General features: G+C 35.6%; 48 protein-coding genes and 3 tRNA genes (1 of these 51 running past the window's edge). 31 read left to right on the top strand and 20 right to left on the bottom strand.

The window, feature by feature from the left end:
* Positions 1–866, bottom strand: the beginning of a protein-coding gene (locus H560_RS0110625; protein WP_027380027.1) for a peptide MFS transporter. 889 nt of this gene lie to the left of the window's left edge; the window shows 866 of its 1,755 coding nt (coding positions 1–866); it begins with the start codon at positions 864–866; its stop codon lies beyond the left edge, outside the window.
* 133 nt (positions 867–999) lie between these two features.
* On the bottom strand, positions 1,000–2,655 hold the full coding sequence (locus tag H560_RS0110620; RefSeq protein WP_027380026.1) for a peptide MFS transporter: 1,656 nt from the start codon (positions 2,653–2,655) through the stop codon (positions 1,000–1,002).
* Between the two features lie 154 nt (positions 2,656–2,809).
* Here H560_RS0110620 and H560_RS0110615 point away from each other — a divergent pair, with 154 nt between their 5' ends.
* Positions 2,810–3,001, top strand: coding sequence for an addiction module protein (locus H560_RS0110615; RefSeq protein ID WP_027380025.1), 192 nt, complete (start codon positions 2,810–2,812; stop codon positions 2,999–3,001).
* Positions 3,002–3,149: 148 nt separating this feature from the next.
* Here H560_RS0110615 and H560_RS0110610 read toward each other — a convergent pair whose 3' ends face one another.
* Positions 3,150–5,279 carry a S9 family peptidase gene (locus H560_RS0110610; RefSeq protein WP_027380024.1) on the bottom strand — a complete coding sequence of 710 codons (2,130 nt, stop codon included), beginning with the start codon at positions 5,277–5,279 and terminating at the stop codon, positions 3,150–3,152.
* A gap of 118 nt (positions 5,280–5,397) precedes the next feature.
* Here H560_RS0110610 and H560_RS0110605 point away from each other — a divergent pair, with 118 nt between their 5' ends.
* Both H560_RS0110605 and H560_RS0110600 read left to right on the top strand, forming a co-directional pair.
* Positions 5,398–5,871: a hypothetical protein gene (locus tag H560_RS0110605; protein ID WP_027380023.1), complete on the top strand. Its 474-nt coding sequence runs from the start codon at positions 5,398–5,400 to the stop codon at positions 5,869–5,871.
* A 12-nt stretch (positions 5,872–5,883) separates the two neighbouring features.
* Positions 5,884–6,075, top strand: a complete 192-nt coding sequence (locus H560_RS0110600; RefSeq protein WP_027380022.1) for a DUF6496 domain-containing protein — start codon at positions 5,884–5,886, stop codon at positions 6,073–6,075.
* A gap of 149 nt (positions 6,076–6,224) precedes the next feature.
* Here the strand turns inward: H560_RS0110600 and glgP are convergent, their stop codons facing one another.
* Positions 6,225–7,889: an alpha-glucan family phosphorylase gene (gene glgP / locus H560_RS0110590; protein WP_027380021.1), complete on the bottom strand. Its 1,665-nt coding sequence runs from the start codon at positions 7,887–7,889 to the stop codon at positions 6,225–6,227.
* Between the two features lie 202 nt (positions 7,890–8,091).
* Between glgP and H560_RS0110585 the strand changes: the two genes are divergently transcribed.
* The 5 genes from H560_RS0110585 (at position 8,092) to H560_RS0110565 (ending at position 14,922) form a co-directional block, all read left to right on the top strand.
* Positions 8,092–8,889 (top strand): hypothetical protein, encoded by a 798-nt coding sequence (locus H560_RS0110585; RefSeq protein WP_027380020.1) that lies wholly within the window; start codon positions 8,092–8,094, stop codon positions 8,887–8,889.
* Positions 8,890–9,023: 134 nt separating this feature from the next.
* Positions 9,024–11,117, top strand: a complete 2,094-nt coding sequence (locus tag H560_RS0110580) for a T9SS type B sorting domain-containing protein (RefSeq protein WP_027380019.1) — start codon at positions 9,024–9,026, stop codon at positions 11,115–11,117.
* 227 nt (positions 11,118–11,344) lie between these two features.
* Positions 11,345–11,935, top strand: coding sequence for a DUF1572 domain-containing protein (locus tag H560_RS0110575; RefSeq protein WP_027380018.1), 591 nt, complete (start codon positions 11,345–11,347; stop codon positions 11,933–11,935).
* Positions 11,936–12,002: 67 nt separating this feature from the next.
* Positions 12,003–13,349: a tRNA (N(6)-L-threonylcarbamoyladenosine(37)-C(2))-methylthiotransferase MtaB gene (gene mtaB / locus H560_RS0110570; protein WP_027380017.1), complete on the top strand. Its 1,347-nt coding sequence runs from the start codon at positions 12,003–12,005 to the stop codon at positions 13,347–13,349.
* 52 nt (positions 13,350–13,401) lie between these two features.
* The gene (locus H560_RS0110565) at positions 13,402–14,922 is read left to right on the top strand and encodes an FMN-binding glutamate synthase family protein (protein ID WP_027380016.1); all 1,521 of its coding nucleotides are present in this window, start codon (positions 13,402–13,404) and stop codon (positions 14,920–14,922) included.
* A 43-nt stretch (positions 14,923–14,965) separates the two neighbouring features.
* On the opposite strand, the gene H560_RS0110560 is transcribed toward H560_RS0110565, so the two are convergent.
* Positions 14,966–15,724: a hypothetical protein gene (locus H560_RS0110560; RefSeq protein ID WP_027380015.1), complete on the bottom strand. Its 759-nt coding sequence runs from the start codon at positions 15,722–15,724 to the stop codon at positions 14,966–14,968.
* A gap of 57 nt (positions 15,725–15,781) precedes the next feature.
* On the opposite strand from H560_RS0110560, the gene H560_RS0110555 reads away from it, so the two are divergent.
* Positions 15,782–16,219, top strand: coding sequence for an RNA-binding S4 domain-containing protein (locus tag H560_RS0110555; RefSeq protein ID WP_027380014.1), 438 nt, complete (start codon positions 15,782–15,784; stop codon positions 16,217–16,219).
* Positions 16,220–16,238: 19 nt separating this feature from the next.
* Here the strand turns inward: H560_RS0110555 and H560_RS0110550 are convergent, their stop codons facing one another.
* Entirely contained in the window at positions 16,239–16,754 is a 516-nt protein-coding gene (locus tag H560_RS0110550; protein ID WP_027380013.1) for a shikimate kinase, read from the bottom strand.
* A gap of 115 nt (positions 16,755–16,869) precedes the next feature.
* Between H560_RS0110550 and H560_RS0110545 the strand changes: the two genes are divergently transcribed.
* The 3 genes from H560_RS0110545 to H560_RS0110535 all read left to right on the top strand — a co-directional run bounded on the left by H560_RS0110545 (position 16,870) and on the right by H560_RS0110535 (position 17,208).
* A tRNA-Lys gene (locus H560_RS0110545) sits at positions 16,870–16,942 on the top strand.
* Between the two features lie 36 nt (positions 16,943–16,978).
* Positions 16,979–17,061, top strand: a tRNA-Leu gene (locus H560_RS0110540).
* Between the two features lie 74 nt (positions 17,062–17,135).
* Positions 17,136–17,208 (top strand) — tRNA-Lys (locus H560_RS0110535).
* 367 nt (positions 17,209–17,575) lie between these two features.
* Here the strand turns inward: H560_RS0110535 and panC are convergent.
* Positions 17,576–18,424, bottom strand: coding sequence for a pantoate--beta-alanine ligase (panC, locus tag H560_RS0110530; RefSeq protein ID WP_027380012.1), 849 nt, complete (start codon positions 18,422–18,424; stop codon positions 17,576–17,578).
* A 181-nt stretch (positions 18,425–18,605) separates the two neighbouring features.
* Between panC and H560_RS0110525 the strand changes: the two genes are divergently transcribed.
* From H560_RS0110525 to H560_RS0110490, 8 genes are all read left to right on the top strand, one after another.
* Positions 18,606–19,376: a glycogen/starch synthase gene (locus H560_RS0110525; protein ID WP_027380011.1), complete on the top strand. Its 771-nt coding sequence runs from the start codon at positions 18,606–18,608 to the stop codon at positions 19,374–19,376.
* Positions 19,377–19,390: 14 nt separating this feature from the next.
* Positions 19,391–20,965 (top strand): DUF4270 domain-containing protein, encoded by a 1,575-nt coding sequence (locus H560_RS0110520; protein WP_027380010.1) that lies wholly within the window; start codon positions 19,391–19,393, stop codon positions 20,963–20,965.
* Between the two features lie 34 nt (positions 20,966–20,999).
* A complete protein-coding gene (gene glmS / locus H560_RS0110515) occupies positions 21,000–22,853 on the top strand; it encodes a glutamine--fructose-6-phosphate transaminase (isomerizing) (protein WP_027380009.1) in 1,854 nt (617 codons plus the stop codon).
* Between the two features lie 108 nt (positions 22,854–22,961).
* On the top strand, positions 22,962–24,380 hold the full coding sequence (gene porK, locus H560_RS0110510; protein WP_027380008.1) for a T9SS ring complex lipoprotein PorK/GldK: 1,419 nt from the start codon (positions 22,962–22,964) through the stop codon (positions 24,378–24,380).
* Positions 24,381–24,432: 52 nt separating this feature from the next.
* Positions 24,433–25,122: a type IX secretion system motor protein PorL/GldL gene (porL, locus tag H560_RS0110505; RefSeq protein WP_027380007.1), complete on the top strand. Its 690-nt coding sequence runs from the start codon at positions 24,433–24,435 to the stop codon at positions 25,120–25,122.
* A gap of 53 nt (positions 25,123–25,175) precedes the next feature.
* Positions 25,176–26,768, top strand: coding sequence for a type IX secretion system motor protein PorM/GldM (gene porM, locus H560_RS0110500; RefSeq protein WP_027380006.1), 1,593 nt, complete (start codon positions 25,176–25,178; stop codon positions 26,766–26,768).
* 14 nt (positions 26,769–26,782) lie between these two features.
* Entirely contained in the window at positions 26,783–27,721 is a 939-nt protein-coding gene (gene porN / locus H560_RS0110495; RefSeq protein WP_027380005.1) for a type IX secretion system ring subunit PorN/GldN, read from the top strand.
* Between the two features lie 55 nt (positions 27,722–27,776).
* Positions 27,777–28,811, top strand: a complete 1,035-nt coding sequence (locus tag H560_RS0110490; RefSeq protein ID WP_027380004.1) for an NAD(P)/FAD-dependent oxidoreductase — start codon at positions 27,777–27,779, stop codon at positions 28,809–28,811.
* Between the two features lie 758 nt (positions 28,812–29,569).
* Here the strand turns inward: H560_RS0110490 and H560_RS0110485 are convergent.
* The 3 genes from H560_RS0110485 to H560_RS21430 all read right to left on the bottom strand — a co-directional run bounded on the left by H560_RS0110485 (position 29,570) and on the right by H560_RS21430 (position 32,887).
* Positions 29,570–30,991 (bottom strand): tetratricopeptide repeat protein, encoded by a 1,422-nt coding sequence (locus H560_RS0110485; RefSeq protein ID WP_027380003.1) that lies wholly within the window; start codon positions 30,989–30,991, stop codon positions 29,570–29,572.
* A gap of 1,060 nt (positions 30,992–32,051) precedes the next feature.
* Positions 32,052–32,405, bottom strand: coding sequence for a hypothetical protein (locus tag H560_RS21435; protein ID WP_034752615.1), 354 nt, complete (start codon positions 32,403–32,405; stop codon positions 32,052–32,054).
* A gap of 17 nt (positions 32,406–32,422) precedes the next feature.
* Positions 32,423–32,887, bottom strand: coding sequence for a transposase (locus H560_RS21430; RefSeq protein WP_051289287.1), 465 nt, complete (start codon positions 32,885–32,887; stop codon positions 32,423–32,425).
* 563 nt (positions 32,888–33,450) lie between these two features.
* On the opposite strand from H560_RS21430, the gene H560_RS0110470 reads away from it, so the two are divergent.
* From H560_RS0110470 to H560_RS22365, 3 genes are all read left to right on the top strand, one after another.
* On the top strand, positions 33,451–35,163 hold the full coding sequence (locus H560_RS0110470; RefSeq protein ID WP_027380002.1) for a helix-turn-helix transcriptional regulator: 1,713 nt from the start codon (positions 33,451–33,453) through the stop codon (positions 35,161–35,163).
* Between the two features lie 48 nt (positions 35,164–35,211).
* On the top strand, positions 35,212–35,469 hold the full coding sequence (locus H560_RS0110465) for a SemiSWEET transporter (protein WP_027380001.1): 258 nt from the start codon (positions 35,212–35,214) through the stop codon (positions 35,467–35,469).
* A gap of 594 nt (positions 35,470–36,063) precedes the next feature.
* On the top strand, positions 36,064–37,368 hold the full coding sequence (locus H560_RS22365) for a hypothetical protein (RefSeq protein WP_027380000.1): 1,305 nt from the start codon (positions 36,064–36,066) through the stop codon (positions 37,366–37,368).
* A gap of 376 nt (positions 37,369–37,744) precedes the next feature.
* Here the strand turns inward: H560_RS22365 and H560_RS0110455 are convergent, their stop codons facing one another.
* The 4 genes from H560_RS0110455 to H560_RS22360 form a co-directional block, all read right to left on the bottom strand.
* On the bottom strand, positions 37,745–39,193 hold the full coding sequence (locus H560_RS0110455) for a tetratricopeptide repeat protein (RefSeq protein WP_027379999.1): 1,449 nt from the start codon (positions 39,191–39,193) through the stop codon (positions 37,745–37,747).
* A 630-nt stretch (positions 39,194–39,823) separates the two neighbouring features.
* Positions 39,824–40,282 (bottom strand): META domain-containing protein, encoded by a 459-nt coding sequence (locus tag H560_RS0110445; RefSeq protein WP_027379998.1) that lies wholly within the window; start codon positions 40,280–40,282, stop codon positions 39,824–39,826.
* Positions 40,283–40,313: 31 nt separating this feature from the next.
* The gene (locus H560_RS0110440; protein ID WP_027379997.1) at positions 40,314–40,712 is read right to left on the bottom strand and encodes a hypothetical protein; all 399 of its coding nucleotides are present in this window, start codon (positions 40,710–40,712) and stop codon (positions 40,314–40,316) included.
* Between the two features lie 423 nt (positions 40,713–41,135).
* Positions 41,136–42,140: a hypothetical protein gene (locus tag H560_RS22360; RefSeq protein WP_027379996.1), complete on the bottom strand. Its 1,005-nt coding sequence runs from the start codon at positions 42,138–42,140 to the stop codon at positions 41,136–41,138.
* Positions 42,141–42,748: 608 nt separating this feature from the next.
* On the opposite strand from H560_RS22360, the gene H560_RS0110430 reads away from it, so the two are divergent.
* The 4 genes from H560_RS0110430 to H560_RS0110415 all read left to right on the top strand — a co-directional run bounded on the left by H560_RS0110430 (position 42,749) and on the right by H560_RS0110415 (position 49,098).
* Positions 42,749–43,144 (top strand): hypothetical protein, encoded by a 396-nt coding sequence (locus H560_RS0110430; protein ID WP_027379995.1) that lies wholly within the window; start codon positions 42,749–42,751, stop codon positions 43,142–43,144.
* Positions 43,145–43,294: 150 nt separating this feature from the next.
* Positions 43,295–44,374, top strand: a complete 1,080-nt coding sequence (locus H560_RS0110425; RefSeq protein WP_027379994.1) for an efflux RND transporter periplasmic adaptor subunit — start codon at positions 43,295–43,297, stop codon at positions 44,372–44,374.
* A 100-nt stretch (positions 44,375–44,474) separates the two neighbouring features.
* On the top strand, positions 44,475–47,669 hold the full coding sequence (locus H560_RS0110420; protein ID WP_027379993.1) for an efflux RND transporter permease subunit: 3,195 nt from the start codon (positions 44,475–44,477) through the stop codon (positions 47,667–47,669).
* Entirely contained in the window at positions 47,656–49,098 is a 1,443-nt protein-coding gene (locus H560_RS0110415) for a TolC family protein (RefSeq protein ID WP_027379992.1), read from the top strand. The genes H560_RS0110420 and H560_RS0110415 overlap by 14 nt, the downstream gene beginning before the upstream one ends.
* A 170-nt stretch (positions 49,099–49,268) precedes the next feature.
* On the opposite strand, the gene H560_RS0110410 is transcribed toward H560_RS0110415, so the two are convergent.
* The 6 genes from H560_RS0110410 to H560_RS0110385 all read right to left on the bottom strand — a co-directional run bounded on the left by H560_RS0110410 (position 49,269) and on the right by H560_RS0110385 (position 52,531).
* Entirely contained in the window at positions 49,269–50,090 is an 822-nt protein-coding gene (locus tag H560_RS0110410) for a GLPGLI family protein (RefSeq protein WP_051289285.1), read from the bottom strand.
* Entirely contained in the window at positions 50,077–51,000 is a 924-nt protein-coding gene (locus H560_RS21415) for a hypothetical protein (RefSeq protein WP_051289283.1), read from the bottom strand. The genes H560_RS0110410 and H560_RS21415 overlap by 14 nt, the downstream gene beginning before the upstream one ends.
* Positions 50,997–51,512 carry a hypothetical protein gene (locus H560_RS0110400; RefSeq protein WP_027379990.1) on the bottom strand — a complete coding sequence of 172 codons (516 nt, stop codon included), beginning with the start codon at positions 51,510–51,512 and terminating at the stop codon, positions 50,997–50,999. Before H560_RS0110400 ends, H560_RS21415 begins: the two co-directional genes overlap by 4 nt.
* Positions 51,513–51,567: 55 nt before the next feature.
* Entirely contained in the window at positions 51,568–51,861 is a 294-nt protein-coding gene (locus H560_RS0110395; RefSeq protein ID WP_027379989.1) for a hypothetical protein, read from the bottom strand.
* Between the two features lie 63 nt (positions 51,862–51,924).
* Positions 51,925–52,218: a hypothetical protein gene (locus tag H560_RS0110390; protein WP_027379988.1), complete on the bottom strand. Its 294-nt coding sequence runs from the start codon at positions 52,216–52,218 to the stop codon at positions 51,925–51,927.
* Between the two features lie 91 nt (positions 52,219–52,309).
* Positions 52,310–52,531, bottom strand: coding sequence for a hypothetical protein (locus H560_RS0110385; RefSeq protein WP_027379987.1), 222 nt, complete (start codon positions 52,529–52,531; stop codon positions 52,310–52,312).
* A 284-nt stretch (positions 52,532–52,815) separates the two neighbouring features.
* On the opposite strand from H560_RS0110385, the gene H560_RS0110380 reads away from it, so the two are divergent.
* The 4 genes from H560_RS0110380 to H560_RS23745 all read left to right on the top strand — a co-directional run.
* Positions 52,816–54,504 carry a helix-turn-helix domain-containing protein gene (locus H560_RS0110380; protein WP_051289281.1) on the top strand — a complete coding sequence of 563 codons (1,689 nt, stop codon included), beginning with the start codon at positions 52,816–52,818 and terminating at the stop codon, positions 54,502–54,504.
* A 269-nt stretch (positions 54,505–54,773) separates the two neighbouring features.
* Positions 54,774–55,706 (top strand): hypothetical protein, encoded by a 933-nt coding sequence (locus tag H560_RS23350; protein WP_051289279.1) that lies wholly within the window; start codon positions 54,774–54,776, stop codon positions 55,704–55,706.
* 124 nt (positions 55,707–55,830) lie between these two features.
* Entirely contained in the window at positions 55,831–57,342 is a 1,512-nt protein-coding gene (locus H560_RS0110370; protein ID WP_027379985.1) for a M20/M25/M40 family metallo-hydrolase, read from the top strand.
* Between the two features lie 81 nt (positions 57,343–57,423).
* On the top strand, positions 57,424–57,671 hold a 248-nt coding region (locus tag H560_RS23745), incomplete at its 3' end, for a transposase (protein ID WP_081413913.1).

The following is a 57,671-nucleotide window of genomic DNA, read 5'->3' as shown; positions in this document are numbered from 1 at the left end:
ACAGAATTGAAGCCGAATTCCCCTACCAGTAAATACCTGAAAGCAAAGAATAAAATAACAAAAATACCTCCTGTAATTCCTAATGAAGCCCCGGAGAATTTCGCGGTTTGAGTTTCACCTTCTTCGAAATCTGCGCTTGTATTATGTTTCGGTAATCCTCCGATAGGTCTTCCTTCCGGTGTTACCACATATTTATTTTTAAGAATAAAGAATGTTACTGTTCCGATGATCATTGCAATGGAAGCTGCAAGGAATCCCCATTTGAAAGCGAAAATATCTCTTACCCCTGTGGAAGCATCCTTCACATCACCAAGATACGGACAGATAAACTGGCCTAAGAACGCCCCGATATTGATCCCCATATAGAAAATGGTAAAAGCAGAATCCAGCTTAGATTTTTCCTGCTTCGGATAAAGGCTTCCTACCATTGAGGAAATGTTTGGCTTGAAGAATCCGTTACCGAAAATAATAACAAATAAAGCCAGCCACATGATCATTTTTGCACTGTCAAGGCTTCCGGAAAAAGTAGAAGCACTGATGAACAACAAGAATTGACCGATTGCCATTAAAGTTCCACCAATAAGGATAGCGTTTCTATTTCCGATGTATTTATCGGCAATGAAACCTCCCAAAAGCGGAGTTAAATAACATAAAGCTAAAAATCCACCATAGATGATCGCCGCATCTGCTTCTTTTATTAATAAGGAATTTACCATGAAGAGCGTCAAAAGTGCTCTCATCCCATAAAAGTTGAAACGCTCCCACATTTCTGTTCCGAAAAGTACCCATAATCCCTTTGGATGTCTGGAATTGCCTTTCTCTACAAATTCATCCTGTTTTGGACTTAATGCTTCAGTATTATCCATTTTTATTGTTAATTTTTGTTAAGACTAGCAAATATAGTTTTTTTTGTGTTTTCAGCAAGGTTTTAATTTTATATTTAAATAAAAAAGCTGCAGAATAACTCTACAGCTTGATATTATGTATTGTAGGCAAAGATTAATGTCCTTTTTCTTTCATGATTTTGTTTAATCTTTTTAACATAGAAAGGCCTAAAAGTGTAGCAAATATCAATAAAGCAAAGTTTACAAGAAAATAATTCATCTTATTGTCATAGCTGTACCAGGTGCTCGCCAGAATTCCTGAAAGCTTGTTTCCTACTGAGTTGGCAAGGAAAAACCCTCCCATCATTAAAGCTGTAATTCTTGCAGGAGAAAGCTTGGATACAAAGGAAAGTCCCATTGGGGAAAGGCATAATTCACCAATGGTAATTACCCCATAGCCGGCAACAAGCCACCATGGCGAAACTTTTACAGCACCGTTGTCACCAGCCATTACCGCCAAGACCATAACGAGACATGATATTGCCGAAATGAATAATCCCAAAACAATTTTAGTAGGCGTCAAAGGTTCTTTTCCTTTTCTTCTTAATAAAGCCCAGAATCCCACAATAACCGGGGTAAGTGCGATTACCCAAAACGGATTGATAGACTGGAATAACTCCGTATTATACAGGTAAACCTTACTTTCCGGGTTTTTCTCTAATGCTTCACGCTGTTCAGGAGAAATGTTTTTAAAATAAACATCTTTACCGGTTGTTTTTATTGTTTTTCCGTCTTTATCTTTTTGCGACTGGAACTGATCGTCATAAACAGGAACTTCCTTATCTTCATACGCTTTTCCTTCCACCATATAGATTCCTTCTAATGGTTTTTCCAGAGCGGCAGGAACACTTCTGTCGGTGTAATAATTGGCCCATCTTGTGAGTGCGGTCCCGTTCTGCTTAAAAACTGCCCAGAAGAACATACTGATCATGAAAACGGATAACAGGGCACCGATTGACGATTTTTCTTCCGGTTTTGCTTTGAAATAAAGCGAAGCATAGAAATAAATAACAGGTATGCAGGCAAAAATAAAAGCATCCGTATTATCACTTCCAAAAATATTTCCGGGAATTACCCAGCCGATTGCTCCGGCAACAATAGCAGGAACAAAAACTTTAAGCAAAATTTCAGAAAGCTTGGTATCTCCTTCCTGTACAGGCTTCATTTGGGCTGCATGGATGTAATGTTTTCTACCAATGGTAAAAATTATAAGTCCGATGAGCATTCCCACTCCGGCTGTAATGAAGGCTTCGCCCCAACCGAACTTATTTCGCATAAAAGCGGCAATAATATTACAAATAAACGCTCCAATATTGATTCCCATGTAAAAAATATTGTATCCTGAATCTTTATTGGCTTTATAAGGTTCTTCGGAATATAGATTTCCTAAAAGTGTAGAAATTGTTGGTTTAAAGAAACCGTTTCCGATGATAATTAATGCTAAAGAACAGTAAAATAAAGTAAGATCTTTGAAAACTCCCATCCCGATATAGCCGGCAGCCATTAAAATACCACCCAGGTAAATCGATTTGATATATCCTAAAACCCTGTCTGCCAGGAATCCACCGATGAAAGGAGTAAGATAAGTTAACGCAATATACGTCCCGAAGATATCGTCGGCAGTTTTGTCAGAAAGTCCGAGACCGCCTTTTAAACCGGTAGGTTCTATCACATACAACACAAAAATTCCGAGGATTAAATAATACCCGAAACGCTCCCACATTTCCGTAAAGAATAGGAAAGGCAATCCCTTAGGATGTTTAGTCTTCATAGTTGACAAATTTCAAATTCCACAAATATAAAATTTTAAAAACAATAATCGAATTTTATTAACTTTGAATAAAATAAAGATGAAGAAATGGAAATTACGCTAAAAGACCTGGAAAATAATATAAGAACACTTCCCGAAAAATTTTTATGAAGAAGTGAATGATTTTATTGATTTTTTAAAACACAAACACATCAAAAGGAGAGAGTCAGAGGTTCCAGAATGGCAAAAAGAAGAAGTTAAAAGAAGAATGGAATATTCTCAAAACAATCCCCAAAGTTTTGTTTCTGAATCTGAAATGAATGATTATTTAACTGATCTGGAAAGTGGTGACCAAATTAATTTATAGTCATTTTGTTAAAAGGGACTTGAAAGAAGTCAATGATTGGTATTGAAAAAATTGATAAACACATTGTCTTTTGAACTAAATATAAAAAATAAAAATCCGAATCTTATTACAAGATCCGGATTTTTTTTATGCTTAAATTTTATCTGAATTATAAATTCTCCAAAATAAAATCAGTCATTTTCTGATACAGCTGAGGCCTTGTCTGCCCACCGTAAATTCCGTGGTTTTTATCAGGATAAGCCATGAAATCAAATTGTTTTTTGTTTTGAATCAAAGCTTCCGAGAATTCCATGGAGTTTTGGAAATGTACGTTATCATCGGCTGTTCCGTGGATTAATAAGAATTTTCCTTTTAATAAGTTGGCATATTCAGTGGGTGAATTTTTGTCGTAGCCATCAGGGTTTTCCTGTGGAGTTCTTAAAAATCTTTCCGTGTACACAGAGTCGTAATATCTCCAGTTGGTAACCGGTGCCACTGCAATTCCCATTTTGAAGACATCAGCCCCCTTCGTCATGGCTAAGCTTGTCATATATCCTCCGAAGCTCCATCCGAACATTCCGATTCTGGATTTATCGATGTAAGATTGATTTCCAAACCATTTTGCAGCAGTAATCTGATCTTCAATTTCATATTTTCCCAGATTCATGTAGGTTACTTTCTTAAATTTAGCACCTTTGTAACCTGTTCCGCGGCCATCTACACAAGCGACTATGTATCCTTTTTGTGCCAGCATTTGAAACCAAATTGCATTTCCGTTATCCCATGAATTAGCAACCTGCTGAGAACCGGGACCCGAATACTGGAACATGAATAATGGATATTTCTTGTTTTTATCAAAATTTTTAGGCTTAATAATCCATGCATTCATCTGGTCTCCGGCATCATTTGGAATTGTGATGAATTCTTTTTCTACAAAATTGTCGGCCTTTAATTTTTGAAGCTGCTCATTGTTATTTTGGAGTTCCTTTACCACTTTTCCATTTCCGTCTTTTAATACATAAGTTTGAGGTTTTGAAACGGTAGAAGAAGTTTCAATGAAATAATTATAGTTTTTGCTGAAATTGGCAGAATTATTTCCTTCTCCATTAGAAATCATCTGAGATTTTCCGTTTTCAATATTTATTTTAGAAATCACCTTATTGATGCTTCCTTTTTCAGTGGTCTGAACGTAGATTTCTTTTGATTTTGGATTGAATCCATAATAATCAGTTACTTCCCAATCACCTTTTGTTACCGGTTTTTTAAGCTTTCCGTCTTTGTCATACCAATATAAATGACGGTGCCCGTCTCTTTCTGAACCCCAAAGGAAAGAATCATCCTCTAAAAATTCAAGGGTAGGACTGTCCGTATCGATCCATTTTTCATCCGTTTCGGTGAAAAGCTTCTGTACAGCACCGGTTTTTGTATTGACCTTTAAAATATCAGATGCATTTTGAGTTCTTTCTGAGGTAATTAAAACAATTTCGTCCGGTTTTGCAGTCTGAATAACATTCGGGATGTAATAATTTTTAAATGAACTGAGGTTTATCGGAGTTGTTTTTCCATTGTCAAGACGATATAACTGCGCGGAAACAATAGAATTCTTTTCTCCTGCTTTTGGGTATTTGTAACGCATTTCAGATGGGTAAAGCGTTTTCCCGTAAATAGGAATATAGATTTCCGGAACTTCACTTTCGTCTGATTTTACAAAAATGATAGCATCGGAATTTTTTGTCCATTCGTACTGTCTTGCATGCCCGAATTCTTCTTCATACACCCAGTCTGCAAGCCCATTGATGATTGAATTTTTCTTACCATCCGTTGTAATTTGTACAATTTTCCCAGAATTTAGATCCTGATAGAATAAATTATTTTCAGAAATGAAAGCAACTTTTGTAGCATCCGGCGAAAATCTTGGTTCCTGAACGAAATTTCCTTCATTCAGGGCAATTGTTTTTCCGGATTTTAAATCTTTCACATCAAATTTTCCTAAAAAAGAATGTCTGTAAATCGGCTGGCTTTCCTTTTGCAGAAGGATTTTTGACTCGTCATCAGAGAATTCATAGCTTTCAAAACGACCTTCTACCAAGTTTCCTTCTTTTTGAGAAGTTTTGTAAGAATATTTTGCAATTCCGGTAGGTTCAATAACTAAATAATTTTCACCGTTTTTCATGGAAGTAATACCGGCGATACCTTTCCCACGATAATATCCTGAATATATTTTATCTAAAGTGATCTCCTGTGCTGATAAATTTTGAAGTGCAGCAGCAACTGTAAGCGTTAGTAAGAATTTTTTCATTTCTAAATTTAAAAGATTTCAAATATAATAATTTATAAATGCATAAAAAAGCTTTTGAAACGAAGGATTTGGCAGAAAAATTGAATAACTTTAAAGTACAATCAAATCAAAAAGAATTATGGAAACGAATGCTTTCAACCAAAAATTGAATCGATATGTCTTAGACAGTCAAGTTGTATATACAGGTTTTTCAAGTTTCAAAGATGCTGAAGAATGCGCCAACAAAAAAGGGGGAGAGCTGGTAGAAGTGGGCTTTAAAGATGGTAATGATAATCCTGATATTACAAGTGAAGCGGGATTAATAGAGAAAAAACTTCATTATTTTGTAGATGCCGGAGAAGAATATAAATTTATTCATTCCTCAGATCCGGGTTTTAGAAAATATGCCGACGAACTGCAAAAAATCAAGGCTAAGCAAATGCAGTCGCCTCCTGATGAAAGATATTTAACCAACTTTGAAATCGAAAATACTGAAGACCCGATTGTGGTGATTAAGAATGATCATTTTGAATCAGTAACTTCCAGGGAACGTTCAAAATACCTGAAACACGCTAAAGTGTATGAAATAGGAGTATCTGTACCAAAATCTTAAAAATATAATATTATGAGCAAGACAAAATATTCAGAAAAAGCTCAGGACAAAGTAGGCAAAGTAATGCATGAATTCAAGGAAGGTAAGTTAAAATCTTCTTCCGGGAAAAAAGTGACAAGCAAGAAACAGGCAGTTGCCATCGGTATTTCTGAAGCCAGGGAAGACGGCCTTAAAGTACCGAAAGAAAAAAAGAAAAAAGATTAATTAAAAATAAAATCGGCCCGGAAAATTTCCGGGCCGATTTTTTGTTTATAATTAAGATGCTTCGACAGGCTCAGCATGACACTGCCACATTGAAAAGTTAGTATTAGAGCTGTCATGCTGAGCCTGTCGAAGCATCAAAAACTAAATTTTTATCCCTTATAATTATACAAAATTCGATAATATTCATCCGCCATTCTATCACTATTGAACTGATCTTTCACGTCATTCATAGAATTGTGCTGGATTTTTCTCCATTCATCGGGTCTGTCATAGTATGTAGAAAGTATTTCATTTTCAAGGATTTCATATAATTTTTCCAGATCATAATTGTCCTGTTCATAGACACTCATATTGTGATAATCGGCTTTTGGAACAACGAAAGAATTTTCGCCGTGTTTTGCAAATTCCGGGATCCAGCCGTCGTCTGTAGAAAGGTTTACAGAACCGTTCATAGCGGCTGTCATTCCCGAAGTTCCTGATGCTTCCCGCGGAACTCTTGGATTATTCAGCCAAAGATCTGAACCTTCTTTCAGGGATTTGCTCAGTGAAAGCTCATATCCTGTAAGAACGGCCATGCTTTTGTGGTTTTTGCTTTCTTCCACCAATGAATTAAATGTAGAAATCGCTGAATAGTCCATAGGATAAGGTTTCCCTGCCCAAATGATCTGTATCGGATATTTCGGATGGTTCAGGAGTTTATAAAACCGCTCTTTATCATGCAAAAGCAAATCTGCTCTTTTGTAGCCGGCAAATCTTCTGGCCCAGACCATGGTAAAAATATTCGGATTGAATAAGTTTCCCGTCTGATCTGCTACTATTTTGAAAAGTCTTTTCTTTAAATGTTTCTTACGATAATCGAATAAAGTGTCATTACGCTCGTCTTTTGCGTTGTACAGAGGCTTGTCAGACCAGTATTTGAATTCCTGCGCATTAGTGATGGAAGTGATTTCGCAGATTCCTGAATATTTACTCCACATTGCTCTGGAAACTTCACCGTGAAGCTGGGAAACTCCGTTTGCTACTTTTGCCATTTTCAGGGCACAGAGGGAATGGTTGAAACGGTCATCATCAGAACCTTCAATCTTCTTCGCATCTTCCATGCTGAATCCCGAAAAATAAGACATATCATAGCAAAGCCTCAGGTTATGCTTTTCATTTCCTGCTTCTTCCGGTGTGTGGGTACTGAAATATAGTTTTTCTTTTACCCTGTTCAGGTCACCATTATATTTTTTAAGCAGATAAAATGCAGCCGGAAGTCCGTGAGCTTCGTTCATGTGATAAACATCTCTTTCAATGTTCATTTCATCAAGTAATTTTGCGCCTCCTTTACCCAAAAGGATATATTGTGCCAGCTTTGTAGATTCGTTGGCATCGTATAATTTATGACAAATTGTTTTTGAAACATGATCATTTTCAGGAACGTCTGTCGACAGGAAAAACATGGGAGCGGTGTTGAAAATTTCAGGGTCAAGATACCAGACTTTTACCCAAACCGGTGCGCTGTGAATCTCAATCTGAAATTTTATTCCTGTGTCTTCAAGGAAGCTGTACATTTTCCTTGTCCAAGTCGGCTGCAAGGTTTGATCGTGGTTTCTGGCCTGGTCGTAATAACCGAATTTCCACAGAATACCGATTCCTATAAGATCCTGCTTGAGGTTATAAGCGCTTCTCATGTGTGAGCCGGCAAGGAATCCAAGCCCTCCCGAGTATATTTTTAAAACCTGCTCAATGGCAAATTCCATCGAGAAATAGGCTACTTTCTTAGAATATTGTGGATTAATACGATAAGGTATTTTAAAATTTTTAAAATCCATGCATTGCAGTTTTATATTTGAATCGTTAAAGGTATTAATAATGAAAGTAAACTCTACATTAATAATTCGATAAATTAACATTAAAAGTATATACCGAATACTTTTTTTCGCTACCTTTAGTTTGTAAAATTTTGAAAATCAAAACTTTCATGATGAGAACCATAGCTTTTATGTGTTCCATACTAATTATAAAAATTAACACATGAAAAAGGCATTTTCTGATGAAGATCTTATTAAGAATCTGAGTTTATATTACCTGAATCGACATTTGAAAAAAAAGCCGATAGAGAAGTATCATCGTAAAATAGACGAGTCTCAGCTTCATGACCGCGAAAAATATAAGAAGAAGGCGGAAATTTTACTGTTGAATTCCTTTATGCATCATTTCCCTGAGGTTCAGTTTGAAAACCTTACCTGCGAAAGCCCCGACTTTATCGCAAAATTCAACGACAAAAAAATTGGAATAGAATTAACGGAAGTGATCAACCATCTTGAAATGAAAAAGGTTGAAAGCAACTTAAATAAAATTTTCCGTCAGGCAGAAATATTATTGGAACAGGAAGACACTACGAAATTTCGTGGTGTTTATTTTTTGGAATTCTTCCCGAATATCAGGCTGGATACTTTGGAAAGCCACGAAGAAATAATCCTGAACATTTATAAAAGCATTAAAAGAGGTAAGCCTGTGGGATGCGTAAAAAGCGTAAGGAAATCCTTCCACCGCAGAAATGTTTTCATTACTCATGAATACAATATGAATCTTTTTGATGAGCTCTGTTCCGAAAAAATCCTTGAGCTGATTGAAAAGAAAAACGAAAAATTCCCCTATTACGACAGTACGGTGGACGAATGCTGGCTGGTCATTGTCTCAGATATGAATTCCATCGCTTCACGATATACTTTTATTCAGGATAAGGAGCATCTTCAGCAGGTAAAGAGCCCTTTTCATAAAATCTTTCACTTGGAGAATCTTTGCGGAAATATTACCAGTATAAAGTGATTTATTTATAATAATCCATTGTTTTTCATTTTTCATTAAATTATTTTTCTAAAATTTGATATTATTGATGTAAAATATTTATATTTGATATACAGCTTTTTACATTCATAATTAATAACCAAATTGAAAAATATATGAGAAAAATTTTACTACTTTTCTATTTGCTGGTATCTCAATTCTTTTTCTCACAGGCAGATTGCTCTACTGCGCTTCAGATTTGTGGAAATTCTAATATTACTTATTCTCCCACAGGAATTGGAGCCGTGAATGAAAACTTAGGCGGATGCCTTACTACGGGTGAGCATAACTCTATCTGGTACAGAATCACAATAGCTACCGGAGGAACCCTTACATTTGACCTCGTACCTACTGATCCGGATGCGGATTACGACTGGGCAATTTATGGCCCTAATGTTACCTGCGGAAGCTTAGGATCACCGATTCGTTGTAATGCTGCAACCGTAATCGGAGTGGGGGCTTCTACGGGTTTGAACCTTACCAGTACACTTTTAACTGCTGCGGGAGGTTCACTTACACCTTACTGCAGATATATGGATGTTTTACCAGGACAGACCTATTATTTATACATTGATAACTGGGTAGGGGCGGGAAGTACTACAACGGCGCCGTTTTCTTTGACTTGGGGTGGTACGGCTACTTTGGCCTCACCATTTACTGATCCTACCATACAGCCGCATCCATTTGTTCCGCCGGGAATTCCGGCTGCGAATCCCGCGGATCCAAGAGAAGTAATTGTGTGCGAAAATCCGGCAATTATTGATTTTAATACCTTATCAGATCCCATTTTAAATGGAAACCCGAATTTTCATATAACTTACCATACTTCTACTAATGACGCTCTTTCCGGTGCGAATCCTATTCTTGCACCGCAGACGGTAAGCACAACAGCAATTTATTACTACAGTATTCATTATCAGGATCCTGCAAATCCTAATAATCCCATCAATTCCTGCAGGCAGGTAGGAGCGTTTAAGTTTAAGCTGGGTAATATTACGGGAACTAATGTTACACTTTATGGCTGTAACAATAATAATTCCGGAATGGCAACGTATGACCTCACCTCTGCTGCTGTATTTGCAGATCCTACGGCTACTAAGAAATATTATAATACACTTTCCGATCTTAATGCAGGAATTAATGAAATTACCACTCCTGCTGCTTTTGTTTCTGCAGAAGGAACAGTTTATGTTAAAATCACATCTCAATACGGATGTACGGCTATAGCAATAATCACTTTGAAGTTTTATCCTGTTGCGGTAGTAACGGAAGCTACTTTAAGATCTTGTTTTATAGATTCCAATCCTTCAACGGCATTATTTAATCTTACAACGGCGGCGGTAACAACGCAGTCTGGTACAAAAAATTATTATCCGTCTCTGGCAGATGCACAAAACGGAACCAATGAAATTCTTAACCCTACTGCTTACATCTCCCCGAATGGTGTCGTTTTTATAAAAGTCACTAACGGAAACGGATGTTATGGAATAGCGAAAGTTACTCTTATTGTCCTTCCACCGGTATATTCCAACATCTTGGAAGATAAAATCATCTGTATGGAAGATACCACTACATTGGATGCGGGGCCTGGATTCACGGGCTATGAATGGAGTACAGGAGCAACTACACAGACCATTAATAATGTGGGAGTAGGAACATATTGGGTTAATCTGAAAACAGGAGAATGTATCACGAAGCAAACCGTAAAAGTGTACCCTGCCGAGCAACCTGTAATTTCTGATATTGATATTGCAAATAACACCGTTACGGTAAACGTCACAGGAGGAACTCCTGAATATCAATATTCCATGGATGGAGTAATGTGGCAGAATTCCAATGTTTTCAATAATGTTCCTAGAGGAGATAACCATATTTTTGTAAAGGATGCTTATGATTGTGAACCGATTGATATTAATATTGTGGTTCCGAACTTGGTAAATGTAATCACTCCAAACGGAGACGGAATCAATGATATCATCGACTATTCCGCATTAGGCAGTAAGCAGAATTTAATCTTCAATATTTTTGACAGGTATGGAACAAAAATCTTCCAGGCTGATAAATCCAACGGATACAAATGGAACGGATCAATTGCCGGAAAACCTGTTCCTACAGGCACATACTGGTACTCCGTAACATGGAATGAAAATGATAAGAAGAACACCCTTTTCAAATATTCCGGATGGGTAATGGTGAAAAACAGAGATTAATCTAACCTTTATATATTTTAAACCGTCACTATTGTGGCGGTTTTGTTTTTAAGAATAATCAGTAATTTCTCAGTCCATTGCTGAGTGAAACGCCTTTGCGACCGGAAATATATGGAACAATATTTAAAAAAAACTTAGCGATCTTAGCATTAAAAAGACAATAGTTGAAAATAATTGACTTAGAATCTTCAATAAAATTTTTAACTTAGATATTCAATTCCAAAATAATGAAAGAACTATTCATAAAACGTTTCGAGTATTATAAAATGCTTGGTGACAAATCATTTGAGCAGCTTACGGATGAGCAGCTTTTCTGGCAGTTTAATGAAGAAAGCAATTCCATAGCAGTCATCGTGAAGCATATTGCAGGGAATATGCTCTCCCGTTGGACGAATTTTTTAACGGAAGATGGCGAAAAGCCTTGGAGAAACAGGGATGAAGAATTTGTAAATACTTTTAAAACAAAACAGGAAGTTCTTGATTATTGGGAAGAAGGCTGGAAATGTTTTCTGAATGCATTAGATCAGATTAACGATGAAAACTTATATTCCACCATTTATATAAGAAATGAGGCGCATACGGTTATTGATGCGGTGCTGCGCCAGTTAGCCCATTATCCTTATCACATCGGGCAGATTGTCTATATTGCAAAAATGATGAAAAATGATAACTGGAAAACCCTTTCTATTGCAAGAAATAAATCAGATGAGTTCAATTCTGAAATGAAAAGCAAATTCTCAGAAAGTGACCCTGCCTCCAATTCTTCCCCTGTCTGTTACCAAAACAGCCCGGAAATAAGGGATGAATTTAAGCAATAGACTGAATCAATTTAAAAATTATATTAAAATTACTATCTTTGCACCCATAAAATTCAGGAGTAAATAAATGTCAACTTTTCAGAGAACTGCCGCATTTCATACCCTTGGCTGCAAATTAAATTTTGCGGAAACATCTACTATTGCCCGTCAATTAACAGATGCCGGTTATGATAAAGTGAGCTTTGATGAAAAAGCAAATATTTACGTTATTAATACCTGTTCGGTAACAGAAAATGCCGATCGTGAATGTAAGCTTCACGTAAAAAGAGCCATGAAAGCCAATCCTGAAGGGCTTGTGGTGATCGTAGGCTGCTATGCACAGCTGAAGCCTGAAGAAATTTCACAGATTGAAGGGGTAGACCTGGTTCTGGGAGCTAAAGAGAAATTTAATATTCTAAGTTATCTTGATGATCTTGAGAAATCCGAAAGTGAAGGTATTGTTCACTCCTGCGAAATTGAAGAAACTGATTTCTTTATCGGAAGTTACTCTATTGGTGAAAGAACAAGGGCTTTTCTGAAAGTTCAGGATGGCTGTGATTACAAATGTACATACTGCACCATACCTTTGGCCAGAGGGATTTCCCGTTCAGACACCATAGAAAATGTGCTGAAAAACGCCAAAGAAATTGCTGAAAGAGACATCAAAGAAATTGTTCTTACCGGTGTAAATATCGGCGATTACGGGAAAGGCGAATTCGGCAACAAAAGACATGAGCATACTTTTTTAGATTTAATTTCAGAACTGGATAAAGTGGACGGTATCGAAAGAATCCGTATTTCTTCCATAGAACCGAATCTTTTAAAGGACGAAAGTATCGAATTGGTTTCCCGAAGCAGAAGCTTTGTTCCGCATTTCCACATCCCGCTGCAGTCAGGAAGTGACGATTTGCTGAAAAAAATGAAGCGCCGTTATCTTACGAAGCTCTACAGCGACAGGGTGAATAAAATCCGCGAGGTGATGCCTGATGCGGCTATCGGGGTAGATGTAATTGTAGGTTTTCCGGGTGAGACGGAGGAAAGGTTTATGGAAACATATAACTTTCTTAACAAGCTTCCTATTACCTATTTACATGTGTTTACTTATTCTGAAAGAGAAAACACAGAGGCAGCAGGTATGGAAGGTGTAGTCCCTATTCCTGAAAGAAAAAAAAGAAACAAAATGCTGAGAATCTTATCTGAAAAGAAAAAGATGGCATTTTACCAGACCCAGCTTGGAAAAACACTTCCCGTACTTTGGGAACACGAAAATAAAGACGGAAAAATGTACGGCTTTACGGAAAATTATGTGAGAGTCCAGAAAGACTTTGACCAGGCTTCTGTAAACCAAATCGAATTCTTGAATTTAGAAAAAATCCTGTCAGATGGCACGGTTTCTGTGCAGTCCTCTTACGAAAGTTTTTTAGCAAAAGCCTAGTCTCTTTGCAAAATTTCCACTAAATTTAATTTTAACTTTAAATACTACATTCATGAGAGATAAGTTTTTATCTTGGGGAATTGTATTAGTAATTGCTACATGGATAGTGGCATTGCTGATCAGAGCACATTACTGGATACCTATTTTATTGTCCGCTTTCTATGCATTGGGCGTGTACAACGCCTACCAGACAAAGCATGCTATTCTGAGAAACTTTCCTGTTGTGGGATATTTCAGGTACTTTTTTGAAAGTATTTCACCAGAAATGCAGCAATATTTCATAGAACGTGAGACCGATGGAAAACCATTTCCCAGAAATCAGCGTTCCGCGGTATACAGAAGGGCAAAAAATGTAAGTGATACCGTAGCTTTCGGGACACAGCTTGAAGTTAACCACAGAAAATATGAAGGAATAAAACATTCCATCTATGCAAAATCACCCATGGAAGAGCTTCCGAGGGTATGGGTAGGAGGAGAGAGCTGCTCACAGCCTTATCATGCCTCTTTATTTAATATTTCAGCCATGAGTTTTGGGTCATTGAGCGACAGGGCCCAGATTTCGCTAAACAGAGGCGCAAAAAAAGGAAATTTTTATCATAATACAGGAGAAGGAGGGATTTCACCTTATCATCTGGAAGGAGGTGATCTTTGCTGGCAGATTGGTACCGGATATTTCGGATGCAGGGATGATGAAGGAAAATTTAATCCGGAATTATTTGCAAAATACGCTACAATGCCTAATGTGAAAATGGTTGAAATTAAACTTTCGCAAGGTGCAAAACCTGGTCACGGAGGAGTTTTGCCGGGGGTAAAAAACACACCCGAAATTGCAAAAATCCGTCATGTCACACCGGGGATGACTATTATTTCGCCGCCATCACATTCCTCTTTTTCGGATGCGGCGGGCTTGTTGAGATTCGTACAGATGTTAAGAGAGCTATCAGGAGGAAAACCGGTAGGATTTAAGCTTTGTATCGGAGACACCAAAGAATTTGAAGATATCTGTGTTCAGATGAATGTTTTAAAAATTTATCCGGATTTTATTACGATAGATGGAGCGGAAGGAGGAACCGGAGCCGCACCGCCGGAATTTTCTGACGGGGTAGGGATGCCTTTGGAACCTGCGTTGATTTTCGTTAACAGAACACTTAAAAATTATAATTTAAGAGATAAGCTAAGAGTTATTGCCAGCGGAAAGGTATTGACAAGCCTTGATATTTTGAGAGCAATCGCAATGGGTGCAGATATGTGTAATAATGCGAGAGGATTTATGTTTTCTCTGGGCTGTATCCAAGCTTTGAGATGTAATTCCAATAATTGCCCGACAGGGGTTGCTACACAGGATAAAATGTTAATTAAAGGCCTTGATGTAACGGATAAAGCGGAAAGAGTATATCATTTCCACAAAAATACGCTTCATATGTGTAATGAGCTGATTGCAGCTGCAGGGAAAAGCTCTTACGATGAGGTGGATGCCACCATGTTTATGAGAGGGGATGAATTTGATCATCTTGCTGATCTTTACTTCCCGGATATTTTAGGGAATGTAAAGCATAAAGCTAAATCATATTAGATTTTAAAACATAAAAAAGCGCTTCAACCAGAAGCGCTTTTTATTATTTACTTTTTTCCTGACTCGTCGGTCTTGTTACTGCATCATAAAGCTGGAAGTTGAAAACAAAACATCTGTTTTGAAGATTCACACCAATATAATTGTAATGAAGATCCCTTGCAAAAGCAGCTTTTGAAGGAACGATAATCACCCCCTGAAGATTGTAAGGATCACCGTCTGGCCTGTTATCGAAAGATTTAAAATATTTCAAACCTTCTTGTAAACCTTCGATTTCATAATAGCTTCTTTGTTTTGCTGCATCCGTAGTAGCATTTGTCAAGAAAGATTTTTTAACATAATACCACATCGGATCCGTTACAGGTGAACCGGAACCATTAATTGTATTTAAAAGAGTTCCTGTATATGCAGGGCTGAATGCCACATTGCCATCCGTATCCGTTGCAAGATAATAAGTAGCTCTTATCATTGTTTTGATCTGGCTGTTCGGTTCAATTGCTTTACCCGGATTAGGCTGCGCGCCGTCTCTTACAATATAGATCACCCCTGAAGGAAGCGTTACCGGATTCAGCTGGGACAATTTTTTATAATTATCATCTGCAGTATCTGTAGAGCTAAATGTTTTTATATTTCCCTGGGTATCAAGATAATTTTCATCCATGAACTTATTGATCGCCTGCTGGTCATAAGAATTCCTTGTTGCGATATCTTCCGGCTCTGTAAAAGTTGCCACTTCATCATCATCCTTTTTACATGCCGTGAAACAAAGAGATCCAGCCAGGATATATAAAAATATTTTTTTCATTTTTCAAAAAACTTTAATTACTTTACAAATAATATAACGACAAAAGTATAAAAAATTATGAGAATAGATAAATTTTTATGGAGTATTCGTTTTTATAAGACCAGAACCATTGCTACTGAGGAAATTAAGAAGAACAGAGTTTCCATCGGCGAGTCTGTGGTGAAGTCTTCTAAAGAGGTAAAGGAGGGGGATGTTATTAAGATCCGTAAAAATCAAATTGATTATAAAATAAAAGTAATCCAGATTCCTAAAAGCAGAATCGGGGCAAAACTGGTTCCGCTTCATATAAAAGATGTTACCGATAAGGAGCAGTATGAATTGCTGAAAATACGCAAAATGTCCCAGGATTACTACAGAATAAAAGGAGAAGGGAGGCCCACTAAAAAAGACAGGCGTGAAATGGACGACTATGTAGAAAATGATGTCGCATCGGATTTTACAGACTGGGACGATTTTTTTGGTGAAAAAGATTCTGATTCTGAAGACGAAGATTAATTTTGAAAATAATAAGGCTCTAGAGATAGAGCTTTTCTATTATCTCACTAACGATATTTTCCGGTTCTCTGTTGTCTGTATTTACATTAAGTTCTGCCTTGTTGTAAAACTGATTTCTTTCAAATAAATGCTTGGCGATAAATTCAGGAAGTTCTTCATCAGAAATGTTAGCAATTAACGGTCTTTTTTCTTTCTGTTTTAAGAGCCTTTCGGATAAAGTACCTACGGATGCTCTCAGGAAAACACTCCTGGAATTATGATTAATAATTTCCATATTATTATAGTAAACCGGGGTACCGCCGCCCAGGCTTAATACCACATTTTCCTCCGTTGCCAGAATCTCTTCCAACGCCTCTCTTTCCAGCTTTCTAAAGTAGATTTCTCCCCTTTTCTCGAAGATTTCAGGAATGGTTAATTTATTTCTTTTAGAAATCTCTTTATCGAGGTCAATTAATTTAAAATTGAGTTTTTCGCTTAATATTTTGGAAATGTGAGATTTGCCACTTCCCATGTATCCGACCAGTGAAATTATCATGAATTTTTTTTAAACAAATTTGCGAAAAAGTTTTGAGAAATAAAAAAAAGCTATATCTTTGCACCACTTAAAACAAGGGACATTATTCAAATGAAAACTTGATAATAAAGTGGCCGACTCGGTAGCTCAGCTGGTAGAGCAATACACTTTTAATGTATGGGTCCTGGGTTCGAATCCCAGCCGGGTCACTCGCAATAAATTACTGGATTTTTTGTAATTTAATTGCCTGCGTGGTGAAATTGGTAGACACGCCATCTTGAGGGGGTGGTTTCCTAAGGATGTGCTGGTTCGAGTCCAGTCGCAGGCACACTGCAGAAAAATTGAAATAATTAGTTTCGAGGTTAAAATTTAATTTTATATCTATCGTTATTAATTGTGGCCGACTCGGTAGCTCAGCTGGTAGAGCAATACACTTTTAATGTATGGGTCCTGGGTTCGAATCCCAGCCGGGTCACAAGTTTACTGAAAAGTAAATTTTTTTCATATTAATATTTTGTGATTTGGTGTTTCAAAGGCTTCCTTCAGGAAGCCTTTGATTTTTTGTGTAATCCTTTTCCTGATCCGGGATTCTTTATGATAATTTGTGAGATCCTTCGACTGCTTCGCACTCAGGATGACACTGGTAAATCATAGCACTCATTGTTACGGGTAGTATTAGCGATGTCATCCTGAGCGAAGTCGAAGGATCTCAGGTGTTAAAGTAAAACAGGGAGAATTAAATTTAAATAAAAAACGTCACTTCCAAAAAAGCAACGCATTATACCTTATATAAGACAAGTTTATTTCAATCTTAATCTTAGCCTCAATCTCAACTCCAGTTTTTAATCCAAATGCATATTATCAATCAATCTCACTCCATCCACCACAACAACAATAAACGCTCTGAAATTCCTGTCTTTATAAAAAAAATCTGTTTCTTTTAGTGTTTCTTCATCTGCAATCAGGAAATATTCCAGCTGCATGCCTTTTTGATTGTCAAAAATATCCTGAACTCTTTCTTTAATCTCGGGAATTGTAATAACTCTGAACCATTCATTGACTTTTTTCAACGTTTCATAGATCACTTTTGACGCTTCTCTTCGGTCTTCATGCAATCTCTGATTTCTTGAGCTTAAAGCTAATCCGTTTTCTGCCCTGTAAATGGGAACTCCTTTTATATTGATTAAAAGTTTTTTCTTTTCCACCATTTTTTTAATAATGGCCAATTGCTGGAAATCTTTCTCACCGAAATAAGCATTATCCGGTTTTACCTGATGAAAAAGCTCTTCCACCACGGTACCCACACCGTCAAAATGGCCCGGCCTGGATTTTCCTTCCATTTCGTTTTCAAGACCATCGAAGTCATAATGCTGGCTTTCAGTCTTTTCCGGATAAATATCAATGACCTCGGGAATGTAGACCGCATCCACAAGACCGGAGTTTTCAAGAATTAATATATCTCTGTTGATATCTCTGGGGTATTTTTCAAGATCTTCCGGATTATTGAATTGGGTAGGATTAACAAAAATTGATGATATAACTAAATCATTTTCGTCTCTTGCTGCTTTATAAAGCGATAAATGGCCATTATGAAGGGCTCCCATGGTAGGTGCAAAACCTATTTTTTTGCCCATTTCTTTCTGTCTTTCAATGAAATCCTGAAGAATTTTTTTGCTTTTTAAAACTTCCATAGTTTATTTTAATAGTAATTCAAAAATACTAAAAATATCATATAATTATTACACGATAAGGAGCAGTTTTAATAATTTTACGAAGGGAATTATCGTAAAAAAATGTTAATTAAAATAATGTTGGATGTTTTTTTGTAATTTTGCACATTAAAGCATTTTTACAAAAATTAGATAGAAATTTATGCCGAATCAAAAAATACTGTACATTACTACAGAGATGTATCCATATCAGGAAGATACAAATATGGCTGCAGTGGTAAACAAAATGGCACTTAAGATGCACAATGAAGGCAATGATGTAAGAGTTTTTATGCCAAGATTTGGACAAATAAGTGAAAGAAAATTCCAGCTACACGAGGTGATCCGCCTTTCGGGAATGAATATTATTATTAATGATCTGGATCAGCCTCTTATTATTAAAGTAGCGTCGCTTCCGGGGGAAAGGCTTCAGGTTTACTTTATCGACAACGAAGAATACTTCAAAAGAAAACAATATTACGTGGATGATGAAGGAAATCCTTTCGAAGATAACGACGAGAGAGCGATTTTCTTTGCCAGAGGAGTTATTGAAACCATCAAGAAGCTGAACTGGGTTCCTGATGTGATTCATCTTAACGGGTGGATGGCTTCTTTCGTTCCGATTTATCTGAAAACGTATTACGAATCTGATACTTATTTTAAAGACGCTAAAATCGTCCTGTCACTATATAATGAAAAGGATGCGGCGTTAGCTTCAAATATTGATGAAAAACTGAAGTTTGATAATATTTCAGGGTTAAAAGCGTTAGATAATCCTAGTGTTAAAACTTTTGTAATCGAAAGCATGAACTACGTAGATATGGTGGTAAAAGGAGATGAATTCCTGGATGAGGACCTGGATAAGGTCTTCAACGAGACTGCAACTCCGAAATCAGATTATCTTACCGTAGATTCTATAAATCAACTTTATTAAAAAAACACATTTTAATGATCCATACTATTAAAAAAGCGATCACCGTATTTTCTCTGGTGGTTTTTGGAAGTGCAGTGCTTTATAATTGTGAGCCGGATGCAGATTCTTTAGGTGAGCAGTTATTTCTGGACGGAGCTGCGCAGGGTAATGAAAAGTCTTTTGAAGTGACTGCCTTTAATATTGATAATAATGACAGTATCAGAAGTGATGCTTCCAAATTGGGTGTTGCCGTGCTGGGTGCCTTTAATGAGCCGCAGTTCGGGATGCAGAGAGCATCTTACCTTACTCAGCTAAGATTATCCACTTATGATCCTGATTTTGGAACAAATGCAGCAGTAGATTCTGTAGTATTGGTAGTGAAGCCTACGTATGCTCAGGATTCTGTAACTACTACTACCGATGAGAGCTTTGTATTTGCAGGGGTTGACGGAAATGTAGACGCCAAAAAAGTAGTGAACTCTTATCCTGTTCTAAAATATGGTAAGGCTAAAAAAACATTTAACATAAAAGTACGTGAAGTAACGGAATTCCTGAAAGGTGCTTCGGATACAGTAAAATCTAATCAGACTTTTGCTTATGATCCTACCGTTTTAGGTTCTAAAGAATTTAAAGGAAATATTACTTCTCATACCATAACGAAAGATTCAGACGGAAGCTCATTGTTTTCTACATCAGCTCCGGGAATCAGAATTAAGCTTGATAAAGACTTTTTCCAGTCAAAAATTATTGCTAAAAAAGACCAGCCTGAGCTTCAGGATGCATCCAACTTTATCAGATATTTTAAAGGACTTAGAATTTCTGTGGATGAGGAAGACGGATATTTGTTCCAGTTTAATCCAAACGATATGGAGCTGATCATGTACTATAAATATGATAAGACAGAAAATGGTACTACAACAAGACCGCAAACTACATATTCATTTGTTTTAGGTGCCGGGAATGCACATATCGGACAATATGAATATAACAGAGCGGGGTCTGCGTGGTCAACCGCTACCATTGGTGACCAAAATAATGGTGCTCCAAAGCTCTTTTTACAAGGAATGGGAGGTCCTTCAATTGGTGTTAAGCTTAAAGATGAGACAATTAATGAGCTAAAACAGCTTTACCAAAATAATAAGGCCGGTATCATCAGTGCGAAAATCAGAATTTATACAGATAAGACTGCGTGGAGTAATAATTATGCAAAACCCACAGTATTTACTTTCTTACAGAAATATAAAGATGGTAAAGCAACAGACCCAAATAAAACTGTAACAAATTTTACAGATGATGTATTAAACTTAGCAGGAGTTCCGGGATATTCCATTTATAAAGCGTATGATTTGGATAAAAATCCATCATATTATGAGTTCGTGGTTACAAAGTCTGTAAAAGATCTTGTAGAAAAGGCAGATTATGAACCTGTTAAAAAATCTACAATATATTTCAGAATTGATATGGGGGCTTTCTTAAGCAATACAGATGGTACTTTGGCAGGATATAAGTTTACTTCCACACCATACAACACAAGCAGAGCTGTATTTGTGGGAACAGAAGCAGGAAATGCAAACAGGGTACAACTAAAAGTTATTTATGGTACAAAATAAATTTAGAACTAAAACACTTAATACTTAATATAATATGTGCGGAATTGTAGGATATACAGGTTTTCAAGATGCTTACGATGTAGTAATTAATGGTCTTAGAAGACTGGAATACAGGGGATATGATAGTGCCGGAATTGTTCTGGAAAGCACTAACAATAAGTTTGAGGTTGAAAAAACAAAAGGTAAGGTTGATGACCTTGTTAATATCTCAGGTCAGCTGAAAGGAACGGCTAAAATCGGGATGGGACACACACGTTGGGCAACTCACGGGGTGCCGAGTGACAGAAACTCTCACCCGCATTTGTCTAATAATAATAAAATAGGGCTTGTTCATAATGGTATTATTGAAAACTATGATACGATTAAAACAATGCTTACAGAAAAAGAATTTACCTTTAAATCCGAAACTGATACTGAAGTATTGGTAAATCTTATCCAATATTTCATGGATCTGAACGCTGAGACAGATTTTCCGACTGCCGTAAGATACGCTTTAAATGAAGTTTACGGAGCATACGCTATTACAGTGATGCATGAAGATTATCCGGGAGTTTTGGTTGTGGGAAGATTGGGATCTCCTTTAGCAATCGGAATCGGAGAAAAAGAATATTTCATTGCATCTGATGCATCTCCTTTCGTAGAATTTACAAAGGAAGCCATCTACCTTGAAGAAGGACACATGGCGACTATTTCATTGGAAACCGGGGTAGACATCAGAACAATTAATGATAACTCTAAAATTGAGCCTGAAATTCAGGAGCTGAAGTTGAGTTTGGAACAGATTGAAAAAGGAGGCTACGAACATTTTATGCTTAAAGAAATTTTCGAACAGCCAAAATCAGTTCATGATACGATGAGAGGTAGATTACTAGTAGATGAAGGGGTAATCAAAATGGCAGGAATCTGGGATCATATCGAAAAATTCAAAAATGCGAACAGAATCATCATCATTGCCTGCGGAACTTCATGGCATGCCGGTCTTATAGGGGAATATCTTATCGAAGAATATGCAAGAATACCAGTTGAAGTAGAATACGCATCAGAATTCCGATACAGGAACCCTATTATCACGGATAAAGACGTTGTGATAGCAATTTCTCAATCAGGAGAAACAGCTGATACAATGGCTGCTTTAAAACTGGCTAAAGAAAAAGGAGCATTTATCTATGGTATCTGTAACGTTGTAGATTCATCTATCGCCAGAATTACAGACGCGGGATCTTATACTCACGCAGGACCTGAAATCGGGGTGGCTTCTACAAAAGCATTTACTGCACAGCTTACGATTCTTACACTAATTGCCTTTAAATTAGGTAAACATAACGGGAACTTAGGAAATGCAGATTTCATGAGGCTTATTGCTGAGCTTGATGCTATTCCTAAAAAAATAGAAGATGTTCTAAGCAGCACACACGATCTTGTTCAGAATATTGCAAAAGACTTCGTGAGCGCTACTAATTTCCTTTATCTGGGAAGAGGATATAATTATCCTGCAGCACTGGAAGGTGCTTTAAAATTAAAAGAAATCTCTTATATTCATGCTGAGGGTTACCCTGCTGCAGAAATGAAGCACGGTCCTATTGCGTTAATTGACGAAAACATGCCTATTGTTATCATAGCTCCGAAAAAAGGACATTATGATAAGATTGTAAGTAATGTTCAGGAAATTAAGGCTAGAAAAGGGAAAATTATTGCTGTTGTAAATAATGGAGATACTCAGGTAAGCGCGATGGCAGATTATGTTATCGAAATTCCTGAAACGTCAGAGTGTTTCTCTCCGATCGTTGCATCAGTGCCTTTGCAGCTGTTAGCGTACTATATTGCTGTATATAGAGGGGCTAATGTAGATCAGCCGAGAAACCTTGCGAAATCTGTAACGGTGGAATAAAAATTTGTTGTAAATAAAATAAATTTAGATTTCTTCCGTTATTTCAAAAAAAATCTTAAAAGTTTCTTAAAAAAATTATATATTTACGGCTTAATTATAAAAATTAACATGAAAAGGATATTTCTTTTATTATTGTCTGCGTCGGTAGCATCGGTATCTTGTTCAGGTGGGGGAGCCTCTTCAGTGGGTAAACCGGGAACAAAAGGAGAATTGATACCAAGAGAAAAAACAAAATCATTTGTTGCGGAAAGACCATACGGAATGGTTGCCATTCCTGCGGGATCGTTCGTAGCTGGTCTTGCAGATCAGGATCCTACCAATACTCCTGAGAAAGCAAACCTTAAAACAGTTACTGTTTCTTCTTTCTTCATGGATGAAGCGGAAACTACTAATGCAGAATACAGGGTGTTCATTAACTATGTAAGAGATTCTATTGCAAGAACTCTTCTTGCTGAAGCTGCCGGAGAAGGTGGTGAAGGTAAAGGTAGAGGGACAAGCATCGGAGATTATGCATACCTTGCTCAAAAAGAAGAGAATTTAACACCATATCAGGAATATTTAGAAGGACAGGGAGGAAGAGAAGATGACAGCTTTGATCCTACCAAAAAATTAGACTGGAAAGTTCCATTGCATTGGAATACTACTAAATACCCGGACGTAGAATACGCTGAGGTTTTAGAATCAATGTATTTACCGGCTTCTTCCAGAATTTCTAATGAAAGAATCCTTGATGTTAGTAAACTTAAATATACATACAGATGGGGAGATATGGATGCTGCTTTAGCTGAAAAAGAAAGAGGTGTAAACTACCTTAGAAGCGAAAGTATTGCTATCTATCCTGATACCACTGTATGGGTAAAAGATTTCCATTTTGCTTATAACGAGCCATTGTTCGAGCAGTATTTCTGGCACAAGGCTTACAAGGATTATCCTGTAGTAGGAGTTACCTGGGATCAGGCCAGAGCTTACTGTAACTTCAGATCAAAATTAAAATCTGATTACAACGAAAGCTTAAAAAGAAGAAAACAAAGGCCATTGCAGTTCAGACTTCCTACGGAAATCGAATGGGAATATGCTGCAAGAGGCGGAATGCAAAACGCTACCTACCCTTGGGGTGGTCCATATTTAATGGATGACAGAGGTTGCTACCTGGCAAACTTCAAACCAAAAAGAGGTAACTATATGGAAGACGACAAGAAAGGTACTTATACATATACAGCTCCAATTAAGAAGTTTAAGAAAAATGGATTTGGGTTATTTGACATGGCTGGAAACGTTTCTGAATGGACAGAATCTGGATACAATAATTCTACTTACGGATTTGCATCTACTTTAAATCCTTCTATCAAGGATAAGACGGATACAAGAAAGTCTGTAAGAGGAGGTTCTTGGAAAGACGTAGGATATATGTTGATGACTGGTGCTAGAGACTGGGAAAGAAAAGACTCAGCTAGAAGCTACATCGGATTTAGAACTGTACAGGATATCCCTGAAGCAGCTGTTAAACCAAGAAGAGTTAACAGATAATTTCAACCATTATTTTTCATAACAATTTATAACATTAAAAAAACTAACTTATATGTTTAAGACTAAAGATGCTTGGATGAATTTCTTTTATTCATTCGGTGCTGCAATTGTAATTCTTGGAGCTTGGCTTAAAATTACTCACATTACTCTGGGACCTATCAACGGTAACATGGCTCTTACAGTGGGACTTATCACAGAAGCGATTATCTTCATCATTTTCGCTTTCGACCCGCCAAAATCTGAAGAGTCTTATGCTTGGGAAAATGTTTATCCGGAATTATTAGATAAGCACGCTAACCCAAACCCACTACATTCTAATATAGCTAAAAGTAACGCTGCTCAGTTTGCTGAATTGGAAAATTCTCTTTCAACTAAATTGGACAAAATGCTTCAGGATGCTAAATTAGATGTTCAATTATTCGAAAGATTGAGAACTGGTATCGACAAATTCTCTAGTTCAGTTGACCAAATCAACCAGACTGTTGACGTTTCAGCTTCTACTCACAAATATAATGAGCAATTAAACAAAGCTGCTCAGCACATGGAAAGCATGAATGCTTTATATGCAATGCAGTTGGAAAGCGGTAAAAGACAATCAGAATTTGCTAACAAATATGTGGCAGATATGCAAAAGTCTGCTGAGCAATCAGAAAAATTCAATCAGGAGCTACAAGGTTTAACTTCAAACTTAAACAATTTAAACAGAGTTTACGGCGGTATGTTAACTGCTATGAAGTCTTAATTTCCAAACCATTTCTAAATTTAACTACTTAATTAAAAAACAAAGAAAAGAGAATGGCACAAGGAAAACAGACCCCTCGTCAGAAGATGATCAACCTGATGTATTTGGTGTTCATCGCGATGATGGCCCTCAACATTGATGCAGAAATCATCAGATCATATTATGACTCTACAAAGGCTCTTAATGAAACCAGATCTTTAACTGAGAAGAAAAACGAAAAGATTTTTGAAAAAACTCTTGAAGCAAAAGCTCAGCAGGTTCCGGATACTTATGCGCAGCCTTGGGAGCAGTATAAAACTTTAAGAGATAAAATCAACTTGCTGGTAAGCGATGCGGAAAAAATCAAAGTTTTATTAAAAAAGAATTCTGAGTTTCATGATAAAGATCCTAAAACAGGAAAAGATGTTGATGTAAGTGAAAACTTCGCGGCATTAAATAACAATGAAGCTACTACAGAATATTTCTTCAGAGAAGGTGATGAAAATACACCTTCAAAAGGAGCTACAGATCTGAAAGCGAGAATTGATGATGTAAGAAATTATATTAATACAACTTTTGGAAACAATCCTCAGTTAAAAGATTTAGTGGAAAGAGCTAATAAATCTTTAATTGCTGAATATCCAAAAGGAAAATCTCCAAACGAAAAGACATGGTTCCAGAATAAATTCTACCACCAGCCGCTAATTGCTGCGATCTCAAATTTAGAGATTATCCAGAATGATGCGAGAAATGTACAATCTGATGCCCTGGCATTAATGTTACAGGAAAAAGTAGATGCTAGTATCAAGTTCTCAAGTTATGAGGCAATTGTTTCTGCTCCGGTAGATGTAGTTGCAGGTAAGCCTGCTGAAGCTGTTATTATGTTAGGAAACTATTCTAATAGCAATAAGATAGTAATGTCAGGAGTTAACAGACAGGAAAATGGTAAAGGTTTCGCTTCACTTAATACAAGTGCAATCGGTCCTCACACTTTAAGTGGTAACATTTCTCTAGCTGATGCAACTGGTAAAGTGACAAGTTATCCGTTCACACATACTTATAATGTAATAGCTGGTCCTCAGGAAGTTAAACTTCAAAAAGGTTTATTACTTTCTGCTGATAAGATGAATGTAATGTACAGAGGTCTTGATAACCCGGTTACCGGTTCTATCTTAGGTGCTGATAACTCTAAACTTTCATTATCTGCTCCGGGAGCTGCTGTTAAGAGCACAGGTCCAGGTAAGTGGGATGTAAGACCAGGTGCAGGAAATGTATTGAAGATTACTTTATCTGGTACAGATCCTTATGGTAAAGCTTTATCTCAGGTATTTGAGTACAGAATTAAAAATGTACCTCCACCACAAGGTCAGATCAGAGGTAAAAATAGTTTAACAATGCCTGCAACATCAGTTGAAAATCAGCAGTTACAAGCAGTTATTCCAGACTTTGACTTCCCGGTATCATTTAACGTGACTTCGTTCATGGTAAGAGTGCCAGGTAGAGCAGCATTACAGGTTCAGGGTAACTCACTAAATGGGGCAGCTGGTTTATTCAAGAACTTAAGGCCAGGAGACGGTGTTTATATTTTTGAAATCAAAGCTACGGCTACTGGTTTAGGTGATCAGAGAATTGGAAATATTTCACCAGTATTAATTAATATCCAATAAACTAATAGAACATTATGAAAAAATATATTAGCAGTTTTTTAGTATTAGTTTCGGGATTCATGTTTTCCCAGACTATCCTGAACGCTTCTTCTCCGGAAGAGTTTAGAAAAATGAGAGCTGAGAACAAAATGAAAGTAGGAGATACTGTGATCGACAAAAAAGTAAAGCCTTTGGAATACGGATTTGTAGATGAAAAAGATATCCTTAAAAGCATGTTTGTTTGGGAAGTGATTGATATGAACGATAAGATCAATCAGCCTTTCTACTACAATAATCCTGATGGATTATTATCATCAGAAACAAAATCATTATATAAACTTTTACTTGATGGTGCATTAAGCGGAGAAATCAAGGAAGTTTATGACGATGAGAACTTCTCTATAAGACTTACACCTCAACAGATCAAAGACAGATTGGTAAGTGTACGTGTAGATGATGAGGCTGTAAATATCCTGAACAGCGGACGTCAGTTGACTGAGCAGGAGAAAAAAGAGCTTACCGACGTTTATGAAACAACTACTGATAAAGTAAGAGTTATTAAAGTATTCGGTATGTGGTTCATCGACAAGAGAGACGGTGCTATGAAGTACAGACCTTTGGGTATTGCTGCAATGGGGCCGGATCCTCAGATGATTGGTAGAGTAGGTCCTGATGGGCAGCCTATCGAAGAAGCAAATGATTTGATCGATCTTTTCTGGGTGTATTACCCGAATGCAAGAGATATTTTAGCTAATAACTTTGTTTTCAACAGAAAAAATACATCTGCAGATTTATCTTTCGATGATTTGATCAACGCAAGAAGATTCTCTTCTGTAATCTTCAAATCTTCAACAGGTCTTGGTGATGGAGTCATTAAAGACTACATTCCTAGAGATGCTGATGAGCAGCTTGAAGAAAGCGACAGAATCAAAGGGCAAATCCTTCAAATGGAAAATGATATGTGGAATTACTAAAATTTCACTTGATAGTTATACAAAACCTGAGTATTTTTACTCAGGTTTTTTTATTATGGAAAATGTAGATTATATTATTGTAGGAGATGGATATGCAGCTTTATTTTTTGCGCATCAGCTTGTAAAGAATAACAAGTCTTTTATTGTCTTTTCAGAGGGCAGAAAAAGCGCTTCACAAGTTTCTGCGGGAATTATCAATCCGGTGGTGCTGAAAAAATTTACGACTTTCTGGAAGGCCCAGGAGCAGATAGATTTTCTTAAAGAAACCTTACAGGAAATAGAATCATATACTGGAAAAAATTATTTAATCCATGCATCTATTCGAAGGATTTTCCATGATGAAAATGAACAGAAGCTTTGGATTAAAAAATCAGAAAATAATGAGCATGTTCATTTTTTAGACAAAAAATTCGATCATTTAGAGGTTGTAAAAAACGACTTTAATTCTGGAAAGGTAAATCAATCTGCCAGACTCGATGTTAATGGATTTTTTACCGGTTTATTTAATTTTTTAGAAAAAAAATCCCAAATAATAAAAGAAAAATTTGATTATGATCAAATTGATCTTTCCCAATCCACCTACAGGAATTTGAAATTTAATAATATTATATTCTGTGAAGGAATGGGAGTGAAAAATAATCCCTACTTCTCAGAGATTGCAGTTGTTCCGAATAAGGGGCATCATATTAAAGTAAAGCTTTCCAAACCAATTCCTGAAAATATCACTATTAAAAAGAAACATTTTTTATTCCCAACCAATGAGGAATTGTATTTCTATGGAGGAACGTATGACAGGGAACAGCTTCATCAGCATATTGACGATTCTGCCGTAGAGCAGCTGGTAAAAGGATTGTCTGAGTTTTATCCTTATGATTTTGAAGTAAAAGAAGTTAATTTCGGGTTCCGACCAACGGTAAAAGACAGAAGACCAATCATAGGAAGACATCCTGAACACGGAAATTTATATGTTTTTAATGGACTTGGGGCTCGGGGAATTCTAAACGGCTGTTACTTTTCTAAAAGCTTATATGATTTCATAGAAAATGATATTGCTTTACATGAGGAAGTTTCTTTGACCAGATTTAAATAAATTTCAGCTAAACTATAAAAGAAAAGCAGGAAGTAAACCTTTATAAGAGCGGGATGAGTCTCTTTCTAAAGTATTTACGTTCCTACTTTGAATTTACTTACTGAAACAAACTTCAAAAAAAACAACATGTAGTAAGTAAATTATAAAACTAATCGGAATATGAGTTGTCAAACGACAATTATTCTATTTTTAAAAAGAAGTAGCGAGCTGTATAAACATTGCATTGCAACGCTACTTCTACCCTTATATGAACAAACTTTTTTTCATTTTAAAAAAAGAGGAAGCAAATACCTAATACAAACGGGATGAGTCTTACATTAAAATATTTGCTTTCCTACTTCCACTTCACTCTAATTAATTTTGTAAATTATTAATAATTAAAAGTAAACCTTAAAATAACCTTATTATGTTTTAAATTTAGCCTTATTCAGCATTCTCTTGTTTTAAAAAAATAGTGAGCAATTTGCTAGCGGCTCTTCACCCACTATTTTGAGAAATCCTTATTAGGGAACAAATTTGTGTTTTATTAATACTAACTTGAGAATGATGAGACAAATGTATAGTGTTTCCACGAGAAATCCGTTACTGCATTGCTACTGAGTTTATTTAATTTATTGATAATCAAATAATTGTAAGTTTACATGCAGTGCAATTGAAGTAGAAGTAATAAATAAAAATTTTAGGAATTTATTTATCAGGTATAAAAAAATCCTTTAAAAATAATTAAAGGATTATAAAATTGTAACTTTTTATAATTATTAAAGTTCCATCATCCATTTGTTAAGGTCGACATCGGATGAAAGGTTTAATTTTTTTCTCAGCCTATATTTTCTGGACTCAATAGTACGGATGGAGACATTTTTATATTGGGCAATCGTTTTCGTAGTAAGATTTAATCGGAGGAAAGCCGAAAACCTAATATCTGTCACTGTGAGATGTGGATATCTGGACGTAAGTGTTTCATAAAACTCAGGATAAACCTCTTTGAAACGGGTAAGGAAAAAAGGATCGTTGGTGCTGGCAAGCTTAGATAATTCATCAAATGCGGTGTTGTTTAACTTACTTTTAAGCTCATCTGTTTCATGAAGGGTTTCAATGATGATTTCTTCGGTTTCCTTTTGTCTTCTGGTATGTCTTTTTGTAAGAATAATTAGAATAATAGCTGAAAGCAGCAGAGTAGCAGCTATAATTATGTAAGCCTGGATTCTTTCTTTTTTTTCTTTTTTGGTTTCGTTGTTAATGATTTTATCAACAGGAATTCTTAATGCTTCTCTTTCAGATTCATCAATGCTGTCTTTAGAATCGGAATATTTTTCGAGATATTCATTCTTTTTTTCATGGTCATTCATGAGTTTGTACGTGTCCGAAATTGCTTTATAAGCATTTGTAATATCATTTTTCCTGGAAATTTTCTTTGAAATCTCTAACGACTGAAAATAATATTCCAATGCCTTTTCATACTGTTTTTTCTCAACATATAATTTTCCGAAAGCCAGCAGTGTCATTGATTTTTGATAAAGGCTGTAGTCTCCGGAAATTTCCAAGGCTTTATTAAGGTAACTTTCTGCAGAATCCAATTCCTTATTTTTCATAAGTTTTTCGGCAATATGAACAAATGTGAGGGGCTGTGCCGTTAGCTCCATTCTTTTCCTCTGCACGCTGTTTACAGAATCTACGATATGAAGTTCCTCAAAATTATTTAGCTTCCAGGTATAATGATAATAGAGTAATTTTTCTCTTTGTTTCTCATTTTTAATTTTTTTTGTATAGAAAATTGCTTTGTTTAAATGCTCTGTCGACTGGCTGATGAGACCTAAAGAGGCATAGTTTCTACCATACTCTCCATGAAGTTTGGCGATTAGAAAAGGGTTTTTTGTTTTAATGAGTTGGTCTTCAGCTTTTTCTAAATAATATAAGCTTTCCTTATACTGATGCAGATACCAGAGAAGTCCTCCTAGATTAATATATGAACCAATTGCCCCTTCTGTGTTCTTTTTCCTCTCATAATGAGCAATTGCTTCTCTATTAAGGATTATACTTTTATTAATATCACCATTGATTCTGTAGTGCTCTGTAAGGCTGTCAAGTTCATCTACAGTATAGTCTTGTGCCGGTAGGGAAATGCTCAGAAATAAAAATAATGAATAGAATGTCTTTTTGAAATAAAAACTTGGGAACATAATTCATGTTTTAACGTACAAAATTAAATCATAAAGTGTTTATTGTTATAAAAAATTCTTATTATGTACTTATTCTTAATACAAATTATACTACAATTGGAGATTATATTTTTGATTATCAGTTATTTAAATTTACGGTTTGATGTTGGTTTTTATTATCCGGATGATTAGTTTTATCACAGTGTTTAATTTTTATTCAATAGTTAAGGCTTAAAATTATTTTTACTATAAAGATTTTATAAAATTATTGAGAAATATGTTTCTTTGTATAAATGGGACCTTTATAAATACTGAAAGTTCCCGCAAATGCGGAAACTTTAGCAGGCAATATATATTATAAAAAACACAACAAAACACGATGAGATACTATCTCGGTTAATATAATACTGCCTAATGTTTATATGAATGAAAAATGTACTTTCTAATCTAAAAAAACAGGAAGCAAATACCGATATCTTAGTGATCCGATATTTACTTTCCCATTTCCACTTTTACTTAATATTATGAAGATATATGAAATGATTTTGTCTTTTTAAAAACAGGATGCAAACATTCGTAATAGGGATGAACATTAATCTGAATGTTTGCAATACCTGTACACACACACTTTACTAATAATATGAGAATATTTTCATTTAATTCTTTTTCTGAAAGGGGTGGAATAGGAAAGGAAACCATCTTATAAGGGGCTGTATTTTTACTCGAAAGTAACCCTTCCTATATTTCCCCAAACTATATAAAAAACTCTATTTAACCTTTTCCTTGTAGGGTGCAAATAGCCAATGCTAATGATACTGTGATTTAGTAATGGCTATTTTTCTGGTCCTACTTCTACTTGATATATACTGTATGATTTGGTGTTTCTAAAGGCATTTACATTAAGTAAGGCTATAAATAGGCTCTATCGGCAGTTGCCGGATCTCCAAACTCTACTTGTTTTGATTATGGGAACAAACTCCATGATCCGGTATGGTTTCTGAAGAACTGATTTGTTATAACGCTCATATTCCAAAAGCCAATAATCCTTTTTAATTTTAATAAACTATATGCTAATGTGTTTTTAATTTACCTTAACAGAATGCAAATGCCAGTTTTTAAAATGCTTTTTCCATTTTGCCACTGTGTTTCTACTTAGTTTGAAATGATTCGCAAGCTGTGTATTATTGAGGTTGTTTTTCGCTTGATAATCAAGTATTTCTATAATGGTGCTTTCATCATAAGACCGGTGTTTCTGGTTGAAAATATGCGTTTCCTTATCATTGATCCCGAAAATAATTATATTCAGCTTGATGACATCGAGTATTGATATTACTTCCTTATTAAGGATCGGCTTACATTCATCTTTTTTTCCAGGACATTTTATGCTGATGATATCATTATAGATTAATTTGTAATTTGGCTGTCTTCGCTCCATGATAAATTCTTTTGTGATTAAACATTGTTTTTATGATCCTGATGGATTCTTTTTTCATGGTTTCTATATTTCACAGTCCATCTGTGTAATGTAGTTTTTGGGATTCCGTATTTTTCTACTACCTGGTTAATATTTTTTTCTCCGGTAGTGATGAGTTCTGTAATAAAATCTATTACTTCCTTAGTATAGATATTTTTCCTAAATTGAGGCATTGTACTCGGCTTTTCCTTATTGCTACTGTAAGCATTGCTCTGAGGAGAAAAAAGTATTAAATGCTGGGAATATATTCTGAAAAAATCATATTCCAGTAATTTGCTCCATTTTAATAATACCTCTGTATCAATACTTTTTGATTTAAACATTTTATTAACATCATCTTCTGAACAATTAAAAAAATTACATACTCTTGAAGTTTCCATTTCGGATTCTAAAAATCTTTGTCTTATCAGAGATCCTACATTTATGTTTTTAAAAGATTTCATAACGATATTTTTTAGAAGTTAAGATAGTATTTCGCGAAATTGTTTAAGCAAATCTAACAGATGTTAACCACAGATTGAAATTTTCTGATGTTAATCGGAGTTAATGCAACAGCATATTTTTATTGTTATGTGTTAATGTTAATAATTGTAATGAATTGATTTTCAATTGAAATATTTTTTTCAAGTATTAACTTTTGAAAAAGCCATTGAAAGGTGAAAAAATAAATGATGGTTAAATACTAATTGATGTTAAGTAGGTTGGGTTTTGTTTGTTTAATTTTTGCTTAAACTTTTAACCTGTTTTTTTTTTAAAATAGTTGGAACATAACAGCTTCATTATAATAGTGACAAAAACTAAATGCTGCTATTTTTTTAATAAAAAATCCTTCGAATAAACCTCTCAGAAATGAAATTACATAAACAGATTTTAATAAATTTTTAAACTATACATCATTTTTTTAATCTGATTAACAGCTTGATATGAAATAATTTGTGTGTAATTAATTATTTGTTTAATGATCTTTTTTAACCGTTTTTTCAGGAGTTTTTTTCTAAATTAGGGTATGAGTCGCACATTAATTATTCTTTTATTGTCCCTGTTTCTAATAAATTCCTGTCATTCCGAGAATGATAATGGGTACTTTCACGAAATTGATAAAGAAATTACAGACACAAATCAAAATCGTGGAAAAATATATTCTATTTATAAGAGAGAGCTTAAAAAATATCAGAAAACAAAGGAGTTAAAATACCTCCTGAGCAGCAAGTATGCTGAATCATTATTATATAATGACAACAAATCAAAAAAAATATCATTAATCTACGAGCTTTTAAGAATTAATGATGATGAAAATGAATACATTACAATAGCTGCAAATTTCAGCCTTGCCTTGGAGATAGAAGATACCTCTCCAAAGCTTTCCCTGCAGTTCCTAAACGAAGCCATAAAGATTGATGAAAAGAAAGGCAATCATTTTTTTCTTCCTCACCTGTATCATGCGAAGGGAAGATGGTATTTTAAACATACCAATTACTCCCTCGCCAAGATCTATTTTGCAAAAGCACTCAAGACTTTTAAAAAGTCTGAAGTTCTTTATATAGCATCTATGTATAATAATTTTGCTTTATGCAACGTAATGCTCGGAAGTATAGAATCCGGTATACATCATGTGGAATATGGTATCAGACTGCTGGGCAAAAAAAAAGATCTCACGGAAAATGAAAAGTTTTTCCTTTATATAATGAAAGGTAATCTGGGAAGCTTCTATCTCATGAAAAAAGATTATGTGAATGCGGAAAAGTACTTCAACGAACAGATTGATTTTCAGATAAAAGCAAAAAAGTATCATTTTAATATCGTTCGTAATTCTGATGAGCTGTTTAAACTTTATAATGTGACCCATCAGGAAGATAAAGAAAAAAAGCTGGCTGATCTTCTTATTACAATCCTTCCTAATCTTACCAATACAAGAAATAAAATAGTTGCTTGCTCTTTGCTGCAGAAATATTTTGCCGCACATAATAATTTTGAACAGATGAAGGTATATGCAAAAAAACTTGACCTTCTCAACAAAAATTATAATGACGAAATTACCAAAGAAATAGATAATGTCTCAGATATTCTGAACGGATATATTATTAAAAATATTAACCAGAAATTTGATTTCCAGATTCGTGACCAGCGCAGAAAAAATATGCTTTTGCTTTCTCTTGTATTTGTAACCATCATAATCTTTGTGAATATTATTTTAAAAGTGAGGGAAAGAAACAGAAAAGAAAAAGAAAGACTGGAAAAACTGAACTTCCTGCTGGAAAGCAGTAAAGAAAACCTGGAGAGAGATTTACAGCTCCAGAAAGGGAAAATAAAAAACCTTCACATGAATCTCAATCTTAAAATTGAGACTGAAAAAGCCTTCCTCGAAAATCTCAAAAAAATTAAGAAGTCAAAAAATATTGATGCTGAAGAAACCGTAAAGGATTTGTTCTTTAAAATAAACAACCTTCTTCAGATCGATGAAAAAAATAATGATTACATCAGTGAAAGCTCTGAAGAAAATAAAGAATTCATGAAAAAGCTTTCGGAAATCTATCCGTTCCTGTCTGAGCATGATCTTAATCTTTGTGTATATTTCAGGCTGAATTTGTCTTCAAAAGAAATTTCTCTTCTCGAAAATATCACTCCCGGAAGCGTAAGAGTTTATAAAACAAAAATAAAATCCAAAATAGGTCTGGGGAAAGAAGAAGATTTAGGAACTTTTTTAAATACCATAAAGTAACGTCGTTCTCAGGAAATTTGCTATCTTCATATAAGAAGAACAAAAACTATGGACGAAAATTTTTTGGGTATTGTTGCCGGTGTACTTACTTCTGTATCAATGATTCCTCAGCTGGTAAAAGTAATAAAAGAAAAAGATGCCGAAAATCTTTCCTGGGTAATGCTTCTTGTGCTTATCACAGGTTTATCTCTATGGGTATGGTACGGCTTTCTTAAAGATGAACTTCCCATTATCCTGTCCAATGCTTTTGCGGTTTTAGTAAATATTACGCTTCTTATTTGTTTTTTCATTTTTAAAAAATCATAAGGATATTTTTCATTTTTCGGATTTCTTATATGCCAAAAAGTTGCTTTTTTAGTTTTTTGGTGCAATAACTCTACTATTCACTTCATTTTTTGACTATTATTTTATACTTCATATCTACTGAGGCGTGTTTGTTAATTATTTGATATTTAGTTAATTATGACATAAGAGTAGAAATGCAGTACGGTGTTTTTGTTTCGATGGTTCTACATTTGCAACCAAGAAACACAACAATCAGTTTTTTCTAAGGTGGATCAATTTGAATATTTAAAAATTAAAAAACAGATCTGATTCTACTGAAAAAATATTTAAGAAAAATAAAGCACTATACCGAAAAATTATGAAAAATAAAATGAATGCCATCGTAATATTTTTATTTGAGCTTATCAATCAGAAACAAATGATTTTAATTCGCTGCGAAAAATAACGATTCTGAAAACACAAAAAACAATGTTCCCGGATAAAGAATAATTTATCCATTACACCAAAACTATCAAACTTAAATAATTTAAAAACAACACATTCAAACTTCAAAAAAAGAATCAAACTTCCAAACAGTTTTATTCAATGAGGGATGAATGAAGTAAACACTAGAAAATGAAAAACAAAATTACTTTGACAATTGCCCTTTTTACGGCAGGTCTGTCTTTTGCACAAGTTGGGGTGAACACACCTAATCCAAGAGCTACATTAGATGTAACAGCAAAGGTTCCTACAGGGACTGCAAGAACTCCTGAAGGTCTTATCATTCCTAATATCGACAGGCAGAGAGCGCAATCTATGACGGGGATTGCCACATCTACCATGATTTATGTAAACAGTGTAGCTACAGGTACACAGGCTGGTATTGCAGCAAATATTAACGCAGTTGGATATTACTATTTTAACGGTACTGTTTGGGTAAAATTAGTTCCGGACGTACCAGCTTTTGTAGATACAGACACTAATATTTATAGTAATAACGGTACGCTTAGCAGTAACAGAACTGTATCTCAGGCTGGTAATACATTGGCATTTACCAGTACGGCAACTGCCGGAACAAGTCATTTTACGGTAGATGGAAGTACTTTTAATGTAGATGCAAGAAATAACAGAATAGGTATCGGAACAAACACTCCGAACAATCTTTTAGATCTTGGTGGGTCCACCGGCAAAAAATTAGCAGTATGGAACAGCACGGCGGGAGATGACTTTTACGGATTTGGGGCTGCAGCCAATGTTCTTCAGATTTATGCAGGGGCAGATAATACGCAGGCACCTTTGATGACCTTAAACCAGAATGGCAGGGTAGGTATAGGTACTACAAATCCTCAGACAGACTTTCACACTATTGGTACCAGAAGATTTGAAAATGCTACAGCTGGTTCGGTTACAGTAGGTTCGGTATTAACAGCTATGGATAGCAATGGTACAGCTGAATGGAAAACTCCCAGAACTGAAACCATATTAGGAAATTTAGGAGGGGGATATGACCTGCCATTTGCTAAAAATGCAGAGATGAGATACACAGGATCAAGTATTACTTTGCCACCAGGAAAATGGCTGGTTAATGTTACGCTCCTTGTGCACCCGGTAGGAACATTTTCTGCGACTGATTGGATGTTTGTAAGAAGTACTTTTTCTACTGATAATTTGACAACGATAGGGCAAGTAGGAACGGGTTCATCCGATGTTATAAGACCAACACTAATGAGTTTTCAAATTGCAGGGCCATATAGTGGCGGACAAAAACTTAATGTTGCTACAGGCTCGATACAGATCAATAACAACTCTGGTAGTAACAAAACATATAGATATGTGGTAGGCAGCACAGAAGCGAGTGGAACAGTAACGGGAGCAAGTCTAAAAGGAGTAGGAGGCGGCTGGGCTGAGAATTCTATAGTTGCAACGGCAATTAATTAACTATATGGACGTAAGGCAGGGGTGATGTTCCTTTTGGCTCCTGCTTTACAATATTTAAAAACAAATTGATTGAAAAATTATTTCGAGATAAATTAAAACACAGAGCAGTTTATTTTGCTTAAAGAAAAAAATTATTGGGCCTTCTGCGAAAAAATATAGTACTGGGAGGCCTCTTTTTAAACACTAAAGTATTGATATTTAGTTTATTTATAGTGAGGGCAGGAACAGCACAGTGTTTTCCATCGTTCCTGCTTTATTCTTTTAAGAATGTTAATTTTTATGATGCTTCATGAGTGGTTGGTTGCTAGTTGTCATGAAGAATGAAACCGGAGTCCTTTCTTCGGTTTCTTTATTTTAATATATATAGACTTAAAATCTACAATTCCAGAATCCATTTCGTGAGGTCTTCCTCAGCTTGGAGCTCAAGCTTCTTTTTCAGCCTGTATTTTTTTGATTCTACAGAGCGTATCGCCAGATTGTCATAGAGTGCGATTTCTTTGTTGGTAAGATTAAGCCTTATATAAGCGGCATATTTTATATCATGCTCCGTAAGGCCGGGCTGATGTGCAATAAGTTTCTCATAAAATTCAGGATACACTTCCTTGAAGCGTCTCAGGAAAAAAGGATCGCTGGCCTTTGCCAGATTGATGACTTCCTCGAAGGAATCATTCACTTTCTTTTTAAGCTCATCGGCTTCCTTAGCTTTTTCCTTGATTTCAATAGCTTTTGCCTTAATAATAATGTCTTTTTTCTGTTGTTTTCTGATATATGCCCTGCGGATAAAGAAAAATAAAACCAGGGATAAAATAACAATCACAGAAATAATGACATACAATAGATCTTTCTGCTGCTGCTCTTTTTCTTTTTCTACTACCAGTTTATCTACAATGGCTCCTAAAACCTGCTTTTCATTTTGTGAAATGCTGTCATTCAGGTAAGAATATTTTTTGTAATATAATTCTGCTTTTTCCGGGTCGTTTAGAGTTGTTGTTTTATATGCTTTGGAAATTTTGTTATAGATTTCTTTTTCTACAAACTTATTTTTCATTAAACTGAAAATATCCAGTGCCTTAAGATAATAAGGTAATGCTTTGTCACCTTCTCCTTTCGCTACGAAAAGATCTCCATAAGTACCGTAAATAAGTCCTTTATTGTAAATCGCGGATTTGTTATTGGCCAGTGGTAGAGCCTTGTTCAGATAATATTCTGCGGAATCAAGATGCTTTTTTTTACTGATATATAAACCTGCTATTTTCTCATAAACCAATGGGTCATTAGGGAAGTTTTTGATGTTTTTATATTGGATGGCGTACATGGAATCTATCATTCCCATTTTATCAAAATTATACCATTTCCACATATTGGCCAGATACAAACGCTTGGTACGCTTCTTGGAATTTTCCATCTTTTTTGCATACAGAATGGCCTTATCAAAGTTTTTGTTGGCTTCCTTATATAGATCAGACAATGAATAAAGTTCCCCGTACTGATGATAAATCCTCGAAATGAGCAGAGGGTTTTTAATCTTAGAAATATTATTATTTGCTTTATCAAGATAGTCCAGTGCTTCCTTCTGCTTATTAAGATGGGTAAAAGCTGCTCCTAGCCCAATTGAGGTGTTTACAATACCTTCAATATTATTTGCTTTTTTATATTTTTTTTGCATTTCCAGATTAAATTTTACAAAATCTGCTACTCTGCCGCTATCCCAATACCTGTTATTTATACTGTCGAGCTGGTCAACGGTATAGATCTGACTTTTGAATTGTAAACTGCAAAATATAAAAAGCAGCAAACCAATATTTTTGAGGTGATTCGGGAACATAGTGTAGCGTTATAGAACAAAAATAAAAAAATTAGACAACGCAAATTTTAAATATGATTAAAAATATGAATGTAAAATTAATTTTTAATACCCATCAATGGATTTACAGTGAAATTTTAAAATAAAAAAGATAAAATTTACCACTGCATTGAAACTGCTCTTGCTGTGTTATGTAATTGATTGTTAATTATTTAATTTAAGAAGTGCAATTGCCGTAGGCTTTTTCAGGTCAAAAGGTAATAGATTTGCAATAGAAAATTCGTCGAACATCAAAGTATGTTTGGATATGATTCTAAAACACACTACAGAACTAAAAAAAAATTTAAACACAAAATGGAGGAATAAAAGGATGATTAAAAATTAACACAAGTTCCCAAGAAAATCGAGTTTTATGTTTTAACTCTTTTATTTAAATTTTCTACTGAATAACGATTTTCGATTTGATTATTTTTTTTACAGCAGCGACAAATTATTCCTCCGTCGCTGCATTTTTTAAACTTAAAGAGATAGACTCTTTTCATCACAGTTGTTTTTTGCCGGAGATATGCTCCGGTTTTTATTTTTTTTACAACAAAAAAGCGCTTTCAAAAAGTAAAAGCGCTACATTTATGGTGATGTGTTTATTAAAGGTTATTTGGCTTTGTCCAGGACAAATTTAGCCAATGGCGCCATTCTGGCCTTATTCAGTGTCATGGTATTTCCATTTACCGAATAATTGTCTGCGGCGAGCAGGGCATTTACAAAAGCTTTCTCAGTTTCAAGATCATCGCAGGCAATCATGGTAGACATTCCCTGGTTGAATTTAATGCGCATTACTTCAGGTTTGATCTCGAAAGTTCCACCCACTCCATTACAGCCTCCGTGTCCTTCATATCTCATACTTGCTGTATTAAGCATAAAATACGGGTTGGCTTCAGGATTTTTCAGCTTGATCGGCTGTCCGTTCAGCTCAGTAAGTTTCCAGGTTTTTCCTGTGATGTCAGTATTATTTTGCGGCGGTGTAGGTGGTATTGGTGCGATTCTGTTCATGCATGATGCTGAGATTACGATGAGCATCAATGAGCAGAGGTATGTTAGCAGTCTTTTCATAATTTTAATATTTGGTGATTTCATTTGGTGCTTAATAAGAAGCCATTTTGGTGTTAGATGATGCTGGCTTTTCCTTATGATGGAAAAGTACCATATTATAATCTTTTTTAAGGAATGTTATTTCTCCTCTGATGTTGGAGTATTGATAATCAGCATCTCCGGCTGTATATTCCGGCAGGTCATCGCTCTTTTTCAGTTCATAGGATTTCCCCCCGAAACGTACTGCTACAGTATTTTTTGTCTCATTTACTGCAACCTCTAGCTGGTCTCCAAATTCATCAGTATAGACATTTTTTTCAATTTTGTCTGTGCTTTGTGCTGGGTTTTCTTGCTGGGTAAGAGCAATTTCATCTTTTGCCTGATGTTTACATGCTGTTGTTAAAAGGACCGCTGCGCCTGTAATAGCAATGATGTTGAAAAAATTTTTCATAAGTGTAAGTGATTTTTAGGTGTTTCATGTATTAAATGTTAATATTCTATAAAATTACAAATTTTTTTATATTAATTGTGTTAATTTTGTATAAATTAATCAAATATTTACATCTAAAAAATATTTCTAAAATTTTAACTGTCTTTAAATACCTGAAACACTCTTCTGATACCAGTTTTATAAATACTAGGAGAATTTATAATTGACTTTTTATCAGGTTATTAATAATTTTTTTCTAAATTCTTTTGCAAAAGTACTTTAAATTTTTATGTGTTAAAATAGTTATTGACAAATCTCTTTATATTATAAATCAAAATTGTTATTTATAGATGATACATATATTGATTTCTTTTTTTTAGCAAATAATATCAATTAAATAAAAAAGGGGAACCGTGGCCCCCCATATAGTGTGTTTTTAGAATCTTAAGGTGCCTTAATTTGGTCTATCGTGAAGAATGCTTTTGTGGCATTGCAGGTTCCTGAAGGACAGGTGGTGGCATTGCCAACACTCGCAGGAGATGAAGATCCCATCATATAATACAGTTTATAGAATGTTTTATCGTTTCCATCATTGGTCGTCCATGAATAAAGACGTTGCTCCGGCATTCCCCCCGCATAAGTTTCAGGGTCTCCCCAATAAGGATTGGTAGATGCCGTTTGAATTCTCGCCCCTGTTGTAGCATCAATGAGAGATGCGCTGGAAGTGGCATTATCACCTGCCCATGCTCCAATAGGCAATCTCAATTGGTTTTGCATATAACCTCCTGCACCACTCCAAAGGTAATGACCGTTTGAAATAATCTCCACAACAGAAGTAGTATTATTTCTTATCTGCAGGTTTACTTGTGAAAATGCTGTTCCTGTAGGAATAAACGTTCTTACGGAGAATCTTCCATCGGGAGTTGTAACAGAAAGTGCATATCCGGCTCTTCCATTGTCTGTGGTAGCGGTGAGCGGACCCATCACTGCGATCTGATCTACATTGGCAATATTGATATTTCCGCCATTATTATTGTTTCCGGAAGAGGTGTTGAATACCCTCCACTCTGTACCATTCCAGAAATAATAGCCTGAAGCCAATACCGGACCTGTATTATAAATAAGCAAACCTGTTGCATTTGGGTTTGCGCTAAGCTGCATAGTGGCAGAAGTTAAACTAATTCTTGGTCCTAAAATTCCCTTACTGGTTGAAGTAATGTCTAAAATGGCAGATGCGTTGGGTGTGGCTGTCCCGATACCTGTACTTCCGGTATTTGTGACAATTAAATCATTGGCCTGTTGTGCAGCTGATGGTAAGCCTGAAGTTAGATTGTCTTTACCACCATCCACATGGAAAGCATTTTGGGGGTTAGAGGTATGAACACCTACTTGTGAGAATGTAAGAACTGATGTAAGAATTAATCCTATCAGTAAAAATTGATTTTTCATGTTAAAAATTTTTTAAAGTTATTTGGATTTGTTTTTTAACAGATTATAGGGTGTTGGGGACCTTATATTCAAGGCCTTGGAAAGAGATGAGCTTTTCTGGAATAATATTCGGAAACAAAATTATTCACTGTATGGTTATTTATTTTTACAAATATAATATTTTTTATAAATAATTGGATTAAAATCTATTATTATTATTATTATTATTATGAATAATTCCTATTTTCGATGTTATTTATGTATTGTATTGAATAATTTGCGAACTCAATTTAATTTTTAATTAAACCTTATCATGATTCTAAATAACTAAATGGATAAAATGTTAAAAAAACGTTACTTAAAAAGTACAGTAACCTAGAAAGAAAAGTGAAAAAAACATAAAAATGAACATTGGTATTTTATTATTATTTGAAAAGAAATCCTTTGTATTTAACTGTTAAACAGTAATATGTATTAAGGGTGTGTTTAATTATAATTTGCCTTAAGGCTATATTAAAACCTTTTCAGCTATTTTAAAGAAGTGTTAAATATTGTTAATATATACAATAATTCATAATTTTTCTTTGAAATATATTTATACTAAGGCCTACATTTGTGCCTTGAAAATTATGAGAAATTATATAGTTTATTTTTTGACCAGTCTTTTTCTGCTCTTCGTAGTGGAAAGCAAGATCAATGTCAAAACTTTACAAAATAACTATTCCGGCCACGCCACTTCTCACAATTTACCCAAAAGAGCCAACCGGCTAAACCAGACCTATGAAAAGCTTACCGTAAGACAGGCGCCTGATGATGCGGGAAATACCTACTCGCTGGAGCTTACGGAAGATGATTTCCAACTATCTGATACGCTAGAGGCTATTGCGGTTTTTGCAAGTGTTTTTTCTCTGGTTTATGTTTTCGGACTCAAAAGCTTCAAAAAATCAAAGCCAACCATCCACGGCTATTTATCAGAATTTTCTACTGTAAAAAGATTCATTCTGATTCGTTCTATCAGAATTTAAAATTCCTTTTTTCGATTTATTTTCTGCCGATCTGTTCGGCGGGAGATATTGCGTTGTGATTGCCGGTAACCTTCACCTCGTAATTATCCTTATTACCATTTTTATTTTCATTTAAAACATTAACGATTTATATAAACTCTAGAAATTATGATGAAAAGAGTTGTCGCAGGCATTGCGCTAAGCAGTCTTTTATTGTTCAGCTGTAACAAGAAAAAAGAAGAAAAAGAAGAAGCTGCAGTTTATCCCGTAACCACTCCTGTAATGATGGATACGGTGATCGACAAAGAATATGTAGCTCAGATTCAATCTGTAAAGAACATTGAAGTTCGTGCACAGGAGAAGGGTTTTCTTGAGAAAATCTTTGTAGATGAAGGTCAGTTTGTGCATCAGGGGCAGACTTTGTTCAGGATTATGCCCAAGCTTTATCAGGCGGAACTTCTGAAAGCCCAGGCAGAAGTAGCCCAGGCTACCATTGAGCTGAAAAATGCAAGTACATTGGCAAACAACAACATTGTTTCCAAAAACGAAAGATTAATGGCGAAAGCTAAGCTGGATGCTGCCAATGCGGAAGCAAAACTGGCCCAGATTCATCTCTCATTCACGGATATTAAAGCTCCGTTCTCAGGAATTATCAACAGGATTCCTTTAAAATTAGGTAGCCTGATCGATGAAGGTGATTTACTTACATCTTTATCCGATAACAATGACGTATACACTTATTTCAATGTTTCCGAACCGGAATACTTGTCTTACCAGACGAATGCCGCCTCACGAGGAAGCAATCAGGTTTCTCTGGTGATGGCAAATGGCGATCTTTTCCCGCAAAAAGGAGAGATTCAGACCATTGAAGGGGAGTTTGATAATGAAACAGGAAATATCGCATTCAGGGCAAAATTTCCGAATCCGGATAAACTATTAAGAAACGGCGAAACAGGAAAAGTAAGAATGACCTTACCTCTGAAAAATGCCTTAATCATTCCACAAAAAGCAACATACGAAATTCAGGATCAGAAATATGTTTTCGTAGTAGGAAAAGATGGTGTGGCTAGATCTAAAAATATAAAAGTGGCCTACGAGCTTCCTGATGTTTACGTTATAGGCTCAGGGCTTTCAAAGGATGATAAAATCTTATTGGAAGGCGTGCAGAAGGTAAAAGACGATCAGAAAGTTCAGACAAAAAACCAAGATCCTAAAAAAGTTCTTCAGTCATTGAAATTAAAAGCAGAGTAGAAAAATACGGTAATTGATAAGTGATAATCGGCCCCATGAGCTATTTATATTCATCATTTATCATTCATCAATCATCAATAATAAATTTATCATTATTTTTATGTTTAAGAAATTTATTCGCAGACCAGTTCTGTCAATCGTAATCTCTTTGATTATCGTATTTATGGGAGTTTTGTCGCTGGCAAAACTACCTATTACTCAATTCCCGTCCATTTCACCTCCCAAAGTAAACATCACTGCAGAATATCCGGGTGCCAACAACGAATTGTTGATTAAATCCGTGGTTATCCCGTTAGAAAGAGGTTTAAATGGTGTACCGGGAATGAAATATATGACTTCCGATGCCGGAAACGACGGGGAAGCATCTATTCAGGTGGTTTTTGATCTGGGAACAGATCCGAACGTAGCCGCCGTAAACGTTCAAAACCGTGTATCTTCGGTAGTAAACAAACTTCCGCCGCTGGTGGTTCGTGAAGGAGTAAAAATTACCCGTGAAGAGCCTAATATGTTGATGTACATTAATTTGTATAGTGATGATCCGAAAGCCGACCAGAAATTCCTGTTCAACTATGCAGATATCAACGTGATGTCAGAATTGAGGAGGGTAAGCGGAGTTGGTTTCGCGGATATCCTGGGAACGAGAGAATATGCAATGCGTATCTGGCTGAAACCGGACAGATTAACAGCTTACAGTATTTCAGCAGATGAAGTAATGGAAGCATTAAACCAGCAGAGTTTGGAAGCATCTCCGGGTAAAACGGGGGAAAGTTCAGGAAAAAGATCTCAGTCATTTGAATATATTTTAAAATATCCGGGTCGTTTTAATAATGAAAAAGATTACGGAAACATCATTCTTAAGGCTAAGCCGGACGGAGAATTTATCAGGTTAAAAGATGTTGCAGATATTGAGTTCGGTTCTTCTATGTATGATATTTATTCTACATTAAACGGAAAACCTTCTGCAGCGATCACCGTTAAGCAATCTTATGGTTCCAATGCAAGTGACGTTATCAAAAACGTAAAATCTTTAATGGCAGAATTGCAGAAAACAACCTTCCCGAAAGGAATGCACTACGATATCAGTTATGATGTATCCAGGTTCCTGGATGCATCGATCGAAAAGGTTATTCATACTTTATTTGAAGCCTTTATTCTGGTGGCAATTGTGGTATTTCTTTTCCTGGGCGACTGGCGTTCCACCCTGATTCCGGCCATTGCGGTTCCGGTTTCATTGATTGGTACTTTTGCAGTTATGTCCGCGTTTGGAATTACGTTAAATATGATCTCTCTTTTTGCCCTTGTAATGGCGATCGGGGTCGTCGTTGATGATGCGATTGTTGTTATTGAGGCCGTCCACGCCAAGATGGAAGAGAAACATCTATCTCCGTTAAAGGCAACCGAAGAAGCCATGCATGAAATCAGCGGGGCAATTATCGCAATTACTTTGGTAATGGCGTCTGTATTTATTCCGATTGCGTTTATGTCCGGGCCGGTTGGAGTTTTCTACCGTCAGTTCTCTATTACAATGGCGTCTGCGATTATCCTTTCAGGGGTTGTAGCTTTGACGCTGACTCCGGCTTTGTGTGCTTTAATTTTAAAAAACAACCACGGAAAAGCCAAGAGAAGGACTCCGATAACTATATTTTTGGATAAATTCAACAGCTTATTCACAAGAGGAGCTGGGAAATATGAGAAAATGCTGAACAAAACGGTTACAAAAAAAGCATTTACACTTCCTTTATTATTGGCATTCTGTGCCTGTACATTTTTCTTAAGTAATTCATTGCCTTCAGGATTTATTCCTTCGGAAGATCAGGGGATGATTTATGCTATTATTCAAACACCACCAGGTTCCACGTTGGAAAGAACGAACCAGATTGCGAAAGAATTATTAAGAGAATCTGAAGATATCGATGGCGTACAATCTGTCTCTTCACTGGCAGGATATGAAATCTTAACAGAAGGTACAGGTTCTAACTCCGGTACTTGTTTGATTAACCTTAAAAGTTGGGAAGACCGTTCAGAATCCGCTGCGGAAATCATCGAAAAGCTTGAAGAAAAAGCTAAAAATATTCCGGGAGCTAATATAGAATTCTTCCAGCCGCCGTCAATTCCGGGTTATGGTGCTGCAGGTGGTTTTGAACTTCGTTTGCTGGATAAAGCGGGAAGCGGAGATTATCAGAAAATGGAAAAAGTAAGCAATGACTTTGTAAGGGAACTGAAAAAACGTCCTGAGCTTGGTTCTGCATTTACCTTCTATTCCGCGAGTTTTCCTCAGTATATGTTGAGGGTTGACAATGATTTGGCCGAACAAAAGGGAGTTACGATTGAAAATGCAATGGATAATTTATCAACTTTAATCGGTTCGAATTATGAGACGAGTTTCATCCGTTTCGACAGGCCCTATAAAGTGATTGTTCAGGCTGGGCCGCAATATCGTGCGCTTCCGACAGATTTATTAAAATTATATGTGAAAAACGATAAGGATCAGATGGTTCCGTATTCAGATTTTATGCGTTTGGAAAAAGTGTATGGTCTGTCTGAGATCACAAGGCATAATATGTATAACTCTGCCGAAGTAAGCGGTACTCCGGCTCCGGGATACAGTTCCGGTCAGGCCATTGCAGCCATTAAAGAAGTCGCGGACAAAACACTTCCGAGAGGTTTTGGGATCGACTGGGCAGGTATTTCCAAAGATGAGGTAAGTCGGGGTAATGAGGCGATATTCATTTTCTTGGTGTGTTTAGGATTCGTTTACCTTATTCTTTCTGCACAGTATGAAAGCTTTATTCTTCCGCTGCCGGTAATTTTATCGTTGCCGACGGGTATTTTCGGAGCTTTCTTATGCTTGAAATTATTAGGGTTGGAAAACAATATCTATGCTCAGGTAGCCATGGTCATGTTGATTGGTCTTTTGGGTAAAAATGCCGTATTGATTGTGGAATTTGCTGTTCAGAAAAAAGCTGAAGAAGGAATTCCCGTGGCTCAGGCAGCCATTGAAGGGGCGGCTATCCGTTTCCGCCCGATTTTGATGACGTCATTTGCATTTATTGCCGGTTTGATTCCCTTGGTAATGGCCACAGGGCCGGGTGCAATTGGTAACCGGACCATCGGTACAGCCGCAGCAGGGGGTATGCTAATAGGAACTATTTTCGGATTAATGATCATCCCGGGATTGTACTACATCTTCGGAACCATCGCCGATAAATCCAGATTGGCAAGATATGAAGAGGAAAACCCTTTAACAGAACAAACAGAACCGTATCAACACGATGACAAACATGAAGATTTATAATAAATATATAGCAGCCATTGCCTTATCGCTTGTTTTAGCAGGTTGTAAGGCGCCGATGGCCACCGTAATAAAAGATGAGGTAAAAGAAAACATCCCTCAGAACTTTCAGCAGGAAGAACAGGCTGATGCCGATAACAACAGCGGAACAACCCCGTGGAGACAGTTTTTTACAGATCCGAATTTAGTAACTTTAATTGAAACTGCTTTAAAGAATAATCAGGAATTAATGATCACTTTGCAGGAAATTGAAATTGCAAAAAGCGGTGTTTTAGCTAAAAAAGGAAAAATGACACCCACGGTTTCTGCGGGAGTAGGAGCGGGCATAAAAAAAGCGGGACGCTACACCAGCGAAGGAGCCGGTGATGCCACCACGGAAATTGAACCTGGAAAAGAAATGCCTGATCCGCTGGGAAATTTTGAAGGCGGACTAATGGCCAATTGGGAAATTGATATCTGGAAAAAGCTTAGAAATGAAAAAGATGCAGCGGTTGCTCACTATCTTTCGACAGTGGAGGGGAAGAACTTTGTTCTTTCAAATTTAATAGAAGAAGTTGCTGATAATTATTATGAATTGCTGGCTTTGGATAATCAATTAGATATTATTCAGCAGTATATTAAGCTTCAGCAAAGGGCTTTGGAGATTTCAAAAATTCAGAAAGAAGCTGCAGCAGCAACTGAATTGGCGGTAAAAAAATTCGAAGCTGAACTGGCAAAATCAAAAGCCACAGAATATACCATCCGTCAGGAAATTACAGAAAAGGAAAATCAGATCAATGCGCTTTGTGGCCGTTATCCACAGCCGATTGTGAGAACGAAGGAAGATTTCATGACTACGATTCCGCAAACGGTTTATACAGGAATTCCGTCACAATTGCTGGTGAACCGTCCTGACATTAAACAAGCTGAATTAGAATTAAAATCAGCAAAGCTGGATGTGGAGGCAGCAAGAAAAGAGTTTTACCCTACATTGGAAATTTCTGCCACATTAGGTCTGGAAGCATTTAAGCCTTCTTATCTTGTGAAGCTTCCGGAGTCCATTGCTACCAGTCTTGCAGGCGATCTGGCGGGCCCGTTGATTAATAAAAGTGCAATCAAAGCTAATTTCCAGACGGCAGATGCGAGGCAGATCCAGGCTTTGTATGAATATGATAAAACGATCCTGAATGCTTATCTGGATGTTGCCAATATGATGTCTAAAATTAAAAATATAGACCAGTATTATCAATTGAAATCCCAGGAAACCAAGGCATTGGAACAATCGATAGATATTGCGAACCAGCTTTTCCGTAATTCAAGGGCAGATTACCTGGAAGTTCTTCTGAACCAAAGAGATGCGCTTGATGCAAAAATGGAACTGGTAGATGCAAAACAAAAACAGCTGAGTACAGTTGTGGATATTTATAAGAGCTTAGGCGGAGGCTGGAAGTAATTGTAAATCCTTAATGTTTTAAAAAGAAAAGAGGCTGTCCTAAAGGTGCAGTCTCTTTTCGATTAATAACTGAGAATTTGTTTTGTAAAAAGTTCATTTAGGAACCTTTGCAGTTTAATTGCAGGAATACCGGCAATTAAATTATTTATTTGGAAGGTATTAGTTTAAATTTAATATGTTGGGGCAAGCTCTATCGGGTTTTCAAATATTTTTAAGAATTCCAGTTCCCTGCGGTTGTAGGCATCTTTTACTTCTTTTGAATTTACATCCTGTCCGTTAATAACATACGTGGTCTGGTCGGTATTCAAATTTTCAAAAATTACAGAAGGCTGCTTCGTGTATTTTTTCCAGAAAACATCCCATTGTTTTGGTGTTATGTTTATAGGTTTGTCGTACGTATAGTTTCTTTGTTCAAGGTCATTTTTTTCCTTTACAATTCCCTTTATTTCAAAGCTGTATTCATTTTCGGAATCTGTTATTTTCAAGATAAGACCAGGCAGGCCATAGAATTTATAAGGCCCATCATTGATAGGGATTTCTGTGGTATACCAGGCGGTCCATTTTCTTCCTCCGAAATCTGTAGTAGCCATGCTGACCTTGTGCCCTAGTATTTTATCTGATTTATTAATAAGTTTCCAGTTTTGTTTCGTGGTAGTGTAATGGGTAGAGAAAATGCTTGTAAAAAAGCGTTCCTCTACAGTGATATCGTTTTGAGATGTGTTTTTAATAATAAGAGAGCGGAATTTTGCATTGCTGGTATCATCACCCAGCCGTAAACCGCCGGCTTTATTTGCAAAATATTCATTAACAATTTTTGTATGTGCAGAATCTCTTTTGAAATTTTCATACGACTGAAAATAAGAATTCCCTTTTTCATTGATAATAAGAGTACATAGCTCATGATTTTTTAAGGTATCTTTTCTATTTCTCCATTTCATTTCGTAGAAAGCTTTGTAAGATTGGGAAAAAAGAATGGCACTAATTGTAAGCATTAGCAGCAGTAGAATTCTCTGTGAAAACTTTATCTTTTTCATAATAATTAAAGTAATAAGATGTTAAATTCCAAATGATCATAATTGATGAAAAGAAGAACAGATTAAAGCTTATAATAATACCAATATGCATCAGGATTGTTAATGTAAGCCATAGTTTTCTTGTTTTATTTATATTGATAAATATAGGATAAAATAATTCAGTAAAAATGATCACCCAGCCACTGATAAGATATACTAAGCTGTATTTTTCATCAAAAAATGAAGGGAAGTGCACGAATCTTGTGAAATTTGGTAAGTTTAAAGATTTCCAGACGGCTTCTCCGTTCCACCAGTTGAATCCGAGTATTTTATCAAGTCCGGAAAAGAAATAGGCTATGCATAGATGCAGTTGTAAAATTCTTTTACAGATAGTAAGAGACTGTATCGGAAAATTAAGAATAGTTTTAGGGAAAAACTTTTTCTGAACAGAAAAATAGCTGCTTGAAGGAAAAATAAAAATATAAAAAAGTGACATGCTTGCAAAAAAGTCTACACCATACATGAAAAGTGACGCACTTTTTACCAAGGAAACCTGTAAGATCAATAAAAACAACGCAGAAATTCTGCTGAAAAAACCTGATATAATAAAAATAGCAAGCGTAACGTAAATATATTTAAATGCGAGATTGGGTTGTGGAAAATAAGCGGATAAAAAAGTTTCTATCCGGGTGTATGGGATAATATCGTATTCATACACTGTTCCATGGATTTCAACAGGGATAATGCTTTCATTGCTGTATAAAAGTTCAAAATCATTCCACATTGAAATAAAATGAATAAGCAGTACGAAAGCCACACTTACTCTCAGGAAAACAATGAAGCTCGGAGTAAATGGCTTGTTAAAATATGAGGATAAAAATTTTTTCATTGTACGTTATCTATTTTTATAAGTCTTGTTTTTTTGTCAGGATCAGTTAAGAAATTATGATCATATAAATAAGCTGTAGATTGGAACTGCTTACCATATTTGGTTTCAAATGCCTTATTCACCTGCTTTAGCAGAATATGATTTATCTTGATATCCGGTCCGTTTTTGCTTTCAGGCGTTATATTTTTCATGTACACGTCATTAAGGTTACAAAACCTCAGCTTTCCTTCATTTGTACTTAATAAATCTGTCGACAGATAAGTGTTTCCACTTTGCAGCTCTGTAGAAATGATTACAAAATTACTGGCAACGTTTGGCGCAAAAAAACCATATCCGGTATCAAACCCTGTGTAGGCAGCAAATGTTTTTTCGTATTTATTTCCTTCATTTTCCAAGGGGTTTTCATACTTGTAAAAACTGCAGAATGATTCAGTAGTCGTTAAAATTCCTGTAAGAATTACCTTTATAATAATTAAACCAAGAATTGTATATTCTAAAAACGTATTTTTCATAAAGCTTTTAGGATTAAAGAAAAGGATGCCCCAAAGGAGAGGCACCCTGACCTTATTATTGATATTTTGCAATAATCAGATTCAATTTTTTCTGAACTTCAAGGCTTGCTGTATACGGGAAAGTCCTGTTTCTGGTATAGCATTGGTTCGTTTCAGATTTTTTGTCACAGTACGTCCATCCTGCAACATTGGCACTCATAAAGTCCAGTTCTTCCGGGGTTATTTTGCTGGTATCTTTCATTGAAATTACTTCACCATCAAATTCGATGATGCCTAAATTAGTAGAACTTGCGAAAGACATTAGAGAAAGGGTAACAACACCCGCTGCTAAAAGAATTGTTTTTTTCATGATAATTAATTTTTTTGTGGTTAAAATAAGGATGCCCTTAAAGAAGGGCACCCTTGAAAATATTTATTGATATTTTGCAATGATAAGGTTCAATCTTTTTTGAACTTCAAGGCTAGCTGTATACGGGAAATTTCTGTTTCTCGTATTGCATTGGTTCGTTTCAGATTGCTTGTCGCAGTACGTCCATCCTGCAACGTTGGCACTCATAAAGTTCAGTTCCTCAGGAGTTACCTTACTGGTATCTTTCATTGAGATTACATCACCATCAAATTGAATAATACCTAAGTTAGTAGAACTTGCGAAAGACATTAATGAAAGAGCAACAACGCCTGCTGCTAAGAAAATTGTTTTTTTCATGATAATTAATTTTTGTTGATAATAGTTTTTTACACTTATTTATAAATCACTTTTTGCATTGCGCACTGCGTTTGGTGATTACTAAATTTTTTTATTTCCAGTGGGTTCCACCTTTTACCGGAGGGTCTTCCGGCGAGGTGCCAATGGTATCTGCATCTGGTTTTAGCTGATCTTTTGCATATTTCAGGCTCAGGACAGTTGCTTTATTTTTTTCAGGATAATTTTCTTCTTCATATTCTCTGCAGGATTGTAATGATGCTGCAAAAGCAATTATAACTAGGTAAATAATTTTAATTGAGATAATCTTTTTCATAATCATAATTTGATTTAAGGTTATCCCGGCCGGTTTAGTTTTTTAAGAATTCTGAAGTCGAATTTATAGGCTAAAAATGATAAAAAAAAGAAAGCCTTGTCTTTATTTGGAAATTTTGACGTCCTGATTTATAAATTAGGACATGTTTAATCAATTGATTATCAATATATTGATTTATTTTTTAGATAATTTGTAAAAGTTTAGTTTAATTCATTATTGTTTGATAAAATTTAATGAATTTTGTGTATTTTTGATAATAAACTTGTACCATATAACTCATTAATGTGATTAAAAAACTATTTTTTATCTTATTTATAGGATTTTTTAAGCTTGCTATATCTCAGCAGGGTTATAGTCAATACTATAAGCTCCGACTGAAATATGAGAATTTTGAAGAAAATGATTCCAGAGCTTTTCCTTTTATTCAACTTTATATTAATAAGGCAAAAAGAGAAAAAAATTACGAAAAATTGGTTCAGGGTTATAAGGACGGGATATTTTATTCTTCGTCCAACGAAAAAAAATTGCAATTTGCTGATAGTGTAATCTGGGCAGCGAAATTATCGGGAAACAGAGACCTGATAAGTTCAGGGTATATTGAAAAAGGAGTTGTCTACTATTACCACTATAAAAAATATCAGCTTGCACTCAATGAATACCTAGCAGCCTATGAATACTCGAAAAATACTACTAATGAGTTTTTAAAATATCAGAATATATACCATATAGGAGTAGTTAAAAGCTATTTGGGATATTATGAGGATGCTTCCCAATTGTTTAAGCAATGTATTGATTATTATTATCCTAAATCAAAATCAAATCTACATCCCAATGAAATTTTTAACAATAAAAAAGGCTATCTGAACAGCCTTCATCAATTAATTATCTGCTATCGTAACCTGGCAAAGACTAAAGAAGCAGATTCTGCAATACAAACCGGGCTTTCGGAGGTGAAAAATGATCCGGATTATGCCCAGGAAAAAGGATATTTTATTTTATGCCAGGGAATTTCTGATTATAAAAAAGGTGAGTTTCAAATCGCATTAAAACATTTGAATCAGCCTGTGTCATCCATTAAAAAAAGTGGAGATTTTGCCTGGCTGTCGTTAGATTATTTTTATACGGGTAAGAGTTATTTGGGTTTAAAAAATGATGCAAAATCAATCATTTACTTTAAAAAAGTGGACTCCATTTTTCAAAAACATCAATTTATTCTTCCTGAGTTAAGAGAAAACTATGAGATTTTAATTACGCATTATAAAAAAGAAAAAGACCAGGGGCTACAGTTATATTACACCAGCCAGCTTTTGAAGGCGGACAGTATTATTTCGAGAGATTTTACTTATCTGGCCCCGAAAATCCATAAAGAATATGATACAAAAACTTTACTGGATGAAAAAAATAAGCTGGTAAAAGCGAATTCCTGGGGAAATTTTATTATCACCGGTTTAATTATTCTGGCTATCGGGCTTATTATTTTATTAATCATAAGGTATAAGACAGAAAAAGAAATTCAGCAAAAATATATTTTGTTGGAACAAAAATTTATGATACAGCAGAATACTGTTGAAAAAGCTGTTCCATCTGAAGGCAAGAGGATAAATCTGGATGAAAGTAAAGTAGAAGAATTACTTAAAAAGCTGAAACTATTTGAAGAAAAAAAGGAATTTACCCAAAAAGGATTGACTATAAGTAAGTTGGCGACTCGCTTAGGGACTAATTCCAGCTACCTTTCACAGGTTATTAATGAATATAAAGAGATGAATTTCAATAAATATCTCAGTGTACTGCGAATAAATTATATTACAAACCTTCTTTTTGAAAACAAGGAATACCTGAAATATGGAATTGAAACACTTGCCAAAGAATGTGGAATAGCTTCCCGGCAAAATTTCTCAGATCTTTTTTATGAAATTAATGGAATCCGCCCGACTGATTTCATAAGAAAAAGAAAAAACGGGAGTTTAAGATAATCTCTAATTATTGATCAGGATTAGATTGGTAATATTTTGATTTTAAATGTAAAATATTTTTTTTGCAGGGTTGCAAAATTTATTTAGCTTTGCAAAAAATAGTTAAACACAAACGATGAATAAAAAAATCTCTTATTTGAGTGCATCTTCTCTATGCACGCTTTCATATTATTTAGCCGTAGAATTAAAACATTGATTTCAATCGTCAATGAAACTACTTCTTGGTTTCTTTTTACAATTATTTAAAACTTTATAAATAAACACTAATTATGAAAAAAACACTATCAATTATTGCCCTTGCTTCGTTCGGGTTTTTATTTTCGCAAAACATACATTTTGATAAACTCTATGGAAACTCGGATCCTGTCCATTATTATTTAGGACATTACCCGGTTTCAGGCTCAGATGGGCTGGATATAAACTGGTATGGAGGTGTAAAATTACAAACATCAAACGGATTATTTCAATTGCTGCAAAACGGAAATGTTGGTATAGGAACTTCCACTCCGGTTGAGAAATTGGATGTAGTTGGAGGTGTTGTAGCAGGACATTCACATGCAACCGAAGGGGTTAATGGATTTGCTATAAGATATGATGACGGTACTGCAAACAACTGGGGCTCACTTAGAAGCTCTGCAGAATCTTATATGGCCTTCGGGGTAAAGGCAGATCCGGTAACCGGCCAAGGCTGGTTATCAAGTACCGGCACACAGAATTTTCATAGAGTAGCTTTTGTTGCAGGAAATGAAGGATTTAAATTCTTCACTACACCTTCACAGCAGATTGCTTTAAACGCACCGGTAACCATGAATGAGATAATGAAAATTTCCACAAATGGAAATGCTTTGCTTCAGGGAAAATTTGAAGCAAAAGAAGTGAAAGTTACACTTACTCCCACCGCAGATTTTGTGTTTGAAGAAAACTATAATCTTCCAAAACTAGAAGAGATCGAAAAGCATATTAAAGAAAAGAAACATCTTCCGGAAATTGCATCTGCATCAGTTATGGAAAAAGAAGGTGTTAACATAGGAGAATTTCAAATCAAGCTTTTGCAAAAAATAGAAGAACTGACACTTTATTCAATTGATCAGAATAAGCAGATTAAGCAACTTCAGGAAGACAACAAACGTTTAAAAATACAATCTGAAGAAATTAATGATTTGAAAAAACAGGTTCAACTATTACTTTCAGCAAAAAAATAAAACAGATGAAAAGGAAGGAATATATTTCTTTCCTTTTTATTTTGTAATAGCTACATAATTCATAATACAATCACAATTAAAATCTTCACTATATTTGATACACCCAATTCTATCAAATATCACCATGAAAAAAATCCTGTTCATCATTCTCAGTATTCTTATCATTTTAATTATTATCATCTTAATCAAAACATTTACTTATCCTTTCAGGAAAATCACACCAGCAAATACAACAGGATGGAAGAGTATACAAGATGATTCAGCAATTCAAAGGTTTTCGGACGGGCTCAAAATTCCTACGGTTTCATCCGGAGAGATGGGTGAATTTGATTATTCAACATTTGATCAATTTAAAGAATACTTAAAACAATCTTATTCGCTTGTTTATGAGAATGCAGAATATACAGAAGTAAACCAATATGGATTGATTTTCAGGCTGAAAGGCAGTAATCCAGACCTTCATCCTGTTCTATTTCTTTCCCATTATGATGTAGTTCCTGCAGGTGACGCAGAAGTAAGGGATCAGAAGATTGAAAACCCTTTCCGACCGGATGATAAGCCGGAACCTGCAGTTTCTAAAGTTGCTGAGGTTTGGGATTTTGGACCGTTTTCGGGTGCTGTTGTTAAAGGAAGAATTTACGGAAGAGGAGCTATTGATATGAAAGGAATGTTCTTTTCTCTGCTGGAATCATTGAATAATTTAATTAAAAATAATTATACTCCGAAAAGAGATATCTATCTTGCTTTTGGGTTTGATGAAGAAGTGGGCGGACAAAAAGGTGCAGCACAGATTGTTTCTTATTTCAAAGGTAAAAATATAACATTTGATGCTGTTTATGATGAAGGCGGACTGATCCTGGAGAAAGGAAGTGTTGCGGGAATTAATGCTGATGTTGCCGTCATCGGTTGTGCAGAAAAGGGTTTTCTTTCCGTGAAAATTAAAGTGAAAGGCTTAGGAGGCCACTCATCAATGCCTCCGTTGCAGAGTGCAATGGGAAAAGCATCCGTTATCATGCAGAGACTGGAAAAAAACCAGATGAAGCCAATGATTACGCCCTTAATCAATGAATTTTTCACCAATATCGGAGGTTCAATGTCTTTTGTAAGCAGGATGGGAATTTCTAATCAATGGTTGTTGAAACCGGTGCTTTTATCGAAGCTGACAAAAAATAATTCTACCAACGCATTGGTTCGAACCACAACGGCTCTCACCATGATGAAAGGCAGCGATGCGCCGAATGTACTGTTGCCAGAGGTGGAATTTGTTGTAAACTTCAGGCTTCTTCCGGGTAACACAGTGAAAGAGGTAAAAGAACATATTGCAAACGCAACCAAAGGTTTTGATGTGGAAATAGAAGAAATCGACAATGTAAAAGAAGCATCTGCAGTTTCATCCACCAAAACAAATTCATTTAAATTAATTGAAGCCGGAATTAAGGAAATTTATCCGGATGCAATTTCAACGCCTTACCTCACCGTAGGCGCTACAGATGCATATAAATATCAGATTGTCAGCAAAAATATCTACCGTTTTATGCCCATCAAAATCACAGACGCCGAAAAGCAGTCTATCCACGGAACTAATGAATATCTAAGCATTGAAAACTATATGAAAATGATTCATTGGAGTTGCTAACTTTGTTAGGACACAATTCTTATACTCTTTATCTTTAAGAGTATGAAAAAGATCAGAAAAAATTACAGTCTATAGTTTAAGATCCAAGCAGTATCTTTAAGTGAGCAGCGAGGCAATGTATCCTCGGTAGCTGAAGAATTTGGGATCTGTAAAGAAAGTCTCGTTAATTGGCGAAAACTTCACAAAGAAGGTAAACTTAGCAAGGAAAAACAAATATCCTCTGATCCAATAAGGGAAGAGTTATTGAGACTTCGCAAAGAACTGGAAGAAACAAAGCTTGAACGTGATATCTTAAAAAAGGCGGTAGGCATCTTCTCCAAGAGAGAGGG

The organism is Chryseobacterium daeguense DSM 19388 (genome assembly GCF_000430825.1).
Lineage (GTDB): Bacteria > Bacteroidota > Bacteroidia > Flavobacteriales > Weeksellaceae > Chryseobacterium > Chryseobacterium daeguense.
Note: the sequence above shows the minus strand (reverse complement) of the source record. Positions and strands in the feature narration are given on the sequence as shown.

Coding starts and splice junctions, on each gene's coding strand:
- H560_RS0110440 (WP_027379997.1), bottom strand. CDS start 40,712: ATGAAAAATTTTTTCAACATCATTGCTATTACAGGCGCAGCGGTCCTT.
- H560_RS0110620 (WP_027380026.1), bottom strand. CDS start 2,655: ATGAAGACTAAACATCCTAAGGGATTGCCTTTCCTATTCTTTACGGAA.
- H560_RS0110470 (WP_027380002.1), top strand. CDS start 33,451: ATGAGTCGCACATTAATTATTCTTTTATTGTCCCTGTTTCTAATAAAT.
- H560_RS0110410 (WP_051289285.1), bottom strand. CDS start 50,090: ATGCTTACAATTAGTGCCATTCTTTTTTCCCAATCTTACAAAGCTTTC.
- H560_RS0110605 (WP_027380023.1), top strand. CDS start 5,398: ATGGAAACGAATGCTTTCAACCAAAAATTGAATCGATATGTCTTAGAC.
- H560_RS0110550 (WP_027380013.1), bottom strand. CDS start 16,754: ATGATAATTTCACTGGTCGGATACATGGGAAGTGGCAAATCTCACATT.
- H560_RS0110490 (WP_027380004.1), top strand. CDS start 27,777: ATGGAAAATGTAGATTATATTATTGTAGGAGATGGATATGCAGCTTTA.
- H560_RS0110395 (WP_027379989.1), bottom strand. CDS start 51,861: ATGAAAAAAACAATTCTTTTAGCAGCGGGTGTTGTTACCCTTTCTCTA.
- H560_RS0110445 (WP_027379998.1), bottom strand. CDS start 40,282: ATGAAAAGACTGCTAACATACCTCTGCTCATTGATGCTCATCGTAATC.
- H560_RS0110420 (WP_027379993.1), top strand. CDS start 44,475: ATGTTTAAGAAATTTATTCGCAGACCAGTTCTGTCAATCGTAATCTCT.
- H560_RS0110425 (WP_027379994.1), top strand. CDS start 43,295: ATGAAAAGAGTTGTCGCAGGCATTGCGCTAAGCAGTCTTTTATTGTTC.
- H560_RS0110580 (WP_027380019.1), top strand. CDS start 9,024: ATGAGAAAAATTTTACTACTTTTCTATTTGCTGGTATCTCAATTCTTT.
- H560_RS0110560 (WP_027380015.1), bottom strand. CDS start 15,724: ATGAAAAAAATATTTTTATATATCCTGGCTGGATCTCTTTGTTTCACG.
- porK (WP_027380008.1), top strand. CDS start 22,962: ATGAAAAGGATATTTCTTTTATTATTGTCTGCGTCGGTAGCATCGGTA.
- mtaB (WP_027380017.1), top strand. CDS start 12,003: ATGTCAACTTTTCAGAGAACTGCCGCATTTCATACCCTTGGCTGCAAA.
- H560_RS0110525 (WP_027380011.1), top strand. CDS start 18,606: ATGCCGAATCAAAAAATACTGTACATTACTACAGAGATGTATCCATAT.
- H560_RS0110610 (WP_027380024.1), bottom strand. CDS start 5,279: ATGAAAAAATTCTTACTAACGCTTACAGTTGCTGCTGCACTTCAAAAT.
- H560_RS0110575 (WP_027380018.1), top strand. CDS start 11,345: ATGAAAGAACTATTCATAAAACGTTTCGAGTATTATAAAATGCTTGGT.
- H560_RS22365 (WP_027380000.1), top strand. CDS start 36,064: ATGAAAAACAAAATTACTTTGACAATTGCCCTTTTTACGGCAGGTCTG.
- H560_RS0110600 (WP_027380022.1), top strand. CDS start 5,884: ATGAGCAAGACAAAATATTCAGAAAAAGCTCAGGACAAAGTAGGCAAA.
- H560_RS0110430 (WP_027379995.1), top strand. CDS start 42,749: ATGAGAAATTATATAGTTTATTTTTTGACCAGTCTTTTTCTGCTCTTC.
- H560_RS21430 (WP_051289287.1), bottom strand. CDS start 32,887: ATGAAATCTTTTAAAAACATAAATGTAGGATCTCTGATAAGACAAAGA.
- H560_RS0110385 (WP_027379987.1), bottom strand. CDS start 52,531: ATGAAAAAGATTATCTCAATTAAAATTATTTACCTAGTTATAATTGCT.
- H560_RS21415 (WP_051289283.1), bottom strand. CDS start 51,000: ATGAAAAAATTTTTATCCTCATATTTTAACAAGCCATTTACTCCGAGC.
- H560_RS0110520 (WP_027380010.1), top strand. CDS start 19,391: ATGATCCATACTATTAAAAAAGCGATCACCGTATTTTCTCTGGTGGTT.
- panC (WP_027380012.1), bottom strand. CDS start 18,424: ATGGAAGTTTTAAAAAGCAAAAAAATTCTTCAGGATTTCATTGAAAGA.
- H560_RS0110565 (WP_027380016.1), top strand. CDS start 13,402: ATGAGAGATAAGTTTTTATCTTGGGGAATTGTATTAGTAATTGCTACA.
- H560_RS0110585 (WP_027380020.1), top strand. CDS start 8,092: ATGAAAAAGGCATTTTCTGATGAAGATCTTATTAAGAATCTGAGTTTA.
- glgP (WP_027380021.1), bottom strand. CDS start 7,889: ATGGATTTTAAAAATTTTAAAATACCTTATCGTATTAATCCACAATAT.
- H560_RS22360 (WP_027379996.1), bottom strand. CDS start 42,140: ATGAAAAATCAATTTTTACTGATAGGATTAATTCTTACATCAGTTCTT.
- H560_RS0110555 (WP_027380014.1), top strand. CDS start 15,782: ATGAGAATAGATAAATTTTTATGGAGTATTCGTTTTTATAAGACCAGA.
- porM (WP_027380006.1), top strand. CDS start 25,176: ATGGCACAAGGAAAACAGACCCCTCGTCAGAAGATGATCAACCTGATG.
- porN (WP_027380005.1), top strand. CDS start 26,783: ATGAAAAAATATATTAGCAGTTTTTTAGTATTAGTTTCGGGATTCATG.
- H560_RS0110400 (WP_027379990.1), bottom strand. CDS start 51,512: ATGAAAAATACGTTTTTAGAATATACAATTCTTGGTTTAATTATTATA.
- H560_RS0110370 (WP_027379985.1), top strand. CDS start 55,831: ATGAAAAAAATCCTGTTCATCATTCTCAGTATTCTTATCATTTTAATT.
- H560_RS0110455 (WP_027379999.1), bottom strand. CDS start 39,193: ATGTTCCCGAATCACCTCAAAAATATTGGTTTGCTGCTTTTTATATTT.
- H560_RS23350 (WP_051289279.1), top strand. CDS start 54,774: ATGAAAAAAACACTATCAATTATTGCCCTTGCTTCGTTCGGGTTTTTA.
- H560_RS0110415 (WP_027379992.1), top strand. CDS start 47,656: ATGAAGATTTATAATAAATATATAGCAGCCATTGCCTTATCGCTTGTT.
- porL (WP_027380007.1), top strand. CDS start 24,433: ATGTTTAAGACTAAAGATGCTTGGATGAATTTCTTTTATTCATTCGGT.
- H560_RS0110465 (WP_027380001.1), top strand. CDS start 35,212: ATGGACGAAAATTTTTTGGGTATTGTTGCCGGTGTACTTACTTCTGTA.
- H560_RS0110485 (WP_027380003.1), bottom strand. CDS start 30,991: ATGTTCCCAAGTTTTTATTTCAAAAAGACATTCTATTCATTATTTTTA.
- H560_RS0110390 (WP_027379988.1), bottom strand. CDS start 52,218: ATGAAAAAAACAATTTTCTTAGCAGCAGGCGTTGTTGCTCTTTCATTA.
- H560_RS21435 (WP_034752615.1), bottom strand. CDS start 32,405: ATGGAGCGAAGACAGCCAAATTACAAATTAATCTATAATGATATCATC.
- glmS (WP_027380009.1), top strand. CDS start 21,000: ATGTGCGGAATTGTAGGATATACAGGTTTTCAAGATGCTTACGATGTA.